Here is a 56,598-nt window from a genome sequence, read left to right as displayed (position 1 = left end):
AATTCCATCAGTCTCTCCTCCCTGTTTGCTCAGGACTTATGTGGGGTCAATGGCGCAAAAACAAGGCAAAATGTCGCATTCAGAAAATGTCATGAAAAAAGCGGCTGGTTTCCCGGCCGCTTTATTTGGTCAGACGCGCATCGGCATCAGGACATAGAGCGCGTCATCGCCCGCCGTGTCCCTCACCAGCGTCGGCGAACCGGCGTCCGCGAGCATGAAGATCGCATCCTCGCCGGAAAGCTGGGCGGTGATATCCAGCAGGTACTTCGCGTTGAAGCCGATCTCCAGCGGATCGTTTTCGTAGCCCACGGCGACCTCCTCGGTCGCGCTGCCGGAATCCGGGTTGTTCACGGTAAGGGTCAGCTGGCCCTCGACCAGTGCAAGCTTCACGGCGCGCCCGCGCTCGGAAGAAATCGTCGAGACGCGGTCGACGGCGCGGGTGAAGCTCTTGCAGTCGACGCGCATCTCCTTGTCGTTATTGGTCGGGATGACGCGCTGGTAGTCGGGGAATGTCCCGTCGATCAGCTTGGACGTCATGATGATCGAGCCGATCGTCAGGCGGATTTTCGCGTCGGATACCTCGACGGTGACCATCAGCTCGGGATTGTCGACCAGCTTCTGGAGTTCGCCCACGGTCTTGCGGGGAATGATGATCCCCGGCATCCCTTCCGATCCCGAGGGAGCCTCGACGTCGGCGCGCGCGAGGCGATGGCCGTCGGTTGCGACCGCACGCAGCTTGAGGTCGCCGCCCGCCTCGATCGTATGGAAGAAGATGCCGTTCAGGTAGTAGCGCGTCTCCTCGGTGGAGATGGCGAACTGGGTGCGGTCGATCAGCATCTTCAGATCGGTCGCCTTCAGCTTGAACGTGTGGCTGAACGTGCCGGCCGTGAGGTCGGGGAAGTCCGCTTCCGGGAGGCACTGCAGCGAGAACTTGGATCGTCCCGACTGGACCGTCATGGATCCGCCGTCCGGATTGGTGGCCAGCCGGACTTCCGATCCTTCCGGCAGCTTGCGGACGATTTCGTAGAGGAGATGGGCGGGCACGGTCGTCGCGCCGGGCTGTTCAACCATCGCCGCGACGGCTTCGGTGATCTCCAGGTCGAGGTCGGTCGCCTTGAGCTCCAGGTCGGCGCCGGACGCGCGCAGGAGGACGTTCGACAGGATCGGGATCGTGTTGCGACGCTCCACGACACGATGGACGTGGTTCAGCGACTTCAGGAGATTGGACCGCTCAAGAGTAATACGCATGGACGCTACCGCTTCTGACCGGGACGCCGGCAGGGAAGGGCGTCCGCATGGTTGCCGGCCGCGAGGCCGGAAGATGTGGACGCGCAAAATGGCAGAACATTCCCATAGAAAGCAAGAGCCGGAAGGCCCGCCATCGGTTTGAATGGAAACTTGTTGCCACGATTCACAGGGAAAACTTCGCCGCGTTCCGCTTGCCCACGTAGCGCGCCTTGCCCATAAGAGGGAGTGAACATGCCAATTCAGCCGGATACTCTCGTGAGCGACGAAAAAAAGACAGCGGGCCGCACCTACAGGGTCGGCAACACGGCGATCCCGGCACGCCCCCTGGAGCCCGGCCTTTACCTGGTCGCCACCCCGATCGGAAACCTTGGCGACGTCACGCTGCGTGCGCTCGAAACGCTGGCGGGGGCGGACGTGCTCGCCTGCGAGGATACCCGCGTGACCCGCGTGCTCCTCGACCGCTACGGCATCGTCAACCGCCCCTTCGCCTATCACGAACACAACGCCGCCGAGGCGGGGCCAAAGCTGATTTCCGCCCTCGACAGCGGGCAGTCGGTGGCGCTGGTCTCGGATGCCGGTACGCCCCTCGTTTCCGATCCGGGCTACCGGCTTGGACGGATGGCGATCGAGGCCGGGCATCGCGTGATACCGGTCCCCGGCGCCTCCGCGCCGCTTGCGGCGCTGGTCGGGTCGGGGCTGCCCTCCGACAGCTTCCTGTTTGCAGGCTTCCTGCCCGTCAAGGACAAGGGCAAGCGGGATCGGCTGGCGGAACTGTCGCGCGTGCCGGCGACGCTGATTTTCTTCGAATCGCCCCATCGCGTCGGGGCAAGCCTTGCCGCCGCCGCCGATGTCCTGGGGAAGCGTCGCGAAGCCGTCGTCTGCCGCGAGTTGACGAAGGCCTTCGAGGAGTTTCGGCGCGGAACGCTGGAGGAACTGGCGGACCACTACGCCGATCGTCCGGTCAAGGGCGAGATCGTGCTCCTCATCGCTCCGCCCGAGATCGACGACGTGCCGGGTGCGGTCGAAGTGGACGTCCTTCTGAAGGAACTGTCGGCTTCCATGCCGACCTCGAAGGCTGCGGCGGAAGGCGCGCGGCTGACCGGCCTTTCCAAGAAGGACCTCTACCAACGACTTCTCGCTCTCAAGGGGGAGGCGGGTGACGATTGACCCTCTCCATCGGCGACGGCGGGCCGTTCTGCGCGGACACCTCGCGGAATATCTTGCCGCCGGGCTGCTGCTCCTGAAGGGGTACCGGATCCTGGCGATCCGTTACCGGACGCGGGCCGGGGAAATAGACCTCATCGGCCGGAAGGGTGATCTCGCGATCTTCGTCGAGGTCAAGGCGAGGGTGGGCGAGCGGGAGGCGATCGATGCCGTCAGCGCAACCGCCCAGCGACGCATCCGCGCCGCAAGCGACATCTGGCTTTCACGACGAGCCGATGCCGCCCGGCTATCGCAACGCTATGATGTGGTGGCGGTTCTTCCCGGTCGCGTGCCGCGGCATTTCCCGGACGCCTTCTGAACTTGGCACCAGCCGCTAGGCGGCGTCGTGGATTGTAATGATCCCGACATATTACTGTTACGTCAGCGTCATGCTGCGACCCTATTGCGGTCCCGTTCCGACAACGGAGTAAGGGATCACAACAATGTTCAAGACGCTCTCATTCGCCACGCTCGCGGCAGCCATGTCCACTTCCTCGGCGCTCGCCGCGACCGAGATCAGCTGGTGGCACGCAATGGATGCCCAGCTCGGCCAGAAGCTGGAAGCCATCGCCGAGGCCTTCAACAAGAGCCAGAGCGAATACAGGATCGTGCCGACCTACAAGGGCACCTACGCCGAAACGCTGACGGGCGCGATCGCAGCCTTCCGCGCCAAGGAACAGCCGGCCATCGTCCAGGTCTTCGAAGTTGGCACCGGCACGATGATGGCGGCCAAGGGCGCCGTGAAGCCGGTCTACCAACTCATGCAGGAAGCCGGCGAGCCCTGGGAACCCTCGGCATTCCTCGCGCCGGTAACGGGCTACTATTCGGATACCGAAGGCAACATCCTGTCGCTGCCGTTCAATTCGTCGACGCCCATCATGTACTTCAACAAGGACGTCTTCGAGAAGGCGGGCCTCGACCGTAACGCGGCACCCAAGACCTGGGCCGAAGTGGAGGAATTCTCCAAGAAGATCGTCGAGTCCGGTGCTGCCAAGTGCGGTTTCACGACCGGCTGGGTGTCCTGGGTTCAGCTGGAGAACGTCTCCGCCATCCACGACCGGCCCTACGGCACGCTCGAAAACGGTTTCGGCGGCCTGGAAACCGAATTCACCTTCAATGGCGACGTCCAGGTCAAGCACTGGAGCAATCTCAAGAAGTGGGCGGATGCCGGTCTCTTCCAGTACGGCGGCCCGGCCGGCGGTGCCGATGCGCCCGCCAAGTTCTACTCGGGTGAATGCGCCATCTACATGAACTCCTCCGCCTCGCGCGCCGGCGTCGTTGCGAACTCCAAGGAATTCGAAGTCGGCTTCGCGCCGCTTCCCTATTACGAGGACGTCATCGCCGAACCGAAGAACTCCATCATCGGCGGCGCCACCCTCTGGGCTCTCGCCGGTCATAGCGACGACGTCTACAAGGGCATCGCCAAGTTCTTCACCTATCTCTCGCAGCCGGAAGTCCAGGCCGACTGGCATCAGGCGACCGGCTACCTGCCGATCACCAACGCCGCCTTCGATCTCGGCCAGGAACAGGGATATTACGAACAGAACCCGGGTTCCGATGTCGCGATCAAGCAGATCACCCGCGGCACGCCGACGCCCAATTCCAAGGGTATCCGCTTCGGCAACCTCACCCAGGTCCGTAATGTCGTGGACGAGCAGTTCGAAGCGCTTCTGGCCGGCCAGAAGGATGCGCAGCAGGCGCTCGACGACGCCGTCGCCGGCGGCAACCAGATCCTGCGCGACTTCGAAGCCGCCAACAAGTGAGACCTTGAGGGGCCGGCCTGCCCGGCCTCTCCACCTTTCCAGGCACCCGCCGGCACGGCGGGGCTTGCCGCGTAGGCAGAAAATACATGCAAACCAAACGCGTCATCTTTTCCAACAAGCTGCTGCCGTATCTGTTGCTCGCGCCTCAGCTCGTCATCACGCTTGTCTTCTTCATCTGGCCGGCACTCCAGGCCGGCAGGTCCTCGTTCGAACGGGAAGATCCTTTCGGCTTCCGCACGACATTCGTCTGGTTCGAGAACTACCGGCGCATTTTCGCTGACCCGAGCTATCTCAATTCTCTCGCCAATACGGCCGTCTTCGCCGTCTCGGTGACGCTCTTGTCGATGAGCCTGTCGCTGCTGCTCGCCGTCTGCGTGAACAGGGTCATGCGGTCCGGCAGGGTCTATACGACACTGCTCGTCTGGCCGTATGCGGTAGCCCCGGTTGTCGTGGGTATCCTGTGGTGGTTTCTCTTCAATCCGTCGATCGGCCTTCTCCCCTATATCCTCGATGGCCTCGGCGTGACCTGGAACCATCGGGTGAATGGCGAGCAGGCGATGATACTCATCATCGTCGCGGCGTCGTGGAAGCAGATCTCCTACAATTTCCTCTTCTTCCTCGCAGGCCTGCAATCAGTGCCCCGTTCTCTGATCGAGGCCGCCGCCATCGACGGTGCCGGACCGTTCAAGCGTTTCTGGACGATCGTGTTTCCGCTGCTCTCCCCCACCACGTTCTTCCTGCTCATCATCAACATCAACTACGCGATGTTCGACACCTTCGGCATCATCGACGCGACGACGGCGGGTGGGCCGGCCCAGGCCACCAACACGCTCGTCTACAAGGTCTATACCGACGGCTTTGTCGGGCTGAACCTCGGCTCGTCCTCCGCCCAGTCGGTCATCCTGATGCTGATCGTCATCGTGCTGACCGTGGTGCAGTTCCGCTACGTCGAACGCCGCGTGCAGTACTGAGGTGGCCGGACATGGTTGAAAACAGACCCTTCCTCGATTTCCTGACCCATCTCGTCCTGATCGCCGGCGTCGTGATCGTCGCCTTCCCGGTCTATGTTGCCTTCATCGCCTCCACGCACGGGACCGGCGCCTTCGTCAGCGGTGCGATGCCACTCCTGCCGGGCGGGCACATGATCGAGAACTATGCGCTGATGTGGAACGAGGGCCTGACCTCTTCCGGGGCGCCGCCGCTCTGGGTGATGATGTTCAATTCGCTCTGGATGGCGCTGATCATCGCCATAGGCAAGATCGTCATCTCGATCGTCTCCGCCTATGCGATCGTGTACTTCCGCTTTCCGTTCCGGACGCTTGCGTTCTGGATCATCTTCATAACCCTCATGCTGCCGGTGGAGGTGCGCATCCTGCCGACCTTCAAGGTGGTGGCGGATCTCGGCATGCTGAATTCCTATGCCGGGCTGACCTTGCCGCTGATCGCCTCGGCGACGGCGACCTTCCTGTTCCGCCAGTTCTTCCTCACGATCCCGGAGGAACTGATGGAAGCTGCGCGTGTCGACGGCGTAGGCCCGCTAAAATTCTTCCGCGATATCCTTCTGCCGCTCAGCCGCACCAATATCGCCGCGCTTTTCGTCATCCTCTTCATCTACGGATGGGTTCAGTACCTTTGGCCCTTGCTGGTCACCACGGACAGCAATTTCTACACCATCGTCATGGGCATCAAACGGCTGTCGGCGAGCGCCGATGCGGAACCGCTGTGGCACTTCGCCATGGCCGCCGTGATGATGGCCATGCTGCCACCCGTCCTCATCGTCATTTGCATGCAGCGCCTGTTCGTCAAGGGCCTGGTCGAAACGGAGAAATAACCATGGCGTCCATCCAGGTCGTAAACGTCGGCAAGGTGTATGCGGGCGGCGTGCGTGCCGTGAGCGGCATCAGTCTCGATATCGCCGACGGGGAGTTCATCGTCCTCGTCGGACCGTCCGGCTGCGGAAAGTCCACGCTGCTGCGCATGGTGGCGGGTCTCGAAACGATCACCGAGGGCACGGTCGCCATCGCCGATCGCGTCGTGAACCACCGGGAGCCGGCTGAACGCGATATCGCCATGGTCTTCCAGAATTACGCGCTCTACCCGCACATGACCGTCCGCCAGAACCTGGAATACGGCCTGAAGAACAGGAAGACCCCGCGGGCCGACATCGATCAGCGCGTCGCCGAGGCGGCGCGGATGCTTGAGATCGCCCCCTATCTGGATCGAAAGCCGCGGGAGCTTTCCGGTGGCCAGCGGCAGCGCGTCGCCATGGGGCGCGCGATTGTCCGCAAGCCGGCCGCCTTCCTGTTCGACGAGCCGCTCTCCAACCTCGACGCCAAGCTGCGCGTCTCCATGCGCGGGGAGATCAAGCGTCTTCAGCGGCGCCTCGGCACGACTTCGCTCTATGTCACCCATGACCAGTTGGAGGCGATGACGCTTGCAGACCGGCTGGTCGTCCTGAACGGCGGGCTTATCGAGCAGATCGGATCGCCGCTCGAGGTCTATCATCAGCCGGCATCGACCTTCGTGGCGAGCTTCATCGGATCACCCGCCATGAATCTCATGCAGGGCGAACTCTATGGCGACAGACTGGCGATCGGCCCCTCCCTGCTTTCACTTCGCGGCTATGCGCCGGTCTCAGGCCCGGTGACGGTCGGGGTGCGGGCGGAAGATATGCGCCTGGCCGAAGCCGGCGCCGAGGCCCTTGTCCTGCGCGTCGACTATGTCGAGGAACTGGGTGCCCACCGGCTCGTTCATGGCCATGTGGGGGATCAGCCGCTGACGGTGACGCTGCCGATGGAGGTTGCCCTTGAGGACGAAATGCGTCTCTCGGTGGAGCCGCGGCGGCTTCATTTCTTCGACCGCGAGACAGGCATTCGCCTGCCGACCGTTGCGGTGGTCCCCCAGAACGTCATGGAGCGGGCCTGAGATCGGGGCCGCGCCCATGGGGCGTTGCCTTCCGCGAACGGTCGTCCTAAATCAGGCGGGCAATTCTCAAGGGGCAGGGCTATGGCAAGAATCCGCCGGGTGGCATTCCAGATGGACCATGTGTCCACGATCAACATCGCTGGCGACTCGACCTTTGCCATGGCGCTGGAGGCGCAGGCGCGCGGTTACGACCTCTATCACTACACGCCCGACCGGCTGAGCATGCGCGACGGCAGGATTTTCGCGGCCGTCGAGCCCCTGCAGGCCCGGGACGTCAAGGGTGACCACTTCAGCCTCGGCGAGCGCGAGCGCGTCGACCTCTCGACCATGGACGTGATCCATCTCCGTCAGGATCCGCCCTTCGATATGGGCTACATCACCTCGACGCATCTCCTGGAGCGCATTCATCCGCAGACGCTGGTCGTCAACGATCCGGCATGGGTGCGCAACTCTCCGGAGAAGATCTTCGTCACGGAATTCGCGGACCTGATGCCCGCGACGCTGATCAGCCGCGACGTCGTGGAAATCGCCCGCTTCCGCGAGGAGATGGGCGACATCATCCTCAAGCCGCTTTACGGAAACGGCGGCGCCGGTGTGTTCCATTCCGCGCGCGACGACCGCAACTTCACCGCGCTGCTGGAATTGTTCGAACAGGTCTACCGGGGTGAACCCTACATCGCCCAGGCCTATCTGCCGGCCGTGCGCAAGGGGGACAAGCGCATCCTGCTGGTCGACGGCAAGCCGGTCGGCGCGATCAACCGGGTGCCGGCCGAAACCGACAGTCGATCCAACATGCATGTCGGCGGACGGGCCGAGCCTGTGGAGCTGACGGCGCGTGACCGCGAGATCTGCGAAAGAATCGGGCCGGCGCTCCGCGCGCGGGGGTTCCTTTTCGTCGGTATCGACGTGATTGGCGACTACATGACGGAAATCAACGTCACGTCGCCGACCGGCATACGCGAAGTCAGGAAGTTCGGCGGCGCCGATGTCGCGGCTCTCCTGTGGGATGCCATAGAGGCAAAGCGCGGCTGAGTTCCCGCTGCAGAGCAGTTTTGTTCTCCCCTTGCAACCTGATGCAACCGTGAAGCAACGACCGCGGGAAATAGTTCCTGCGATGTTCTTGTTTTATTCTCTTTACTATGCCAGATTGCATTTGCCGACGCAGAAAGCGTGTGTCGCTTGCGTTTCGGACATGAGGTTTGGGGGCGGTTCATGGTGGCGCGTGTCTCTACGGTTGCATTCCACGGCATAGAAGGCGTGCCTGTCGAAGTGCAGGTCATGGTCTCCCCCGGCAAGCTGCTGATGCCGATAGTCGGTCTTCCCGACAAGGCGGTGGCCGAGAGCCGCGAGCGGGTCCAGGCGGCCCTTCACGCTTCCGGCCTGTCGCTTCCGCCCAAGAAGGTAACGGTGAACCTTGCGCCGGCCGATATTCCGAAGGAAGGCTCGCACTTCGATCTCGCCATTGCCCTCGGTCTCATGGCGGCCCTCGGTGCCATTCCGGCAGATGCCCTGTCCGGCTATGTGGTGATCGGCGAACTCAATCTCGACGGGACGCTCGCACCCGTTGCCGGCGCGCTGCCGGCGGCGATCAGTGCCAACGCTGTCGGCAAGGGGCTCATCTGCCCGGCAGACAGCGGCGCGGAGGCCGCCTGGGCGGGATCGGAAATCGACATCCTGGCACCCCGCAGCCTGATCGCACTCGCCAATCATTTCCGGGGCACGCAGGTCCTCTCCCGGCCGCAGCCGGCGGTGCGGGCTCTGCCTGCCAACCTGCCGGACCTCATCGACATAAAGGGGCAGGAAAGCGCAAAGCGGGCGCTGGAAGTGGCCGCGGCAGGGGGGCACAACCTCCTGATGGTCGGTCCGCCGGGGTCCGGAAAGTCCATGCTGGCGTCCCGGCTTCCTTCGATCCTGCCGCCGCTTTCAGCTGCCGAACTGCTGGAAGTCTCGATGATCCACTCGATCGCCGGCCAGCTTTCCGGGGGCAAACTTTCCGATCGGCGCCCGTTCCGGACCCCGCATCATTCGGCGACCATGGCGGCCTTGGTGGGAGGCGGACTGCGGGCCAGACCCGGCGAGGCGTCGCTTGCCCATCACGGCGTGCTTTTCCTCGACGAGTTTCCGGAGTTCGCGCCCCAGGTGCTCGATGCCCTGCGCCAACCGCTGGAAACCGGCGAATGCGTCATCGCCCGCGCCAACCATCGGGTCGCCTATCCGGCCAGCATACAGCTTGTCGCGGCAATGAACCCCTGCCGCTGCGGCATGGCCGGGGAGCCGGGCCACACCTGCGCCCGCGGCCCGAAATGCCTCTCCGACTACCAGGGCCGGATTTCTGGACCGTTGATGGACCGGATCGATATCCGGATCGATGTGCCGGCGGTTTCCGCGGCCGATCTGATCAGGCCCCGCCCCGCCGAGGCGAGCGCCGACGTCGCCCGGCGCGTGGCTGCCGCGCGCGAGCGGCAGCAGGAGCGCTTCCGTTGGGCCGGAGCCCCGCAGGTCTCGACCAATGCCCGCTGCTCGACGGCCCTCATAGAGAAGATCGCCGAGCCGGACGCGGGCGGGCTTCAATTGCTTCGCGATGCGGCCGAAAAGCTGAAATTTTCCGCCCGTGGCTATCATCGCGTCCTCAAGGTCGCGCGCACGCTTGCCGACCTCGACGGGAGCGACACGGTGAGCCGCATCCACCTGGCGGAAGCTATCTCCTACCGCATGGCAGGCGAGCGCCTCTCCGCGGCCGCTTAGGTCCGGACGAGGGTTGGCGGCGAAAACAGGAATTCCAGGTCGCGTGACGCCGGTCGTCCTTGCACGGGAAACCGACGCCTGTTCGCGACCCGCCTGGCTCAGCCGCCGAGGCCTTCGAACAGTGCCGTCGACAGATAGCGTTCGGCGAAGGAGGGGATGATGACGACGATGTTCTTGCCGGCATTCTCCTCGCGGCTGCCGACCTTGATCGCCGCCGTCAGTGCCGCGCCGGAGGAAATCCCCACCGGCACGCCCTCGAGCCGGGCGACCAGCCGCGCCATCTCGAAGGCTTCGTCATTGGAGACGGTAACGACTTCATCGTAGATGCCGGTATCCAGGATTTGAGGGGCAAAGCCTGCACCGATCCCCTGGATCTTGTGCGGGCCAGGATTGCCGCCGGACAGGACCGGGCTGTCGGCGGGCTCCACTGCCACGATCTTGATCTCAGGCTTGCGGCCCTTCAGCACCTGTCCGACGCCGGTGATCGTCCCGCCGGTGCCGATGCCGGAGACGAGAATGTCGACCTGGCCGTCCGTGTCGTTCCAGATTTCCTCCGCGGTCGTCTTGCGGTGGATTTCCGGATTGGCCGGGTTTTCGAACTGCTGCGGGATGATGGCGTCGGGAAGCGAGGAGGCCAGTTCCTCCGCCTTGGCGATTGCCCCCTTCATTCCCTTCGGACCCTCGGTCAGCACCAGTTCGGCGCCGAGCAGCGAGAGCATCTTGCGGCGCTCGATCGACATGGTCTCCGGCATGGTCAGGATCAGCTTGTAACCCTTTGCGGCGGCGGCGAAGGCCAGGGCGATGCCCGTGTTGCCTGAGGTCGGCTCCACCAGCGTCGTCTTGCCGGGGGTGATCTTGCCCTGCGCCTCGAGGCTTTCGATCATCGCCACGCCGATCCGGTCCTTGACCGAGGCGATCGGGTTGAAGAATTCGAGTTTCGCCAGGAGGTTGGCTTTTACGCCCTTCTCCTTCGCCAGCTTGTCGAGGCGCACGATCGGCGTGTCGCCGATGGTCTCGGTAATGGAGGCATAGATGCGGCCGCGGCCGGGCTTCTTGTCGCTTGTCATGTTACTCTCCCCTAGGATGCGGACAAATTAGGGCCGGTTGCCGCGGAAGGCTAGCCAAGACGCATCCGCTTGGGCCGGATGGGCGGAAATTTGTTCCAAGTGTGAAGCGTGCCGGGGCAGCCGTTTGCGCGTGTTAGACCCCTGTCGATCCGAAACCGCCGGCCCCGCGCACGGTTTCTCCCGCTTCCCCGACCTCGTGAACCTCGACCTGGCTCACCGGGGCCACGATCACCTGGGCAATGCGCATTGCGCGGGTAACCTCGAAGTTCTCCTGCCCCAGGTTCACTAACAGCACCTTGACCTCGCCACGGTAATCGCTGTCGATCGTTCCGGGCGTATTGAGGCAGGTAATGCCGTGCTTGAAGGCAAGGCCCGATCGCGGCCGGATCTGCGCCTCGAAACCGTCCGGAATCTCGAAGACGAAGCCGGTCGGCACCAACGCCCGCTCACCGGGTTTCAGCACCATGCTCTCACCCTCGGGAAGGGCGGCCCGCAGGTCCATCCCCGCTGCTCCGCGGGTTTCATAGGCCGGCAGAGGGAGCTCCGCGGCGTGGGGGAGCCGTACCAGCCTGAGGACCGGACCGATGATGTCGCGCATATGCAAACTCCTTTGTCACGGAGGTGAATTGCATAAAGCCGGCCAAATCGCTAGATAGGCGCCAACCTACAGGATTTACCGGACATGGCTGAAAGTCTCGCAGAGGCGGTCTCCCGCCGCCGCACCTTCGCGATCATCGCGCACCCGGACGCGGGTAAGACCACGCTCACCGAAAAGCTTCTTCTTTTCGGCGGTGCGATCCAGCTCGCCGGAGAGGTCAAGGCGAAGAAGGACCGTATCCAGACCCGTTCGGACTGGATGAAGATCGAGCGCGAGCGCGGCATCTCGGTCGTCACTTCGGTGATGACCTTCGAATATGAAGGCAACGTCTTCAACATCCTCGATACGCCCGGCCACGAGGACTTCGCCGACGACACCTACCGCACGCTGACCGCCGTGGACGCGGCGGTCATGGTCATTGACGCCGCAAAGGGCATCGAGCCGCGCACACTGAAGCTCTTCGAAGTCTGCCGCATGCGCGACATCCCCATCATCACCTTCATCAACAAGATGGACCGGGAAAGCCGCGACCCATTCGAGATTCTCGACGAGGTCGAAGAAAAGCTCGCTCTCGACACCGCGCCGATCACCTGGCCGGTCGGTCGCTCGAAGAGCTTCTGCGGCTCCTACAATCTCGCGGACAACACGTTCCGGGGTTCCGATACGCAGGTGCAGCCGCTCCCGGTGAACGGCCCGCAGAGCGTCGCTGACCGGCTCCCCGAGAATGAACGGGAGGCCTTCGTCGAGGAGACCGAGCTTGCCCGGGAAGCCTGCCGTCCGTTCGATCGCCAGTCCTTCCTTGAAGGGCACATGACGCCCGTCTTCTTCGGCTCGGCGCTGCGCAACTTCGGGGTTCGCGATCTCATCAACGCGCTGGGCGCCTATGCGCCGCCCCCGCGCGACCAGGTGGCGGACGTCCGCACCGTCCACGCCAGTGAAGACAAGATGACCGCCTTCGTCTTCAAGATCCAGGCGAACATGGACCCCAACCATCGCGACCGTATCGCCTTTGCCCGCATCTGCTCGGGCAAGCTGGAGCGCGGCATGAAGGCAAGGCTCGCGCGGACCGGCAAGCAGCTTGGGCTGACCGCGCCGCAATTCTTCTTCGCCTCGCAGCGCCAGCTCGCCGATACCGCCTATGCGGGCGACGTCGTCGGCATCCCCAATCACGGGACGCTGCGCATCGGCGACACGCTGACCGAGGGCGAGGCGCTGGTCTTCCAGGGCGTGCCTAACTTCTCGCCGGAAATCCTGCGCCGCGTGCGGCTGGAGGATGCCATGAAGGCGAAGAAGCTGAAGGAAGCCCTGCAGCAGATGGCGGAGGAGGGGGTCGTGCAGTTGTTTTCACCGGAAGACGGCTCGCCGGCGATTGTCGGCGTCGTCGGCGCGCTGCAGCTCGATGTGCTGAAGGAGCGCCTGCAGGGCGAATACGGCCTGCCGGTCTCGTTCGAAATGGCCCGGTTCTCGGTCTGCCGGTGGATCTCGTCGGACCAGCCGGCCGAACTCGAGAAGTTCATGAACCAGCGCCGCGGTGATATCTGCCGGGATCTCGATGGCGATCCGGTCTTCATGGCGCAGGATGCCTTTTCCCTCCGCTATGAAGCCGAACGGTATCCGGCGATCAGGATGGCCGCGATCAAGGAGTATCACGTCGCCAAGGCGGCGTGAGGATCGCCGTTCCCGATCCCAATTGACGGCGGCGACACTCGCGGTGTCGCTGCGTCTGGCCGCTCAGTCCCGCAGGTCGTTCAGGAAATCATCGCACCAGCGCATGACGTCTCGTTCGAGAAGGTGGTCCATCATCCCGCGCCACCGTTCCTTCCGTTCCTCCAACGACATGCTGAGGCCGCGGGCGATGGCATTCGCCGTTCCCTCGATGTCGTAGGGATTGACCAGCAGCGCCCCGCGCAATTCCCGGGCAGCTCCGGCAAAGCGCGAAAGCACAAGGACGCCCGGGTCTTCCGGGTCCTGGGCAGCAACATATTCCTTGGCCACGAGGTTCATCCCGTCGCGTAAGGGTGTGACCAGCCCGATCTTTGCAAGCCCATACAATCCGGCGAGCACCGGACGTCCGATCGATCGGTTGATATAGCGGATCGGCACCCAGTCCACAGTCCCGATGGCGCCGTTCACCCGGCCCGCCTGTTCGGCGACCGTCCGCTGCATGGCCTCGTATTCCGGCACTTCCGAGCGGGATTTCGGCGTGATCTGGAGGTAGGTCACCTTGTTGTGGTAGCCCGGGTTGGACATCACGAAGTGTTCGAACGCGTCGATGCGCTGGGTGATGCCCTTCGAATAATCCAGCCGGTCGACGCCGATGATCAGGTTGCGGCCCTCGATGCTCTGGCGGGCCTTCCGCACCATGATGTTCGATGCGGCCTTCCGGGCGAATTCCGAGAACGCGTCCGTCTCGATTCCGATCCCGTAGTGGCCGCCCTTGAACGTCCTGCCGTAGGAGGTGAAGCGCCCGTCTCCGAGCGCATCGCCGATCCCTTCGCGAACGAGGCCGGCCGCGAAGTTCGAAAGATCGTGGTCGGTCTGGAAGCCGACAAGATCGTAATGCGAGAGGCCCCGCATGATCTCCTCGTGGACCGGCATGGCGAACAGCACGTCGGCGGGGGGCCAGGGAATGTGCAGGAAGAAGCCGATCTTGTTCTTCAACCCCATCTGCCGCAGTTCCGCCGCCAGCGGGATCAGGTGGTAGTCATGCACCCAGATGACGTCGTCCTCCTCCAGAAGCGGGGCCAGACGATGGGCGAAGAAGCGGTTCACGCGGAAATAGCCGGCCATTTCCTTGCGACCGTATTCGGCAAGGTCGAGGCGGTAGTGGCATATGGGCCAGAGAACGCGGTTTGCGAAGCCTTCGTAATATTCCTCGACGTCGGTCTTGGTCAGGTCCGTCAGCGCATAGGTGATGTTGCCGTGCTGCTGATAGGCGAGCGGCTCCGGTTCCCTGGCGCCGCTCGATTTCCCCGACCAGCCCATCCAGATGCCGCCACGCTCCTGCAAGGCCGCCTGGAGCGCGACGGCCAGTCCCCCGGCCGGTGCGGCTCCACCCTTTGCCGGCAGTGTCACACGGTTCGAAACGACCACAAGGCGGCTCAAGAGATTTTTCCTTTCAGCGATGATGTCGATGAAGCTGGCGAAGGCGTGGGGGCAGCATCTCCCCCTGCGGCGACCCTGCCGAGAACCTGGCGAAGGGCCTCAGTCGAACCAATGATGCCGCGTGCCTCGGTGCCCTCCGGCGACGGGGCGATGCGGATCGAATGCCCCCCGAGCTGGTTGGCGATCCGGAACATCTCCTCGTCGGTCACGTCGTCGCCGATGGCGATCGGGCGTCGGCCCTGGAACGGCCTTTCGCGAAGATAGGCTTCAACCGCGCTCCCCTTGTTGGCACGGGCGGGCCGGATCTCGAAGACCATCTTGCCCCGCTGCAGGGTGAAGTCCGGCCCCGCCTGGAGACGATAGAATTCCATCGCCTTCTCGACCTCGTCTCGCCATTCCGGTGCCTGCCGATAGTGGGCAGCGACCGCCGCCCCCTTGTCCTCGACAAGGACGCCCGGCCACTGCCCGGCGGCTGCCGCAAGCTCGGCCTTGACCTCCTCGAAGGCGGATGTGGCGGCCACCGCGTCCACGGTTCCGTCGGCCGACCGCCTCTCGGCGCCGTGAAGCCCGGCAACCGGAAATTCGTAGGGCAAGAACAGCGCGTCCGCATAGGGAAGGGCCCGGCCCGTCGCCAGTGCCAGCGCCCCGTTGAGACGTCCGGAAAGCGCCATGAGTTGGCCCGGAAGATCCGGCGGCACGGTGATCTCATCGGGCGACGGAGCGATGTCTATGAGGGTGCCGTCGATATCGAGGAACAGGGCCCACGCGTCCGGTTCACGCGTCAGCACATCCGTCAACCAATCGATCTGCTGAAGCGGGTTCCCTGGGCTCCCGGGTTGCGACGGATCTGAGTGTTGCATGAGCCGCTATCTAGTTCGGCGGCCCGATGTGGCAAGGCCGAAGCAGACTCCGGCTGGTATGCAGGACGAGAGCGTCGTCATGAAAGCGCCCGATCGGGCGACCGATTTACGTCCGGTTAACCATCTGTGTCGAAACTTGCCTGCGGCAGCCCGCTTTGCTGCCCGCGACCGAGTCAGAGGGAACATGTGCCGCTGGGCAGCCTATCGAGGTGATCCGATCTACCTGGAGGAGCTCGTCTCCTCTCCCGCCCATTCGCTCATCGAGCAGTCGCATTGCGCGACGCGGGCAAAGACCGCGACGAATGGCGACGGCTTCGGGATCGCCTGGTACGGGGATAGACCGGAACCCGGACGATACCGCGATATCCTGCCGGCCTGGTCCGACTGCAACCTGCGCAGCATCGCGCGCCAGATCCGCTCGCCACTTTTCCTCGCCCATGTACGCGCGGCAACCCATGGCGCAACCCGCCGCGAAAACTGCCATCCTTTCGTGCATGGCCGCTGGTCCTTCATGCACAATGGCCAGATCTCCGGCTTCGACCGCATTCGCCGGCGCATGGAAGGCCTGCTTTCGGACGACCTCTTCCATGCCCGGACCGGCACGACCGATTCCGAACTGCTTTTCCTGCTCGCTTTGGAATTCGGGCTGGAGCGCGATACCCATGGGGCGATCTCCCGCGCCATCGCCACGGTGGAAACGCTTTCCTCGGACGTCTGCGGCGATGTCCTCGTTCGCTTTACGGCGGCCTTTTCCGATGGCGACGCGCTTTACGCCGTGCGCTATGCGACGGACGACCGGCCGCCGACGCTCTATGCCGGGCCGCTCGGCAATGCGATGGGCTATTGCCTGGTGTCCGAGCCGCTGAACGACGACACGGATTCATGGGCGGAAATACCCAACGGATCGATCATCGTGGTCAGCGATCGCGGTCTCGACGCAGAGCCGTTTCTCCCCCGGACGACACCCGCGCAGCCTAGTTTTCTGCAAGCCGCTCGACGATCAGCCTGGCCAGCCGGTCGGCCACCTCTTCCTTGGACAGATCGGGCCAGTCTTCGATCCCCCCACGCGAGAGGATCTTCACCCGATTGCGGGTTCCTCCCATGATCCCCGTCTGCGGGGAAACGTCATTGGCGACGATGAGATCGGCGCCCTTCCTTTCGAGCTTCAATAGGCCGTTCTCTTCGACATTCTGCGTTTCCGCCGCGAAGCCGACGACGAGCCGCGGCCGCTTTTCGTGATGACCAACGGTCTTCAGGATGTCCGGGTTTTCCTGCAGCATGAGCGGAGCGGGAGCCTCTCCCGCCTGCTTCTTGATCTTCTCGTCCGAGGAGGCGGCAACGCGCCAGTCCGCGACCGCTGCCACCATGACCGCAATGTCGACGGGGAGCCGCGACAGGACCGCATCGCGCATCTCTTCCGCACGCTCCACATGAATGGTCTTCACCCCGGCGGGATCGGGAATGGTGACCGGTCCCGACACGAGCGTGACGTCGGCGCCGAGCCGGGCGAGGGCGCTCGCTATGGCATGGCCCTGGCGCCCGGACGAACGGTTGGCGATATAGCGGACCGGGTCGATCGGCTCATGGGTCGGCCCGGAGGTGACGATGGCCCTGCGGCCTTCGAGGGGGCGATCCTCGCCGCCAAGCAGGGTCGCGGCCGCTTCCGCGATATCCACCGGTTCGGCCATGCGGCCGAGACCTGCCTCACCCGCCTCGGCCATTTCGCCCCGCATCGGCCCAACGAACCTTATTCCGTCGGCTCCAAGGATATCGACATTGCGCTGGGTAGCCGGCGCCGACCACATCCTCGGGTTCATCGCGGGCGCGGCGAGCACCGGCTTGTCGGTCGCCAGCAGGATGGTACTGGCAAGGTCGTTGGCAAGGCCATTGGCCATCTTCGCCAGAAGGTCGGCGCTTGCCGGGGCAACCAGCACCAGGTCGCAGTCGCGGGCGAGACGGATATGACCCACGTCCTGCTCGTCCTCGCGAGAGAAGAGGTCGGTATAGACATGAGAGGCGGAAAGGGCGCCGACGGCGAGCGGCGTCACGAATTCCTGTGCGGCAGCCGTCATCACGGGTCTTACCGATGCGCCCCGCTCCCTGAGGCGCCGGATCAGGTCCAGGCTCTTGTAGGCGGCGATGCCACCCGAGATGATCAGAAGAATACGCTTTCCGCCAAGTTCCATGGAGAGACCCGCCCTGAATTTGCAGCGGAAGCTAAGCCTTCACCTCCAAACATGCAATGTCCGGTAGGGGAGCCGGAAACGGAAGCGGTTTCGGCTAATTGCCGGCCTCTCCGGTTGCGACCTCTTGCGTCGTCAGCTTGAATTCGGCCATCTCCTCGGACGTCAGGTAGTAGAGCCTGTCCGGCGGCGTTTCCAGAGCGTTGATCCAGAGGCCTGCCCCGATGCCCATGTCTTCCAGGTGCCTGACGATGCGAGCCGTGGTGTTCTGGGCGCCCGACATCGCCTCTTCGGCTGTCGGCCGCACCTGTCCGCCGTTGAAGACCTGGTGGACGCCCACGATGGCATCAGCCTCCGCCTCGCGCCAGACGCCCCCGGCAAAGACGAGAGGGCAGGAGGACGCGCAGAGGGCTCTCGCCTTGACCTTCGTGTTCAGTCCGCGTTCCCGGATAAGCCGCGAGATCTGCAGCGCGTCCTCGACCGATCCTCCCGGCGAATTCAGCGCCACGGAGGTCACATACTCGCCGCGTGCCTCGATCTCCTGCGCGAAGCGCGCCGCCGCGCCGACATCGATTGACCCTTCCGCCTTCAGTTCCCCGCCGGAGCCGAGCTCGAACCGAATGGGCTGGCGCAGCACTTCCGAGGGGCTGTCCGGCTGGAGGGGCGGAGCCTGCGGCACCCCGTCGGTCAGCGCGGGCGGCAGGACCGGGGCATCCGTTCGCATCGGGTCATGCCCGGGAGGGGATGCACTGGAAAGGCTCAGTTCGCGGATGTCGACGGCGACGAAGACGCCCGTTGCAGCCAGGAGGGTGAGGAAGGCGTAGCGCATCAGCGCTCCGTCGTCGGTCCGAAGGAGGGTCTCCCTGACGCGGGAGGCGAAACCGGACGGGGTCATGCCGGCGGCCCCTTTCTCGGGACCTTGGGCGGCATGTCGAGATTGGTGATGTTGGTTGCGTGATCGGGCTCGGCGACCTCGGCCTCGGTCCGCCAGATGGCCTCCTCGGTGTTGGTCCCCGACCGCTCGATGGCCTTCTGTACCTCGAGCGCCTCGAGAAGCTCGGCTGCGGTGATGCGGTCTGCAAACGGCAGGCGCTCGTCCTGCCTGCGGATGGCGCCGTGTACGACGGCCAGCATGAAAACCAGTACCGCGGGAAGAAGGTCTATGGAGATCGCACCGGCCCAGGCCGGAATGAAGTCTCCCGCATAGCGCAATACCGCTTCGGCCGATGAAAGCGGCACGAACCTGCGCTCGGCGACCGGCTCCCGCGCGAGGATTTCGTCGGCCGCCTGGGACAGGACCGTCGATTGTGCCGCGACGGACGTGCGGATTGTCGCCATCACCTGGTCCTGCCGGTCGGCGAGATCCGCGCCCTGGCCGTCCGCGACCGGAGCGATGAAGCCAAGGGTGAGATCCTCCGCCGCGCGCTTGACCGATGGCGCGATGGATGTCTGCTGAAGCGAGGTTATGACCCCGGAAAGAGCCACCACTTCCGCGGAGAACTGGTCGCTGCGTGGGGCGATGGCGCCGGGCGCCGAGACGAGGGTGCGCATCGTTTCGAGATGGGTGCGGCCCTGGTCGAAGAGGCTGGTGACCCGCTCGCGCGACGCGATGATGCCGCCTTCCAGTTCACCGAGCTGTGCCGACATCTGCGTGAGGAGCTGGACGACGCTGCCGGAACCCGTGGTGCCGGTAAGCGCACCGGATTCCCGCTCGTCCCCGGCAAGACGCGCAAAACGCTCGGAGGTTCGCTGGATGTCCGGCAGGAGGCTCTGTGCGGCAAGCGCGTTCTGGTGCGCCCTGTCGAGATCGGCCGTATAGTCTTCAAGCGTTTCTGCAAGGTGTTGCTCCAGCGCCGCCGAACCGGCAAGCGCCGCCGCGTTCAGCCAGCTGGACATGGCAATGATCATGGCACAGCCGAGCGCCATGACGCCCAGCATCGCGCCGCGGGCGGCGGGTCCTGTCACATGCGGATAGAAGCGGGTCATGTATGACCAGAAGGCGTAGATCGCGACTGAAACGGCGGCGGAATAGATGATCGCCGCAAAGAAGACGGCCGTGGGCGATCCGTCGAGCAGGCTTCGGACGCCGAGATAGGTATAGACACCGGAGGCGAGAGCCAGGACCGCCAGCGCGAAGCGGGTCATGGTTTCGACGGCGACCACCCCGTCCTGCAGTCGCTGCGATGCGCCAAGTGCCATGAAGCTACTCCAGACGATTGAATTTCTTAAGAGATGGAGAGGAAACCGGCGAAATGAAGGCCGGTTCCGGCGCGCTCATACGCCAGAGTCCGCACGTTTCCGGCATCGGTGCCGGCCGAGGATCGGCCCGGCCGGCCGTGGGCTCAGGTGAGAGCGATGGCGAGATAGACGAGGCTCAGCGCAATGATCCAGAGGGCGACCCGCCCTGACCGGCTGTGGCGAGCTTCCGAGCGGCCGATGGCCTCGGTGGTTTCGGGATCGAAACGCAGCCCGTGCTCGCTCATGTGAACGACCTGGTGATGGAACTTCTCGGTCTGGGCGGCAATCTCCGGCAGGGCTTCGGCCAGCTTCACCGCGGCCTTCACCCCGTCCTTCAGGTCGCTGGCGATCCGCCTCGGGCCGAGATTGTCCCGGATCCAGTCGCCGACCACCGGCTCGGCCGCCTTCCACATGTTGAAGCGCGGGTTCAGCATCCGCGAAACCCCCTCGACGACGACCATCGTCTTCTGCAGGAGGATCAGTTCCGGTCGTGTCTGCATCTCGAAGAGATCGGTCACCTCGAAGAGCAGCGCCAGCAGTCGCGCCATGGAAATCGTCTCAGCCGGCTGCCCGTGAATGGGCTCTCCGATGGCGCGGATCGCCTGGGCAAAGCTCGCGACGTCGTGATGGGCAGGCACATAACCCGCCTCGAAATGGACCTCGGCGACGCGCCGGTAATCCCGGACGATGAATCCGTAGAGGATTTCCGCGAGGAAGCGCCGCTCCTTCTTCCCCAGGCGTCCCACGATCCCCATGTCGACGGCGACGATCGTGCCGACATCGTCGACGAACAGGTTGCCCGGATGCATGTCGGCATGGAAGAAGCCGTCACGCAGCGTATGACGCAGGAAAGACTGGATCAGCGTTTCGGCAAGTCGATCGAGATCGTGGCCGGCAGCCCGCAACGCATCCATGTCCGACAGCTTGATGCCGTCGATCCACTCCATGGTGATGACGTCACGGCCAGTCCTTTCCCAGTCGACGACCGGTACCCGGAAGCCCGGATCGTTCCTAGTGTTTTCTGCGATCTCGGACAGGGCCGCCGCCTCGAGGCGAAGGTCCATCTCCACCTTGGTGGTCTGCTCGAGCGTTCGCGTAACCTCGACGGGGCGGAGCCGGCGGCTGGAGGGCATGAACCGCTCCTGCATCCGTGCGAGCAGGTACATGCTTTCGATGTCGTGGGCGAAACGCTGCCGCACGCCCGGTCGCACCACCTTGACCGCCACCTTGCGTCCGTTGACATGGGCGGGATGGACCTGTGCGATGGAGGCCGCCGCGATCGGTTCGCCGAATTCGGAGTAGAGATCGGCGATCGTTCGGCCGAGCGAAAGTTCTATCTCCGCCTTCGCTGTCTGCGTCGGGAAGAAGGACATGCGGTCCTGGAGCATGGCGAGATCGAGCGCCCAGTCCACGCCGACCACATCGGGACGGGTGGCGAGGAACTGTCCGATCTTCACGTAGGACGGGCCGAGTCGGTCGACGGCGCGCGACAGGCGTATGCTGCGGGCCTCGCGTTTTGCACGGAAGCGGGCGAACGGCTCCGTCAGCGCCTTGAGGATGCCGATGGAGGGCGGCATGTCCTGCGTCGGGAGAGCCGAGACCACGCCCTCGCGGACGAGCACCCAGCCCACGCGGGCTAGCCGGAAATAGGCCCCGATCGTGCTCATGGGCAGGCCCCGACGCGATGCATTTTCATCCGCATCATACGCTCACAGCTTCCAGCCGGAATGAAGCGCAGCGATGCCGCCCGAATAATTGGTATAGCTGACGCGGGAAAAGCCGGCATTGCGTATCATGGCCGCGAAGCTCTCCTGATTGGGGAACTTGCGAATGGACTCGACGAGGTACTGGTAGGGCTCGCTGTCACCGGTGATCATCTTCCCGAACCGCGGGATCGCCTTGAACGACCATTCGTCGTAGATCCGGTCGAGGAGCGGCAGTTCCACTTCGGAAAACTCCAGAACCAGCAGGCGGCCGCCGCGCTTGAGCACCCGGTGGGCTTCCGACAGCGCCACATCGATGCGGGGCACGTTGCGGATGCCGAAGGCGATCGTATAGGCGTCGAAAGTGTTCGGCTGGAACGGCAGTTCCTCGGCATTCGCCTCCACGAAGGTGAGGTTGTCGGAAAGGCCCTTCTTGCGGGCCCGCTCGGCCCCCACGGCGAGCATGGAGCCGTTGATGTCCAGAACGGTCGCGTGAGCCTTCCGGCCTGACGCCTCGACGATCCTGAAGGCGATGTCACCCGTACCGCCGGCGACATCCAGCACATTGAATGCGGGGTCCTTGCGCGGGTTGAGCGCGGCCACCATGGCGTCCTTCCAGAGCCGGTGAAGCCCGCCCGACATGACGTCGTTCATGATGTCGTAGCGTTTTGCGACCTTGTGAAAGACGTCGTTGACGAGGTGCTGCTTCTCGCCCTCGGCGACCTGGCGGAAACCGTAGGACGTTTCCATGCCGCCATCTGCGGAGGTGCGTGCTTCACTCATCGGAACTCCTTGTTCGTCATCCGGTCGGCGACCATAGCGAAATCGCTTTCGCCTCGCTATCTGTGCCGCATGTCGACGACGATGCGGCCGCTGGTCTCGGTCTATAGACGAGGCGGGCGGGGCTTGGAACAGGAAGTTAGATACTCATGCCGGAATTGCCAGAGGTGGAGACGGTGCGGCGCGGGCTTTCGCCGGCAATGGAGGGGGCCACCATCGACAGGCTGGAGCTTCGCCGGCAGGATCTGCGTTTTCCGCTTCCGGAGAATTTCGCCGCCGCGGTGGAGGGACGGCACATCCTCTCCTTGGGGCGGCGTGCAAAATATCTGCTGATAGAGCTCGACGGCGACCTGACCATCATCTCCCACCTCGGAATGTCCGGCTCCTTCCGGATCGAAGAAGGGTCGGGTTCGCAATTGCCGGGAGACTTCGCCCTTCCACGCTCGAAGGACGAAAAGCATGACCATGTCGTCTTCCACCTGCAGTCTCAGCAAGGTCGCTGCCGGGTGATCTACAACGATCCGCGGCGCTTCGGCTTCATGCATCGTTGGAAACGCAGCCAGCTGGATGCCTATCCCCCCTTCGTCGGGCTTGGCCCCGAGCCCACCGGCAACCTGCTCGATGCCGGCTATCTTGCAAAGCGGCTGGCCGGCAAAAGCCAGCCCCTCAAGGGTGCCCTTCTCGACCAGAGCCTGATCGCGGGGCTTGGCAATATCTATGTCTGCGAGGCGCTCTGGCGCTCGCACCTCTCGCCGCTTCGCAAATCAGGATCCCTGGTGACGCCGACAGGCAAGCCGAAGAAGGAACTCCTGCTCCTGACGGACGCCATTCGCGCGGTCATCGCCGATGCCATCGCAGCCGGGGGCTCTTCGTTGCGGGACCACATCCAGGCCGACGGTTCGCTGGGCTATTTCCAGCACTCCTTCTCCGTCTACGACCGGGAAGGAGAGGCTTGCAGGACGCCGGGGTGCAGCGGTACGGTCTCGCGCATTGTCCAGGCTGGCCGCTCTTCTTTCTATTGTGCCAGTTGCCAGAAATAGGGGAGGAGCCACCACCATGCAGGATTTCGAAACGCTGCTGATCGAGACGCGCGGCAATGTCGGGCTGATCACGCTTAACCGTCCGAAGGCGCTGAACGCCTTGAACTCGACCGTGATGCGCGAACTTACGCAGGCGCTTCGCGCCTTCGAAGCCGATACGGAGATCGGGGCGATCGTGCTGGCCGGATCGGAGAAGGCCTTTGCCGCCGGCGCCGACATCAAGGAAATGCAGCCGGTGAATTTCGTCGATGCGTACCTCGAGGACCTGCTCGGCGGCTGGGATGCGATCGCCGCGACGCGCAAGCCTCTGATTGCAGCGGTCTCGGGCTATGCGCTAGGCGGGGGCTGCGAACTTGCCATGATGTGCGACTTCATCATCGCGGCGGAGAACGCCAGGTTCGGGCAGCCGGAAATCACCCTCGGCGTCATTCCCGGCATGGGCGGATCGCAGCGGCTCACGCGGGCGGTGGGCAAGGCGAAGGCCATGGACCTCGTCCTGACCGGCAGGATGATGGACGCGGCAGAGGCCGAACGGGCAGGTCTCGTTGCCCGCGTGGTTTCCACGGAGCGCCTGCTCGATGAAGCGCTTGAGGCGGCCGCGAGGATTGCGTCCTTCTCGCGGGTCGCGGTGCTGATGGCGAAGGACGCCGTCAACAGGGCCGACGAGCTGACGCTGGCCGAGGGACTTCGCCTGGAGCGGCGCCTGTTTCAGTCCCTGTTCGCCACCGCCGACCAGAAGGAAGGAATGGCAGCCTTCGTGGAGAAGCGGAAGCCCGACTTCACCAACCGCTGAAGCAAAATGCGCGTTGACGGCGGGCGTCATTCAAGTTATATGCCGCGCTACAGTTGGGAAAGCCCGTCAAGGCTTCCTCTAATGCTCCCGAATTGCTGAAGGTTTGGTCGCTGACGACCGCGGCAACGGTGGAGTTTGGTTCGAATTCGTAGAGAGGCATAAATGGCCAATACAACTTCGGCGAAAAAGGCGACCCGCAAGATCGCTCGCCGTACCGCAGTCAACAAGGCTCGCCGTTCGCGCGTTCGCGGCTTCATCCGCAAGGTGGAAGAGGCGATTGCCACCGGTGACGTCGCAGTTGCCGCCGAAGCTCTGAAGGCGGCTCAGCCCGAGATCCACCGCGCAGCGACGAAGGGTGTCCTTCATCGCAATACCGCGTCTCGCAAGGTGTCGCGCCTGGCGGCCCGCGTGAAGGCTCTCTCGGTCTAATATTAGCAAATCAAAAATCTGTGATGAGCCTGGCCCTTGTGCCGGGCTTTTCTGATTCCGGCTTTTGCACGTCAGTTGAATGACGGAGACCGGCCGCAACGTGTCACTGCAGTGACAGAAAAAATATATATTTATCAATAGCTTGTTAGAGGTTGTCACGGCGTGCTGGTTTCGGGCTCGCTTTGAATGAGGCGAAAACCGAGTCAAGTTCTTTTTTATTTTTTCTGTGTGCGGCGGGTAATTTGAGGTGGCGTTTTTGAATCTCGTTGATTCAACAGCGATTCTCCAAAACCCGTTTCCGGTGATGCCAATCCGCTCGAAAGAGTCAACGGTCGCCAATTAATTTAGGGTAAAAATCGGCATTGATCTCCAACCCTGATCCTGCCTAAATGACTTCAGCAAGGGCACGGGGACGACTTCATAAAGGCCGCAGCCATTCGCGTTTTCATTGCGCGGAGCAGCAGCTTTTTGACCCTTGCTGCGGACTGCCATGTCCGCTTTCCATTGTAACCGAAGGTTGTGTGCCGGTTTCCGCCAGGAATCCGAACGCGATTGCTTTGTCTATGAGTGCCGACCATCTTCGGCCGAATAGTGAGGGGAGTGGAGACGGCTCTCGCCGTAACGAGGACGAGAGCCGGCAGGCATGGTCGCGAAACGTCGCGACAGGGGAAATCGATCGGCCGATGTCTCTTGGCTGGCATCGGACACGACGAAGAATGTAGGACGGATCCACGATTTCGCGGCAGCGGGTCGGGGTCCCGGGGATCGAAGATAGTCGGCGGCAGCGGTGCCGCCGGTACAAGAAGTGGAAGGCGGCAGAATAAATGCACACCAACACGGCGACGGCACGTGCGCTGAACGAGGCGGACCATGCAGGACAGGGATTCGGACCGGCATCACAGGCCCAAGAGAACAGCGCGGACATGACGCATGAAGCCCTCTTCGGTCGTGTCAAGCAACGGCTGAAGGCCCAGGTTGGGGCGGATGTATACACCAGCTGGTTCGGGCGACTGAAGCTTCATTCATTCTCCAAGAGCGTCGTTCGCCTGAGCGTACCGACCACCTTCCTGAAGTCCTGGATCACCAATCGCTACCTCGACCTGATCACCAGCCTCTTCCAGGCGGAGGAGGCCGGTATCCTGAAGGTGGAGATCCTGGTTCGGACCGCCAGCCGCAATCCGCGCCCCGCTTCTGCCGATACCCATCCCCGTGTGGCGGAGGCGGCTCTTGCCGCGGCCGTAACCAGCTCCGCCGCGCGCCAATCCGCCGTGCGCGAACTGGGCAAGATCACAACGGTTCAGGCCGGCGCGGCCACGCCGCGTCCGAACGCCGCCGCTCCGCTTTTCGGATCGCCGCTTGATACCCGCTACACCTTCGAAACCTATGTCGTGGGCCCGTCCAACCGCGTGGCCCTGGCGGCAGCGCGAACCATCGCGGAGGCCGGTGCGGGCGCCGTGCGGTTCAACCCGCTGTTCATCCACTCCGGCGTCGGGCTGGGCAAGACGCACCTTCTGCAGGCGATTGCCAACGCCGCCGTTTCAAGCGCCAGGGCGCCGCGGGTCGTATACCTGACCGCCGAATACTTCATGTGGCGTTTCGCAACCGCGATCCGTGACAACAATGCCCTGACCCTCAAGGATTCCCTGCGCAATATCGACCTGCTGATCATCGACGACATGCAGTTCCTGCAAGGCAAGATGATCCAGAACGAGTTCTGCCATCTCCTAAATACGCTGCTCGACAGTGCCAAGCAGGTCGTCGTTGCGGCTGACCGCGCCCCCTGGGAACTGGAATCCCTCGATCCGCGCGTCCGTTCGCGTCTGCAGGGCGGCGTGGCTATCGAGATGGAAAGCCCCGACTTCGAAATGCGCTTCGAGATGCTGAAGCGCCGCCTCGAAGTGGCCCAGCAGGAAGATGCCTCGCTCGACATTCCGGTCGATATCCTCTCGCATGTCGCCCGCAACGTCGCAAACAGCGGCCGCGAACTGGAAGGCGCCTTCAACCAGCTGCTTTTCCGCCGTTCGTTCGAGCCTTCGCTTTCGATCGAGCGCGTCGACGAATTGCTTGCCCACCTGGTCGGAACGGGAGAGGCCAAGCGCGTCCGGATCGAGGACATCCAGCGCATCGTCGCCCGCCATTATAATGTGTCGCGGCAGGAGCTCGTCTCCAACCGTCGGACGCGCGTCGTGGTGAAGCCGCGCCAGATCGCCATGTACCTGTCGAAGACGCTGACGCCGCGGTCCTTCCCGGAGATCGGCCGCCGTTTCGGCGGACGCGACCACACGACGGTGCTGCATGCCGTCCGCAAGATCGAGGAACTGATCTCCGGCGATACCAAGCTCTGCCACGAGGTCGAGCTTCTGAAGCGCCTGATCAACGAGAACAACGCCTGATACCAGAAGGCCGGCAGAGATGCCGGCCTTTCACTTTAAGGGGTTTCTGATCGGCGCTGTCGGAACGTCAGCAGGCCAGATCCGCGACCACGGCGTCCAGGATCAGCATGCCCTTGGGCGTGCAGCGCAGCCTCGAATTGCCGAGGCGCTCGATGAAGCCGTGTTCCAGTAACGTCTGCTCCCGCGCCGGATCGGGATCGCGTCCGGAAAGCTGTTGCCAGCGGGCAAGATCCACGCCTTCCGTCAACCGGAGGCCCATCAGCAGCAGTTCGTCGGCCTGTTCGTCGCGGCCCAGCTCTTCCTGGTCGACAAGTCCATGGCCCTGCCGCTCCACCATGTCCAGCCATGTCTCGGGGCGCCGCTCGGTCGCGGTCGCGATCTTGGACGCGCCGCGCGTCAGTCGCCCGTGCGCCCCCGGGCCGATCCCGGCATAATCGCCATAGCGCCAGTAGGTGAGGTTATGGCGGCTTTCGGCGCCCGGTCGCGCATGGTTGGAAACCTCGTAGGCGGGCAGCCCGTGCCGTGCGGTAATTTCCTGCGTCGCCTCGTAGAGGTCGGCGGACTGATCGCCGTCGGGAACCACGAGCTTGCCGGCCTTGTGAAGGCCATAGAAGGGCGTGCCTTCCTCGATGGTAAGCTGGTAGAGCGAGAGGTGGTCCACCGCATAGGAGATCGCCTGCACGAGTTCGGCCTCCCAGGCCGCGACGGTCTGCCCCGGGCGCGCGTAGATCAGGTCGAAGCTCATGCGCGGGAAGATCTCACGCGCCAGGCGGATCGCCTTCAGGGCGTCGGCCACGTCATGAAGACGGCCGAGAAACTTAAGGTCTGGATCGTTCAGTGCCTGCACGCCGAGCGATACCCGGTTGACGCCCGCCGACCGATAGCCCCGGAAACGTTCCGCCTCGACGCTGGAGGGGTTGGCCTCCATGGTGATCTCTATCCCGTCGGGCACATGCCAGTGGCGGGAAATGCCGTCGAGAATTGCGGCGACCGTGGCCGGCTCCATCAGCGACGGCGTGCCGCCGCCCAGGAATATGCTCGTGACGGTCTTCGGGCCGGCCATCTGACGCGTGGTGGCCATTTCCCGCAGGAAAGCCTGCGTGAAGCGCGGCTGATCCACCGGCTGGTGGCGGACATGGCTGTTGAAGTCGCAGTAGGGACACTTGGCCGCGCAGAACGGCCAATGCACATAGACGCCGAAGCCCGGCTCGCCGGTATCGGGCAGAAGGGTGGTGGCGAGGGTCAACGCGCTCAGCCCTCCAGGCAGGTTTCCACGAAGCGCTTGAACGCGCGGGCTCGGTGGGAAAGCGCCTCGGGTTCGCCGGGACGCCAGCCGTGTTTCTCGTCGGAACTCATCTCCCCGAATGTAAGGTCGTGGCCTTTCGGTTGAAAGACCGGGTCATAGCCGAACCCCTTGTCTCCCCGTGGCGGCCAGACGACGGTGCCTTCCACTTCGCCGCGGAAGAACTCCGTGTGGCCGTCCGGCCAGGCAAGGCAAAGCACGCTCACGAAGCGCGCGGTGCGCTGCCCGGCGGTCGTCGCCCCGCGCTCTTCGAGTGCGCGTTCGACCTTCTCCATCGCCATCGCGAAATCCCGGCTGCCGTCGTCACGTTCGGCCCAGTTGGCGGTGTACACCCCGGGTGCTCCGTCGAGCGCGTCGATGACGAGCCCGGAATCGTCGGAAAGCGCCGGAAGCCCGGAGGCCTTGGCGGAAGCCAGGGCCTTGATCCCGGCGTTCTCCTCGAAGGTCGTCCCCGTTTCGTCAGGCTCCTGAAGTCCAAGTTCCGCCGCTGACTTTGCACTGAAACCGAGCGGACCGATCAGTTCGGCGATCTCCCGGATCTTGCCGGCATTGTGGCTGGCGACGACGATCGTTTTGGTGTCGAGCTTGCGCATGGTTCCGATATCCTCAGCCGACGGACCAGAGGCCCGGTTCGGCACATTCAAGACTGTTGCCCGCGGGGTCGCGGAAATAGATGGACCGAGCCCCGCCCGGCCAGACCACGTCGCTTTCGATCGCAACGCCCGCCGCCTTGAGCGCGCCTGCGATTGCGTCGAGATTGTTGCGGGCAACCCGGAAGCAGGCGTGGCCTGCGCCTCGAGCCCCATGCGGTGGCACCTGCGGCCCATCAGGCGCAGGCGGCTTCACGGTTTCGTCGGGATTGAAGATCAGCAGCACGCCCGGCCCGCAGCGGAAGAAGACGTGGCGGTTGTCGGCGCGCACGATGCGTTCGAGTTTCAGGATGCCGGCGTAGAAGGCCTCGGCGGCATCGAGGTTCTCCGCATAGAGGGCCGTCTCCAGCATCCCTTCGATCAGCACCGCTCTCTCCTAGGCTGCGATCGCCTGCTTCTGAAGCGCCACCAGCTCCTCGGTGCCGGCCCTGGCAAGCGCCAGCAGGGAAAGGAATTCTTCCTGGCTGAAGGGTTCCCCTTCGGCGGTCCCCTGTATCTCAACGATGCCGCCCTTGCCGGTCATGACGAAATTGGCATCCGTCTCGGCGGCGGAGTCTTCCAGATAGTCCAGGTCGATGACCGACTGCCCGGCGAAGATACCGCAGGAAATCGCCGCGACATGGTCCTTGAGAACCTTGTCGACCTTCGTCATCGAACGGGCTTCCATCCATTTCAGGCAGTCGTGCAGTGCGATCCAGCCGCCGGTGATGGCAGCCGTGCGGGTGCCGCCGTCCGCCTGGATGACATCGCAGTCGATGGTGATCTGCTTTTCCCCGAGCGCGGTCAGGTCGACCACGGCGCGCAGCGAGCGACCGATCAGGCGCTGGATTTCCTGCGTGCGGCCGCCTTGCTTGCCGGCGGCTGCCTCGCGCTTCATCCGGTCGCCGGTGGCGCGCGGCAGCATTCCGTATTCCGCCGTCACCCAGCCCTTGCCGCTGTTGCGCAGCCATGCCGGCGGCTTCTCTTCCAGGCTTGCCGTGCACAGGACGTGGGTGTCGCCGAAGCGGACGAGGCAGGACCCTTCCGCATGTTTCGAAAAGTTGCGCTCGAAGGAAACGGCGCGCATCTGGTCGGTTTTTCTGCCTGAAGGCCGCATGTCATGCTCCTGAGAATTGGTAAGGCGTTCTACGGGCCTCGCCCGTCATTTGCAAAGAAAAAGGCTCGGAGCGGCCTCGTGCATCCGCAACCGTGCAGAACTTTCCGTGTGGCGAAGACATCGGCGGATGACTATATTCGTCCAGTACGAAGCAGAGAGCTCAAAGAAAAAATGGGATTGATGGGACGAAGGGAAAGCCGCGCGGTACTCGACGACCGTTCGCGCGAGATCTTCAGGAGCATCGTTGAAAGCTACCTCGAAACGGGAGAGCCGGTCGGGTCTCGAAATCTCTCGCGCCTCCTGCCCATGTCGCTCTCGCCGGCATCCGTCCGCAATGTCATGAGTGACCTCGAGGAACTGGGCCTTATCTATGCGCCGCACGTCAGCGCAGGACGGTTGCCGACCCAGTCCGGCCTGCGCTTCTTCGTCGATGCCTTCATGCAGGTCGGCGATCTTTCCGAGGAAGAGCGGACCAGCATCGACCGCCAGATCCGTCTGGAGGATCGCGACCGGCCGCTGGAAAGCCTGATGAACGACGCGAGCCGGATGCTATCCGGTGTGTCGCGCGGTGCGGGCATCGTGGTGACGACCAAGAACGACCCGCTCCTCAAGCATGTGGAGTTCATCCGTCTGGAGCCGACCAAGGCGCTCGCCGTCCTGGTGGGAGAGCACAATCAGGTCGAGAACCGGATCATCGAACTGCCTGCGGGCGTGACGTCTTCGCAGCTGACCGAGGCGGCAAATTTTCTGAACGCCCATCTGGCGGGCCAGACGCTCTTCGAGCTTCGCTCCGAGCTGGAGAAGCTGAAGACGCAGGTCCAGACCGAACTCACCGCCCTGTCCCAGGAACTCGTTGAGCGTGGCCTGGCGGTGTGGTCGGGAACGCGCGAGGACGGCAAGCCGAACCAGCTTATCGTGCGCGGCCGGGCCAACCTCCTGGAAGGCATGACCGATCTTGACGACCTGGACAGGCTGCGCCTGCTCTTCGACGACCTGGAGAAGAAGGACAGTCTTATCGAGATCCTGAACCTTGCCGAGAGTGGCCCGGGCGTCAGGATCTTCATAGGCTCGGAGAACAAGCTGTTCTCGCTGTCGGGCTCCTCGCTCATCGTGGCGCCCTACAGGGATCAGGAGGAACGCATCGTCGGCGCCGTCGGCGTGATCGGCCCCACGCGTCTCAACTATTCCCGTGTCGTCCCCATGGTCGATTACACCGCCCAGCTTCTTGCAAGGCTCACCCGCCAGCCCCGATGACATCCCATTCTTGCATCAGTCTTGATTTTTGAGGTTCGAACCTCGATATCGGGCACGACTTTGTGAACGAATACACCGGAGAAGGTCATGACCGACGAAACGAAGAAAAACGGACCTGACGCGGGCCAGCATGAAACTGCCCTGGACAGCGCTGCGGAGGCCATGGCGCCCGGCCTGCAGGATGAGGCAACGGCTGCGGGAGATGCACAGGCTGCGGAGCCGGATCCCGTCGAGACCATCAAGGCTGAAAACGCCGAACTTCGCGACCGTTTCCTGCGCATGGCCGCGGAAATGGAAAACCTTCGCCGGCGCACCGAGCGCGACGTCAAGGACGCCAAGTCCTATTCCGTCGCCGGTTTCGCACGCGACATGCTCGCCGTGTCCGACAATCTTCGCCGGGCGATCGATGCCGTGCCGGCCGAAGTCCGGGCCGCGGCCGACCAGAGCCTCACCGCGCTGCTTGAAGGCGTCGAGATGACCGAGCGTTCGATGCTGTCCGCGCTGGAGCGTCACGGCGTGAAGAAGATGGACGCAGAGGGCCAGAAGTTCGACCCCAATTTCCATCAGGCGATGTTCGAGATCCCGAACGCCGACGTGCCGAACAACACCGTTCTCCAGGTCGTCCAGGCGGGCTACACGATCGGCGACCGCGTGCTGCGGCCGGCCATGGTAGGCGTTTCGAAGGGCGGCCCGAAGGTGGAAGCGGCTGCTGCCGGAGAGAGCGAAAAGACGGGCGGTTGACCCGGCCCTGAAAAAGAGAAAGCCGCCCGCTGCCATCGGCGCCGGGCGGCTTTTTTTGTTTTGCCTTCAGCCCTGGCGATCAGGCCGCGTTGGCCTGTTCCTCGTTCAGGAAAGCATAGATGGCCGATGCGGAATCGGTCTGACGCAGCTTGGCGACCAGTTCCTGATCGCGCAGCACGCGAGCAATCCGCGAAAGGGCCTTGAGGTGGTCTGCTCCCGCGCCTTCCGGAGCGAGCAGAAGGAATACGAGGTCGACGGGCTGATCGTCGAGAGCCTCGAAGTCCACCGGCGTTTCAAGACGCGCAAACACGCCGCTGATGGACGAAATGCTGCTGAGCTTGCCGTGCGGAATGGCCACGCCATGGCCGACACCAGTGGAGCCCAGTCTTTCCCGCTGCAGGATGACGTCGAAGATCTCCCGCTCCGCAACTCCGGTGAGCTTGGAGGCCTTCGCGGCCAACTCCTGCAACAGTTGCTTCTTGGAATTCACTTTGAGGGCGGGAATAATCGCATCTTGCTGCAGCAAATCTGCCAAAGCCATTCTCTTCTTCCTTTTTACCACCGCAAGGTGGAGGGAGCGCCGTTGCCGACGCTCTCCCAGAATCGTTAGCCTTTGATATTGGTGGAGTCGATCCAGCCGATATTGCCGTCATTGCGGCGATAGACGATGTTCAGGTCCTCCTTGCCGGGGCTCCTGAACAGCAGGATCGGTTCGTCGGTCATGTCCAGAGCCATGACGGCAGTGGCAACCGACATTGTACGCAACTGCTTCGAACTTTCCGCCACGATAGTCGGCGCGAAATCCTCGGGCAGTTCCTCATCTTCTTCCGGAATGGCATCCATGACGGTATAGGCGATTTCCGCCTGCCCGTTGCCATGGGAACCCCCATGATGGTCCTTCAGCTTGCGCTTGTAGCGGCGAAGGCGCTTTTCGATCCGCTCTGCGGCGGCATCGAAGCACAGCTGCGGATCGTTGGCCTGGCCTGCTGCATGCAGGACGATGCCGGTATCGAGATGTATCTTGCAATCGGCCGAGAAACGCGACCCGGATTTCTCCACGATCACCTGACCTGCGTAGCCCCCGTCGAAGTACTTGGCCACAGCCTCGCCGATCTGATCCTCGATCCGCTGGCGGAACGAGTCACCGATCTCCATCTGTTTACCAGATACACGCACGTTCATGGATTGGTTCCTTCTTATTGTGACTTGCGTGTTTCAGTCTACGCCAACCATCCACCTCATCCAAGCGCTTCACGCGGCGCCGGGACGCTTTTAGAAGGTATGACCGAAGTGGGTAAGGGTGCTTGCTTTTGTCCGTTGCAATTGCGGCGGGCTTCTACGCCTGTGGATTGCGAAAGTCAACGCATCCCTATTTGAGGGCCCCGAGAAGGGGCCTTCCGACAGGCTTTTGTAGTCTTTAAAGTCCTTTGCCAACAGGCGGGCCGATGCTATTTGCACCCGAAACGTCAACCGATCGGACATGCAGTGAAGAACAGGGAAAAACGTACGGAGCGGAGGCCCGGGAGGAGCGGTAGCCCGCAGTCAAGCCGTCCCCGTCCTGACAGGCCGGCCAAGCCACAGAGGCAGGAAGCGGCAATCGCCGGCGGCAAGGCGGCGACCGAGCCTGCCCCGCAGCGAGCCCTCATCGCGAGGCTCGGCGAACGGCCCCCGGAGCGGGTCCCGGTGATCCTGGAATCCTCCGGCGCGGGAGACTTTCACCTCATCGACAGCGGCAACGGCCTGAAGCTGGAACAGTACGGCCCCTATCGGATCGTCCGGCCCGAGGCGCAGGCTCTGTGGCAGCCGTCACTTTCCGCCGCGGAGTGGCAGAAGGCTGATGCCGTCTTCACCGGAGATACCGACGAGGACGGTATCGGGCGCTGGCGCTTTCCCAAGGAAGCGCTGGGTGAAACCTGGCCCCTGACGCTGCTCGGGGTCGATTTCCTCGGTCGCTTCACCTCGTTCCGCCATGTCGGCGTGTTCCCGGAACAGATCGTCCACTGGGAATGGATGAAGCGGCAGGTCGAGGCTGCGGATCGTCCGCTCAAGGTGCTGAACCTGTTCGGCTACACCGGAGTGGCTTCGCTCGTCGCAGCCGCTGCCGGTGCGGAGGTGACCCATGTGGATGCATCGAAGAAGGCGATCGGCTGGGCTCGCGAGAACCAAGCATTGTCGCGCCTTGATCGGGCCCCGATCCGCTGGATATGCGAAGACGCCATGAAGTTCATCCAGCGGGAGGAGCGCCGCGGCAACCGCTACGACATCATTCTTACCGATCCGCCGAAGTTCGGCCGTGGTCCAAACGGCGAGGTCTGGCATCTGTTCGAGCACCTGCCCGTGATGCTGGACGTGTGCCGTGAACTTCTGTCACCACGTGCTGTCGGGCTGGTACTGACTGCCTATTCCATCCGGGCGAGCTTCTACTCTATTCATGAACTGATGCGCGAAACGATGCGCGGCGCCGGCGGATTGGTGGAATCCGGCGAGCTGGTGATCCGCGAGACAGGCATCGACGGCAATGCTTCCGGCCGCGCCTTGTCCACGTCTCTCTTCAGCCGCTGGGTGCGCGAATGAACTACGACAATAACAAAGGCGGCTCCGGCCGCGTCGGCCAGGTCAAGGAGGTCACCAGCCTCTCCAACCCGATCGTCAAGGACATCAAGGCCCTCAGCAACAAGAAGGACCGCGAGCAGAGCGGAACCTTCATGGCGGAAGGGCTGAAGCTCGTCATCGATGCCCTGGAACTCGGCTGGACGATCCGCATACTCGTCTACGCCAAGGCGGCCAAGGGAAAGCCCCTCGTGGAACAGGTCGCCGCCCGGACGGTCGCCAAGGGCGGGCTGGTGCTCGAAGTGAGCGAGAAGGTTCTTTCCTCCATCACGCGGCGGGACAATCCGCAAATGGTTGTGGGGATTTTCGAGCAGCGCTGGGCGCCGCTCAATGATCTGCAGCCCGCGAAGGGGACGACCTATGTGGCGCTCGATCGCGTGCGCGATCCGGGCAATCTCGGCACGATCATCCGTACGGCGGACGCGGCCGGGGCCTCCGGGGTGATACTCGTCGGCGAATGTACAGACCCCTTCTCGCTTGAAACCGTTCGCGCCACGATGGGATCGGTCTTCGCAGTACCGCTCGCCAGGGCGACGACGGAGGAGTTCTTCGCCTGGCAGAAGCGCTCGGGGGCGCAGGTGGTCGCGACGCACCTGGCCGGCGCCGTCGATTACCGGACGGTTGATTACGACAAGAAACCGACGGTCCTGCTGATGGGCAACGAGCAGTCCGGCCTGCCCGAGGCGCTCGCCAAGGCGGCTGATCGACTGGTCCGCATTCCGCAGCAGGGCAGGGCCGACAGCCTCAATCTTGCGGTGGCGACCGCCGTCATGCTCTTCGAGGCCCGCCGACACCTCCTGAAACTCGAGGATGCGAAATGACTGCGGCGAACCCGTCCATGTTCTCCCGGCCGCTCGTGATTGCAGCGCTGATTGTCCTTGCCGTCCTGCTGGATCAGGCGATCAAGCTTGCGGTGGAGCACTATCTGCCGCTCGAGGAAGCCGTTCCCGTGCTTCCGATGCTGGCGCTCTACCGTACCTATAATCTTGGTGTGGCATTCTCCCTTCTCTCCGGAATGGAGCGGGAGTTCATCGTCGGCATGCGGATAATCATCGTCGCCTTCGTCTTCTGGCTGTGGCGCCGGACGCCCGCGGAGCGGTGGCTCGCCCAACTGGGCTTCACCCTCATTGTCGCGGGAGCCATCGGCAACCTGATAGACGGTTTCGTCTACGGGCACGTGATCGACTACATTCTCTTCTATACGAGCACCTGGTCCTTCGCCGTCTTCAACCTCGCCGACAGCTTCATTTCCGTCGGGGCCGCTCTCGTCATCCTGGACGAACTCGTCGGTGCAAGGGCGTCCCGCGCCCGCACGAAAGAGTAGAAATCTCTCGGCCCTGCGGCGGCGGCCCGGCCATATGCCCGCGCCGGGAGCAGGGCGAGGAGGCGGGCACGCGCCCTTGTCGAAGGAACTGCATTGACGACGGGTGCCGCTGGAACCTATTGTGACAGTTGCTGTCATTTTTCTGTTGCGGGAAGATGATTAGACGGCGGTGAATTGGACCTGCGGGGCAAATCACCATGGCGCTAGACCTTCTGAAGCATGACGTGAACGCGAACCCCACCCACATCGTGGTTCAGCATCCGGCCGACGAGATTCTCGGGCGGATCGGCAGCCTTGAGACCCGCCTGGCCCGAACCGCGCGGGAAGTGGATGCGGCACAGGCTGTCCGCTACCGCGTCTTTGTCGAAGAGATGAAGGCCCAGCTGCCGCCAGAGGCCATGCGCCTGCGCCGAGACATCGACGCCTTCGATGCCATCTGCGACCATCTTCTGGTGGTCGATCGCTCTGTCGACGGCGAGATCGAGGAACAGATCGTCGGTACCTATCGCCTGTTGCGCCATCAGGTGGCGACCGCCAACGGCGGCTTCTACAGTGCCTCGGAGTTTGACCTTGCACCGCTTCTGGCACGTCATCCGGACAAGCAGTTCATGGAACTCGGCCGCTCCTGCGTGCTGCCGGCCTACAGGACGAAGCGCACGGTCGAGCTTCTCTGGCAGGGCAACTGGGCCTATGCGCTGAAGCACGGCATCTCCGCCATGTTCGGCTGCGCATCCTTCCCGGGCGTTCGCCCGGAGGAGCACGCGCTGGCGCTGTCATTTCTCCATCATAACGTGAATGCGACGGGTGAATGGGCCGTCCAGGCCCGGCCGGAACTTCGGCGGGATATGGATCTCATGCCGCGGGAAGGCGTGAATGCGCGCAAGGCGCTGGCGGCGATGCCGCCGCTGGTGAAGGGCTATCTCCGCCTCGGCGCCATGATCGGAGACGGCGCCGTGGTCGACGCCGCCTTCAATACGACCGACGTGCTGGTCGTCCTTCCGATCTCCGCGATCTCTCACCGCTATATCAACTATTACGGTGCGGACGCCGGACGCTTTGCCAGTTGATCGCTAAGTGCCGGCGTTGTAGGCGGCGATCGCCGCCATGTTCACGATGTCGGAATCCTTGGCGCCCATCGAGGTGATCTGCACCGACTTGTCCAGCCCCACGAGCAGCGGGCCGATCACCGTCGCGGCACCCAGCTCGGCCAGCATGCGCGTCGAGATCGACGCGGAATGGATGGCAGGCATCACCAGCACGTTCGCGGTTCCGGAGAGGCGGCAGAAGGGATACTGTTCCATCCGCTGCGGGTTGAGTGCCACATCGGCACCCATCTCGCCGTCATACTCGAAGTCCACGCGGCGACGGTCGAGGATTTTCACGGCTTCCCGCACCCGTTCGGAACGTTCCCCGGTAGGCTGGCCGAAGGTGGAATAGGCGAGGAGCGCGACGCGCGGCTCGTATGCCATGCGGCGCGCGACGCTCGCTGCCTCGACCGCGATATCGGCGAGTTCCTCGGCGGTCGGCATGTCGTGAACCGCGGTATCGGCGACGAACACCGTCCGTCCGCGGGACAGCGCAAGCGATACGCCGATGACGCGATGGCCGGGCTTCGTGTCGATGCAGCGGCGGATATCCTGCAGCGCCGTTGCATAGTTCCGGGTTGTCCCCGTCACCATCGCATCCGCATCGCCGACTGCGACCATGGTCGCGGCAAAATGGTTGCGGTCATTGTGGATCAGGCGCTGCACGTCCCGCAGCAGGAAGCCCTTTCGCTGCAGGCGTTCGTAGAGATAGTCGACATAGGCGTCCACGCGCGTCGAAAGGCGGGCATTGACGATCTCGATGTTCGGCCGGTCGAGATCGATTCCGGCCTTTTCCGCGGTCGTGCGGATGACGTCGTCGCGTCCGAGCAGGATGGCGGTGCCGAGCTGGTGATGGGCAAACGAAACGGCCGCCCGCATGACCTGCTCTTCCTCGGCCTCGGCGAACACGACGCGCTTGGGGAAGCGACGCACGCGCTCGTAGATGCCCTGTGTCGTCGCCGCGATCGGGTCGCGTCGTGCCGACAGTTCGCGCGCATAGGCGGCAAGGTCGGGAATGTTCTTCTGCGCGACGCCGCTTTCCATGGCGGCTTGGGCAACCGCGACCGGAATGGCCGAGATCAGTCGCGGATCGAAGGGCACGGGAATGATGTACTGCGATCCGAATATCGGGCGGTTCCCCTGATACGCTGCGGCGACATCGTCCGGCACGTCCTCGCGGGCCAGGCTCGCGAGAGCCCGCACTGCGGCGATCTTCATCTCGTCGTTGATCTGCGTCGCCCGCACGTCGAGCGCGCCGCGGAAAATGTAGGGGAAGCCTAGAACGTTGTTCACCTGGTTGGGGTAGTCGGAGCGGCCGGTCGCCATGATCGCGTCGTCGCGGATGCGGGCGACTTCCTCCGGCGTGATCTCCGGGTCGGGATTGGCCATCGCAAAGATGATCGGCCTGTCGGCCATCGATCGGATCATCTCTTCGGAGAAGGCGCCCTTCTGCGACAGGCCGAAGACGACATCGGCACCGTTCATCGCCTCAGCGAGCGTCCGCCTGTCCGTTTTGACGGCATGGGCGGATTTCCACTGGTTCATGCCCTCGGTGCGGCCCTGGTAGATGACGCCCTTGGTGTCGCAGAGGATGATGTTGTCCGCGTTGAAGCCCATCGCCTTGATGAGTTCGACGCAGGCGATCGCGGCCGCGCCGGCGCCGTTGCAGACGAGGCGGGTGGTGCGGAGGTCCCGTCCTGTCAGCTCAAGCGCGTTGACGAGGCCCGCTGCCGCGATGATCGCGGTCCCGTGCTGGTCGTCATGGAAGACCGGGATATCCATCAGTTCGCGAAGGCGGCTCTCGATGATGAAGCATTCCGGCGCCTTGATGTCCTCGAGGTTGATGCCTCCGAACGAGGGGCCGAGGAACCGCACGCAGTTGACGAACTCGTCGACATTCTCCGTGTCGACCTCGAGGTCGATGGAATCGACATCGGCGAAGCGCTTGAACAGCACGGCCTTGCCTTCCATGACCGGCTTCGAGGCCAGCGCACCCAGATTTCCCAGTCCCAGGATGGCGGTGCCGTTGGAGATCACGGCCACCATGTTGCCGCGCGCCGTGTAGTCGTAGGCGGTGGCGGGATCGGCGGCGATCGCCTTGACGGGAACGGCGACGCCCGGCGAGTAGGCCAGTGACAGGTCCCGCTGCGTCGCCATTGGCTTGGTGGGAGTGATTTCAAGCTTGCCGGGTCGGCCTTCGGCATGAAAGGCAAGCGCTTCGATCTCCGTTACCGACGTGCGCGATCGGGTGGCCTTCTCGTTCAGGGGCATTCTTCCTCCCAGCTTCCTGTGGGCAGCCGTTGTTACGGCCGCGGCAGCTGTTGTATTTCCGGGGCCAACATCGATAGTGTTGCCAATTCCCCTGCGCAACAAAAAACCGGTTCCGTGACGCAATTTGAAAGATTCTCCATCGACGCCCTGACCGCCGCCGAACTGGCCACGGCGGAAAGCCGCGCATCGGCCACGCCGATGATGGAACAGTATATCGAGATCAAGGCGAACAACCCGGGATCGCTCCTGTTCTATCGGATGGGAGATTTCTACGAGCTCTTCTTCGAAGATGCGGTGGAAGCGTCGCGCGCGCTCGGGATCACGCTGACCCGGCGAGGGCAGCACATGGGTCAGGACATCCCGATGTGCGGCGTCCCGATCCACGCTGCCGACGACTATCTTCAGAAGCTGATTTCGCTAGGCTTCCGGGTCGCGGTTTGCGAGCAGGTCGAGGACCCGGCGGAAGCGAAGAAGCGCGGCTCGAAGTCGGTGGTGAAGCGCGACGTCGTCAGGCTCGTGACGCCGGGGACCCTGACCGAGGAAAAGCTGCTTTCTCCCTCGGAATCCAATTACCTGATGGCGCTTGCCCGTATCCGCGGCGGCGCTGAACCGCAGCTGGCGCTCGCGTGGATCGACATCTCGACGGGCGTCTTCCGGCTCGCCGAGACCGATCAGTCGCGGCTGCTTGCCGACATCCTGCGGATCGACCCGCGCGAGTTGATCGTGCCGGACACCATGTTCCAGGACGCCGACCTGAAGCCGGTTTTCGACGTCCTGGGCAAGGTCGCGGTCCCGCAACCGGGCATCCTCTTCGACAGCGCGAGCGCCGAGGGACGTATCGTCCGCTATTTCGGCGTCGGCACCCTCGACGGTTTCGGCAGCTTTTCCCGCGCGGAACTGGCGGCGGCGGCAGCGGCGATCGCCTATGTGGAGAAGACGCAGATTGCCGAGCGGCCGCCGCTCGGCATCCCCGAGCGCGAAAGCGCCGCATCCACGCTCTTCATCGACCCTGCCACGCGCGGCAATCTCGAGCTGACCCGGACCCTTTCCGGAGATCGGGAGGGGACCCTCCTGAAGACGATCGATCGTACCGTGACGGGCGGTGGCGCCCGCCTACTCGCCGAAAGGCTGATGTCGCCGCTGACCGACCCGTCGCAGATCAACCGCAGGCTGGACTCTATATCCTTCCTGATCGAGGAACCTTCGCTGTGCTCCGAACTTCGTGCGGCCTTGAAGCATGTTCCCGACATGCCGCGGGCGCTTTCCCGTCTCGCGCTCGACCGCGGCGGCCCGAGGGATCTCGGAGCCATCAGGCGGGGGCTTGAGGTTTCGCGTGCCGTCGCGGCCTTCCTGGAAAAGTCCATGCTGCCGGAGGAACTCGGCGCGGCGCTCGAAGACCTCCGGTCGCTGCCCGAAAATCTGGAGCAGCAGCTCGGGGAGATGTTGGCCGACGACCTGCCGCTCCTGAAGCGCGACGGAGGGTTCCTGCGGGAGGGGGCCGACGCTGACCTGGACGAGGTGCGCGCCCTGCGCGACCAGTCCCGCCGGGTCATCGCCGGGCTGCAACTGCAGTATGCCGAGGAAACCGGCATCCGCTCCCTCAAGATCAAGCACAATAACGTCCTGGGATATTTCATCGAAGTCACCGCCGGCAATGCCGGTCCGATGACCGAGGGGCCGGAGGCCAAGGCGCGCTTCATCCATCGCCAGACCATGGCGAATGCGATGCGCTTCACCACGACCGAGCTTGCGGACCTGGAAAGCCGGATCGCTAATGCCGCGGATCGCGCGCTGGCAATCGAGCTGGCGGCCTTCGACCGCATGGTCGAGGCCGTGACCGGCAATGCCGAAGCGATCAAGAAGGGTGCCCGGGCAATCGCCGTGATCGACGTGGCGGCGGGCCTTGCCCTCCTGGCCGAAGAGTGGGGCTATCGCCGGCCGACGGTGGACGCTTCTCGGATGTTCGCCATCGAGGGCGGCCGCCATCCCGTCGTGGAGCAGGCGCTTCGGCGGCAGTCGGAAGGGCCCTTCATCGCGAATGACTGCGACCTCTCGCCGTCGGAGGACGGGGAATTCGGCGCGCTCTGGCTGCTGACGGGCCCCAACATGGGCGGCAAGTCGACCTTCCTCCGGCAGAACGCGCTGATTGCCGTGCTCGCCCAGATGGGTTCCTTCGTGCCCGCGGCCTCCGCGCATATCGGCGTGGTAGACCGGCTCTTTTCGCGTGTCGGCGCTTCCGACGACCTCGCCCGCGGCCGGTCGACATTCATGGTCGAGATGGTCGAGACGGCGGCGATCCTCAACCAGGCGACGGACCGCTCGCTGGTCATCCTCGACGAGATAGGGCGCGGAACGGCGACCTTCGACGGCCTTTCCATCGCATGGGCGGCGGTCGAGCACCTGCATGAGGTCAATCGCTGCCGCGGGCTCTTTGCGACGCATTTCCACGAACTGACGGTCCTGTCGGAGAAGCTGAACCGGCTTTCCAATGCGACGATGCGGGTCAAGGAGTGGGACGGCGAGGTGGTCTTCCTCCATGAAGTCGGCCCCGGTGCCGCAGACCGCTCCTACGGCATCCAGGTCGCCCGCCTTGCCGGCCTTCCGGCCTCCGTTGTGGCCCGGGCAAGGGACGTTCTGACGAAGCTGGAGGATTCCGACCGGAAGAACCCGGCCAGCCAGCTGATCGACGACCTGCCGCTGTTCCAGGTGGCCGTCCGGAGAGAGGAACATCGTAAGGCAGGGCCATCGAAGGTGGAGGAGGCGCTGAAGGCCATCAATCCCGATGACATGACCCCGCGCGAAGCCCTTGAGGCGCTCTATGCGTTGCGCAAGGAATTGCGGAGCGAATAGAGACAGTGTGAACACCGCATGATGATAAACGTTGGCCAGCCTGCAGCGGAGCGGATATAGCCTCCAGTCGGGCCGGCAGCAGCAGGATAACATGGTTCAGGACGCGATCGATCTCTCCGACATCCTCGATGTGGAAAAGCTGCGGGCCGATTGCCTTGCTGCCCTGCAGGACGAAAACGAGCCTGTTCTGGACCGGCGCGCCAAGGTGCTTGCGGTCTTGCGGACTGCAAACACGGAAGGTCGCAAGACGATCCGGCGACTTCTCGACGAGGATGGCGGTGGCCTTGCCTGCGCCCAGCGCCTGTCCTGGCTTCAGGACAACCTGATCCGGGCACTGCACGAAGCGGTCGCCGAGAAGCTCCATCCCGAAGCCGGCATGACCGCGGCGGCCGCGGTCGGCGGCTATGGCCGGGACACGTTGGCTCCCGGTTCGGACGTGGACCTGCTCTTCCTTCTTCCCGCAAGGAATTCCGACGCCATGCGCAAGGCGATCGAGTTTCTGCTCTACGTGCTATGGGACATGGGCTTCAAGGTCGGCCATGCGACGCGCACGGTCGAGGAGTGCATCCAGCTTGCCAAGTCGGACATGACGATCCGCACGGCGATCCTGGAAAGCCGCTATATCTGCGGCGCCGAGGGCCTTGTTTCCGAACTGGAAAAACGCTTCGACACGGAGATCGTCGCCGGCACGGGCGAGGAATTCGTCGCCGCGAAGCTCGCGGAACGGGACGTGCGCCACCAGAAGGCCGGCGACACCCGTTATCTGGTCGAGCCGAATATCAAGGAGGGCAAGGGCGGCCTGCGAGACCTCCACACGCTCTTCTGGATCGCCAAGTACTACTACCGCATCCGCAATGCCCAGGAACTCGTCAAGCTGGGAGTCCTGTCGCGCCACGAGTGGAAGGTCTTCCAGAAGTCGGAGGATTTCCTCTGGGCGGTCCGTTGCCACATGCACTTCCTCACGGGCAAGGCCGAGGAGCGGCTGTCATTCGACATCCAGCGCGAGATCGCCGAAAGCCTCGGCTATCATTCGCGGCCCGGACTTTCGGCCGTCGAGCGCTTCATGAAGCACTACTTCCTGGTGGCGAAGGATGTCGGCGACCTGACGCGCATCTTCTGCGCCGCCCTCGAGGACGAGCAGGCCAAGGAAGCGCCGGGCCTGAAACGGGTGATCTCGCGCTTCACCAAGCGTCTGCACAAGATCCCCGGTACCGTCGATTTCGTACAGGACCGCGGCAGGATCACCCTTGCCGATCCCGATGTCTTCAAGCGTGACCCGGTCAACATCATCCGCTTCTTTCACGTTGCCGATATCAACGGCCTCGAATTCCATCCGGACGCCTTGAAGCGGGTAACCCGCTCGCTCTCGCTGATCAGCGGCGAGGTGAGGGAAAACGAGGAAGCGAACCGCCTCTTCCTCTCGATGCTGACGTCGCGGCGGCAGCCGGCGCTGATGCTGCGCCGCATGAACGAGGCAGGCGTGCTCGGCCGGTTCATTCCCGATTTCGGCCGGATCGTCTCGATGATGCAGTTCAACATGTATCACCACTATACGGTGGACGAGCATCTGATCCGCTCCGTCGATGCGCTGGCGGAAGTCGATAACGGCCGCGCGGCGGAGATCCACCCGCTCGCTAACAAGCTGATGCCGTCCGTCGAGGAGCGCGAAGCCCTCTATGTCGCGGTGCTGCTGCACGACATCGCCAAGGGGCGGCAGGAAGATCACTCGATCGCCGGAGCTCGCATCGCCCGCAAGCTCTGCCCGCGCTTCGGCCTCAATACCAAGCAGACCGAACTGGTCGTCTGGCTGATCGAGGAACATCTGCTGATGTCGATGACAGCCCAGACCCGCGACCTCCACGACCGCAAGACGATCACCGACTTCGCCGAGAAGGTCCAGTCCATGGACCGGTTGAAGCTTCTGCTGATCCTGACGATCTGCGACATCCGCGCGGTTGGCCCCGGTGTCTGGAACGGCTGGAAGGGGCAGTTGCTGCGCACGCTCTACTACGAGACCGAGCTTCTGCTTTCCGGCGGGTTCTCGGAACTCTCGCGCAAGGAGCGGGCCCAGCAGGCGGAGGAGGAACTGTTCGACGCCCTCGCCGACTGGAGCCAGAAGGACCGGCGGGTCTATTCGCGGCTGCATTACCAGCCCTATCTTCTCTCGGTGCCGCTGGAGGACCAGGTCCGCCACGCTCGCTTCATCCGCGACACCGACCAGAAGGGGCAGGCGCTGGCGACCACGGTCAGGACCCATTCCTTCCACGCGATCACCGAGATCACGGTTCTCGCCCCGGACCATCCCCGGTTGCTGTCCGTCATTGCGGGCGCCTGTGCCGCGGCCGGAGCGAATATTGCCGACGCGCAGATCTTCACGACGTCCGATGGCCGTGCGCTAGACACGATCGTGGTCAATCGGGAGTTTCCCGGCGACGAAGACGAGCTTCGCCGCGCCGCAACGATCGGCCGCATGATCGAGGACGTGCTCTCGGGCAGGAAGCGGTTGCCGGAAGTCATCGCCACGCGGGCGAAAGCCAAGCGACGCACCAAGATGTTCACGATCCCGCCTTCGGTGATCATCTCGAACGGCCTGTCGAACAAGTTCACCGTCGTCGAGGTGGAATGCCTCGACCGTCCGGGCCTGCTGGCGGAAGTCACGGCGGTCCTTGCCGATCTTTCGCTTGACATCCACTCGGCACGCATCACCACCTTCGGCGAGAAGGTGATCGATACGTTCTATGTGACGGACCTCGTGGGGGCGAAGATCACCAACGAGAACCGGCAGGGCAACATTTCCGCGCGGCTGAAGGCGGTGATGGCCGAGCAGGAGGACGAGTTGCGCAGCGGCATGCCCTCCGGCATCATTGCCCCGGCTCCCGCGCCGGCGCGTCGCGTCCCGGCCACGCCGCGCCGACCGAAGGCCGACGCATGAGCCTCGTCCGCAAGTTCGCGACTGTCGGCGGCGCCACCCTCGGCAGCCGCATCTTCGGTTTTGCGCGTGAAACCATGATGGCGGCCGCGCTCGGCACGGGGCCAATGGCGGACGTCTTCTATGCGGCTTTCCGCTTTCCCAACCTGTTCCGCCGGCTGTTCGCCGAGGGCGCGTTCAACGCCGCCTTCGTTCCGCTCTTCTCCAAGGAAATCGAGGCGCATGGCGTCGAAGGTGCCAAGCGGTTCTCCGAGGAGGTCTTCGGCGTTCTGTTCTCGGCGCTGCTGCTGATCACGATCGCGATGGAACTGGCCATGCCCTGGCTGGTGGACTGGATCATCGCCCCGGGCTTTGCCGGCGACGAGGCAAAGTCGGCGCTGACGGTCCGGCTCGCGGCGGTCATGTTTCCCTATCTCATGTGCATGTCGCTCACCGCCATGATGAGCGGGATGCTGAATTCGCTGCATCGTTTCTTCGCGGCCGCAATCGCGCCCGTCTTCCTGAACGTCGTAATGATCGCGGCGCTCGCCTATGCCTGGTGGGACGGGGCCGATCCGCTGGCGACGGCCTGGTACCTCTCCTGGAGCGTCCTCGTTGCCGGTGTTCTCCAGCTTGCGGTCGTCTATGTCGGCGTGCGCCAGGCCGGCATCAACATCGGATTTCGCCGTCCGCGGATGACGCCCAACGTCAAGCGGCTCCTCATCCTTGCGGTCCCGGCGGCAATCACCGGCGGCATAACGCAGATCAACCAGATCATCGGTCAGGCAATCGCGTCCGGCAAGGAAGGAGCTATTGCGGCGCTCCAGTATGCCGATCGCATCTATCAACTGCCGCTGGGCGTTGTCGGGGTGGCGGTCGGCGTGGTCCTCCTGCCTGAACTGTCGCGCGCGCTGAAGGGCGGGCACATGAAGGAGGCAGCGGGCATCCAGAACCGGTCGCTCGAATTCGTGCTGTTCATGACGCTGCCGGCTGCGGCTGGCCTCTGGGTCCTTTCCCAGCCGATCATCCGCGTTCTTTACGAGCGCGGTGCCTTTTCCGCGGAGAACACGGCGGTAGTCGCCTCGATCCTTGCGATCTACGGCATAGGGCTTCCCGGCTTCGTGATGATCAAGGCGCTGCAGCCGGGCTTCTACGCACGGGAAGATACCCGCACCCCCATGCGCTTCACCATCATCTCGGTCATCGTCAATTCGGGACTGGCGATCACCCTGTTCCCGATCCTTGCCGAGCGCGGAATTGCCACCGCGGAAGCGGCGGCAGGCTGGATCAACACGATCCTGCTTTTCTCGACGCTCCTTTGGCGAGGCGACATGACGTGGGAATGGGCGCTCCTGCGCCGCACCCTGCTGCTTATCGTTTCGGCGGGAATGATGGCCGGGGCGCTGGTCTATGCGCTACCTTATGCCTCGCCCTGGCTCGCGCCACAGGCGTCGCTTCTCCAGCAGGTCGGGGCGCTAGCCGGGCTGATCGGCCTTGCCGTGATCGTCTACTTCCCGGTCGCCTTCCTCATCGGCGGCGCCCAGGTGGGCGTGATCCGTAGGAACCTCAAGCGGACGCGCCCGAAGGCCTAGGGGTCATTTCCGCCTACCGCAGTGAGCCCAGCGGCGTTTCGGTCCGATGTCCACGTGCACGAGGCCGTTGCAGTATCGGCCGATACCGCCGATGCCGGGAGCAGACGCGGCGACCGCCAGGATCGTCCTTTCGGATACCCCCGGAACGCGGATGTCTGCGGCATAACAGTTGCTGTGCTGCGACCGGCCGGAGCGCGGACGATGGCCCGACGTCACGACCGGCTTCTTGCCTGTCGTGACGGCGATATGCGCGAGGATCGCCTTCAGCTTCGAGGGAAAGCAACTGGTCCTGACGCTGACCCGCTGGACCGTGTAGGCGGCGGTATAGTCGTGCTTGAAAAGATTGCCGCGACGCTTTTGCGCGCTGCCGGCTTCGGCCACCCCGCTCAGGCCGATGGAAAGTAGCGAGGCAAGCGCGAGACGAGTAACAGTGCGCACGGTATCCCCCGAATGTCGGCCCAAAATCATCTCGGGCCCTCTCTGCGGGACGGAAAATGTTTCCGGAAAGTGACCTAAATAAGGACGATTATTCTGAGGTGATTTCATGGTCGTCGCGACGCCGCCTTCGTCAAGCGTCGTCGTGGGCGCATTTTGTGGAAGGAATTTTCAAAAGTGCAAGAAATTCAGTATGCAACCGTGCATATAGGCAGCTATGCAAATATGCGGCATCAGGTCGCGCGGCTGCTTAAATCCAGGTCGAGCGCAGGAATCGCCGCGCGCTGTCGGAGGGCGCGTTTGAGGCAAGGGATGGCGAATTGTGGCGGGAATGGGGCGTCTCCACGCCAGGTTGCGCGCGCCGGCGCTCTTGATCGCTGAAACGCGGAGGTGCATAAGCCCGAGCGTTAGCTACATGGCCCGATGGGCCTGGGGCCCTCCACCAGCCTATTGAGGACAGTATGACCACTTTTCAGCCGCTCGTGTTTTCCGGCGTGCAGCCTACCGGCAACCTTCATCTCGGCAACTATCTCGGCGCGATCCGCAAGTTCGTCGCCCTGCAGGAAAACAACGATTGCATCTACTGCGTCGTCGACCTTCACGCCATCACGGCGCAACTGGTCCATGATGACCTGCGCAACCAGATACGCTCGATTGCCGCGGCGTTCATCGCCTCCGGGGTGGATCCCGTGAAGCATATCGTCTTCAATCAGTCGGCGGTGCCCCAGCACGCGGAACTGGCGTGGATTTTCAACTGTGTCGCCCGTATCGGCTGGATGAACCGGATGACGCAGTTCAAGGACAAGGCCGGAAAGGACCGCGAGAACGCGTCCCTCGGCCTCCTGGCCTATCCGAGCCTCATGGCGGCCGACATCCTTGTCTACCGGGCCACGCACGTGCCGGTGGGCGACGACCAGAAGCAGCACCTCGAACTCGCCCGGGATATCGCCCAAAAGTTCAACATCGACTTCCAGGACAAAATACGGGCCTCCGGCACCGGCGTCGACATGGTGGTCGGCGAGGAGCCGATCCATGCCTATTTCCCGCTCGTCGAGCCGCTGATCGAGGGGCCGGCACCGCGCGTCATGTCGCTCAAGGACGGTACCAAGAAGATGTCGAAGTCCGATCCGTCGGATTTGTCGCGCATCAATCTCATGGATGATGCCGACGCGATCCTGAAGAAGATCCGCAAGGCCAAGACCGATCCGGACTCGCTTCCGTCAGAGGTGGAGGGCCTCAAGGGCCGCCCCGAAGCGGACAATCTCGTCGGCATCTATGCGGCCCTTTCGGACCGCAAGAAGGAAGATGTGCTGAAGGAGTTCGGCGGTCAGCAGTTCTCCACCTTCAAGCCGGCTCTCGCCGATCTTGCGGTTCATGTCCTGTCGCCGATCACCGGTGAGATGCGCCGGTTGATGGATGACACGTCGCATATCGACGCCATCCTCCGTGACGGTGGCGAGAGGGCGCGGGCCCGCGCGTCGAAGGTCATGGGAGATGTCTTCGACATCGTCGGCTTCCTGCGCTGAGCGTGCGGCTTCGTCGCATCGCCCCCGGTTTTCATTTCGTCGCGTTCGTATAGATTCCGCGGCTCGGCCATCCGTGCCGAGCTTCGGGAGGAAGAGGCTGCCATGGTTTCAAAACGCCTGTCTCGACTTGAGGGACACCGCCGCAAGTTCATGGCGATCATCGATGGGACGCCGGAATGCGAGCGGGCGGTGCATTACGCCGGTCGGCGCGCCAAGAATTCCAACGGCGGGCTCGTCCTGCTGTTCGTCATTCCGGACGGGGATTTCCAGCAGTGGCTCGGCGTTGAGGCCATAATGCGCGCCGAAGCCCGCGAGGAAGCGGAGGCGATCATGGCGAAGGCAGCCCAGAAGGTGCGCGAATCGATCGGTATCGATCCGGAAGTGGTGATCCGGGAGGGCAATGCGCCGGACCAGATCAACGATCTCGTCGAGGAGGATCGCGACATTGCCATCCTTGTTCTGGCCGCGGCGTCGGCCAAGGAAGGCCCCGGTCCGCTGGTCTCGGCCATTGCCGGACGAGGCGCGATATTTCCTATCCCGGTCACCGTGCTTCCCGACAGCCTGTCGGACGAGGAGATCGACGCGCTGTGCTGACACGCCTTGACGGCGCGGGTCGAAACGCGCACTTGAACCCAAAGATGATTGGGTCTATCTTCTTTGGAAGAATTCTAAACTAAGTGCCCTGGCACTTCGGAGACGCAAAATGTTCATTCAGACCGAGGCAACGCCGAACCCGGCAACCCTGAAATTCCTGCCCGGCAAGATCGTCATGGAAAAGGGTACGGCCGACTTTCGCAATGCAGGCGAGGCGGAAGCGTCGCCGCTCGCGTCCCGCCTCTTTGCGGTTCCCGGAGTGACCGGGGTCTATTTCGGCTACGACTTCATTACCGTGACCAAGGAAAGCGGCGAGTGGCAGCACCTGAAGCCCGCCATCCTCGGCTCGATCATGGAGCACTTCATGTCCGGCCAGCCCGTGATGGGCGGGGGCACGACCACGGCGGAAGCCTTCGACGAAGAAGGCGAGTTCTATGACGAAGGCGACGAAACCATCGTCGCGACGATCAAGGAACTGCTGGAAACCCGCGTCCGCCCGGCGGTTGCCCAGGATGGCGGCGACATCACCTTCAAGGGCTTCAAGGATGGGACGGTTTACCTGAACATGAAGGGTGCCTGCTCCGGCTGCCCGTCCTCCACCGCGACCCTGAAGCATGGCGTCCACAACCTGCTTCGCCACTTCGTTCCGGAAGTGCAGTCGGTCGAGGCTCTTTAAGACGCCGATCGCTGATGCTCGTCCTGGCCATTGATACCGCGGGCGTGGATTGTTCCGCAGCGGTTTATGACAGCTCGTCCCGCGAGATCCTGGGCTCCGTCGTCGATAACATCGGCAAGGGGCATGCGGAACGGCTGATGTCGGCTATCGACGAGGCACTTGCGCAGGCCAGCTGTTCGCTCTCGGACATCCAGCGGATAGCGGTCGTCGTTGGACCGGGGTCGTTCACGGGTATCCGCGTCGGGGTCGCCGCCGCCCGCGGTCTGGCACTCTCTCTCGGCGTCGAAGTTGTAGGCGTTACGACGCTCGAAGCCCTCGCCGGCGCGTATTTCGAACGGGAGCCTTCCAGCAATGTAGTCGTCGCGATGGATGCCAAGCGCGGCGAACTCTACGTCCAGCCATTCGCGGCCGACGGCAGCCCTCTGGGCGAGCCGCAGGCCCTGGTGCCACAGGACGCGGCGGCGCTCGCCTCATCGCTTTCCGCAGACCTGACCGGCTCCGGGCGGGATCCCGCACTCGGCGCCGTCTCATCCACAGGGCTTGATCGTTTCGACATTTCAGTGGTGGCCCGGCTGGGGGCGGCGAAGACCGCAACCGACGGACGCCCCAAACCGCTTTACCTGCGCGGGCCCGATGCGAAGCCGCAGACCGGTTACGCGCTGCCCAGGATCTGACTGCGATGCTCGAGGATTACCTGCAGTGGAAGCCCTATTTTGAGGTCGTTTCGCTCCGCAGCGAAGACTGCCGCGAGCTGTCCCAGCTCCACGGGCAGCGCTTCCCTCGCCAGTGGAGCGACGGAGAGTTCCTGAGCCTCTTGCTGCAACCGAACGTCTTCGGCTTCATGGCGCGCCAGACGAACGCCTTCTTCTCGCGCCCGCCGGCAGGCTTCGTGCTGGCGCGGGAGAGCGCCGGTGAAGCCGAGATCCTGACGGTCGCGGTCGCCGAAAAGTTCGAGCGGTCCGGCCTCGGTTGGCGCCTGATGCAGGCAACCCTGCGAGAGGCGGAGCAGCGGGGCGCCGAAGAGATGTTCCTGGAGGTCGAAGCCGCCAACACGCCGGCTGTCCGGCTTTACCGGAAGCTAGAATTCCTGACGGTTGCCGAGCGTCCGGCCTACTACGAAGGCGAGGGTGGGCAACGGTCCTCGGCGCTTGTCATGAGGCGCAATCTTCGGTAGTTCCACCGGATAGATAATGAACGAGGCGGCAACGTCATGACAGATCTTTCCAAGACGCTGGAGGAACTGTGCGCCGACAAGGGCATGCGCATGACGGAGCAGCGCCGGGTCATAGCGCGCATCCTGCAGGAATCGGATGATCACCCCGATGTCGAGGAACTCCACCGCCGCGCCGCCGCCGTCGACCCCCGCATTTCCCTGTCTACCGTCTACCGGACCGTGAAACTGTTCGAGGACGAGGGCATCATCGAGAAGCACGATTTCCGCGACGGCCGTTCCCGCTACGAGACGGTGCCCGAGGAGCACCACGATCACATGATCGACGTCGAGACCGGAACGGTCATCGAATTCCATTCTCCCGAGATCGAGGCGCTCCAGGAGCGGATTGCCCGCGAGCATGGCTTCCGTCTCGTCGGACATCGCCTGGAACTCTATGGCGTGCCTCTCGACAAGGACCCCGCTTGATCACCTGGCTGCGGATTGGCTTCGTCGTCGTCTCGCTTGCGGTGGTCACGCTGGTGCTCCTGCCGTTCCAGCTCGTCGGGCTCGCGTTCGACCTCAGGCTTCGCCGCTACATCCCGCGCTACTGGCACCGCGCCGCCTGCTATCTCCTCGGCATCCGCATACATGTCCACGGCGAACCGGAACGGCGGCGGCCGCTGATGCTTGCCTCCAACCACGCGTCCTGGCAGGACATCCTCGTCCTCGGCGCGATTGCCGACGTGGCCTTCATCGCGAAGTCGGAAGTCGCGGCCTGGCCCGTCTTCGGTGTGCTGGCCAAGCTGCAGAAGACGATCTTCGTGGCCCGTGAGCAGAAGCGACAGGCGGGGCGTCAGGTCAACGAGATTGCGCAACGGATGAAGGCCGGCGAGATCGTCGTGCTCTTTCCCGAAGGTACGACGTCGGACGGAAATCGCGTCCTGGAAATCAAGTCGGCGCTGTTCGGTGCAGCCGCGGCCGCTGTCCCCGAAGTGCCCGGCAACGTCGTCCACATCCAGCCGGTCGCCATTGCCTATACGCGGGTGCAGGGCATGCCGATGGGGCGCTATCATCGGCCGATCGCAGCCTGGCCGGGCGATATCGAACTCGTTCCCCATCTGATGGGGGTGCTGAAGGCGCAGGCGATCGATGTCGATGTCTCCTTCGGGAACACGATCGAGTTTCGCGCCGGAGACAATCGCAAGGTGCTGAGTGCGAGTGTCGCTGCACAGACCCGCCGCATGCTGCTTGCCGCCCTGCGCGGGCGCGACATCTAACAAATTCTTCTATTGCGGCACATCTTGCGATAAAGAGCCGGCCATGAGCACCGATACCGCAACAACTCCTGAGATCGTGGACAAGGCTGGCGCCGTCAATATGCGGAAGGTCTTCATCAAGACCTATGGCTGCCAGATGAACGTCTATGATTCCGTGCGCATGGGTGACGCGCTCGCCAGCGAAGGCTATGTGCCGACCGAGGAGATGGAAGACGCGGACCTCATCCTCCTGAACACCTGCCATATCCGGGAAAAGGCGGCGGAGAAGGTCTATTCGGCGCTGGGCCGGCTGAGGGATATGAAGCAGGCCCGCAATGCAAACGGCCAGGAGCTGATGATTGGCGTTACCGGCTGTGTCGCGCAGGCGGAAGGCGAGGAAATTCTCCGGCGCGCGCCTGCAGTCGACGTCGTCGTCGGGCCGCAGACCTATCACCGTCTTCCCGATGCGCTGCGCCGCGCACGCCAGGGAACCCGAGTCGTCGACACCGACTACGCGGTCGAGGACAAGTTCGAGCACCTGCCTGCCACCGAAAAGGCGCGCATCCGCGCACGCGGCGTCACGGCTTTCCTCACCGTGCAGGAAGGGTGCGACAAGTTCTGCACCTTCTGCGTGGTCCCCTATACCCGAGGGGCCGAAGTCTCGCGCCCGCTTCACCAGATCATGGACGAGGCGCGTCGCCTGGTGGAGGCGGGAGTACGCGAGATCACCCTTCTCGGCCAGAACGTCAATGCATGGCGCGGCGAGGGGCCGAATGGCCGCCAATGGGGTCTCGGCGACCTGCTCTATGGTCTGGCCGAGGTGCCGGGGCTCGCGCGGCTGCGCTACACCACCAGTCATCCGCGAGACATGGATGATCGCCTCATCGAAGCTCACCGGGATCTGCGCTTGCTGATGCCCTACCTGCACCTTCCGGTTCAGTCGGGCTCCGATCGCATCCTGAAGGCAATGAACCGCCGGCACACCGGGGAAGAATACCTGCGCCTCATCGACCGCATCCGCACGGCACGGCCGGATATCGCGATGTCGGGGGATTTCATCGTTGGTTTTCCCGGCGAGAGCGACGCGGATTTCGACGATACGCTGCGGATCATCGAGGCGGTCGGCTATGCCCAGGCCTTCTCGTTCAAGTATTCCACCCGCCCCGGCACGCCCGGCGCGGATCTCCCCGATCAGGTCGCGGAAGAGGTAAAGTCGGAGCGGCTCGAAAGATTGCAGGCACTCCTCTTGAAACAGCAGGCTGAGTTCGCCAAATCCTGCGTTGGAAAGGTCATCGACCTGCTGCTGGAGAAACCCGGCCGCAACGAGGGCCAGGTGATCGGACGATCGCCTTGGCTGCAGTCTGTGAATGTTGATGCAAAAACATCGCAGATAGGTGACATTATTCCGGTACGAATCATCGGAACTGGTCCAAACAGCTTGTTTGCGGAGCCGGCCCGGGATTTGATCGGAGCCTGAACCTTCTGGCGAGGAGCTTGCCTACTTGAACGGACACGAATTGGTTTCTTCACCCGCGCGTCAACCGCGATCCGCTGCGACCGATGCCAACCACTTCGTGCTGACATTCCAGAACAACAGGCTCGCCAGCGAACTCTTCGGACAATTCGACCAGAATTTGAAGTTGCTGGAGGAGCGGCTGCATATCGATGCGCTCGCCCGCGGCAATTCCGTCTCGATTTCCGGCGACGTCACGGCAACCAACCAGGCGCGCCGTGCACTCGATTACCTCTATGAACGACTACAGAAGGGCGGCAGCGTGGAGCCTTCGGATGTGGAGGGCGCGATACGCATGGCGGTTGCGGCGGACGACCAGTTGCAACTGCCGACCATGGAGCGCAAGGCTAAGCTGTCCATGGCGCAGATCTCGACCCGCAAGAAGACCATCATTGCACGAACCCCGACCCAGGACGCCTATATCCGGGCGCTGGAGCGTTCGGAGCTCGTGTTCGGCGTCGGCCCCGCCGGCACGGGAAAGACCTATCTGGCCGTCGCGCACGCCGCCCAGCTGCTGGAACGTGGCGCCGTGGACCGTATCATCCTGTCCCGCCCTGCCGTGGAGGCCGGCGAGCGCCTGGGCTTCCTGCCCGGCGACATGAAGGAAAAGGTCGACCCCTACCTGCGGCCGCTCTACGACGCCCTCTATGACATGATGCCGGGCGACAAGGTGGAGCGCGCGATCACCGCCGGCGTCATCGAGATCGCGCCTCTCGCCTTCATGCGCGGGCGAACCCTCTCCAATGCAGCCGTGATCCTCGACGAGGCGCAGAACACGACGTCGATGCAGATGAAGATGTTCCTGACCCGCCTTGGCGAGAACGCCCGCATGATCATCACAGGCGACCCGAGCCAGGTGGACCTGCCCCGGGGCGTGAAATCCGGCCTCGTCGAGGCGTTGCACATACTGAAGGGCGTCGAGGGCATTTCCGTCGCCCGGTTCAAGGATGTCGACGTGGTGCGCCACCCGCTCGTCGGTCGGATCGTCCAGGCGTATGACGCCCAGTACGCCGTTCACCAGGAAAGCGAGGAAGTCGATCGGTAACGCACCGATCGCGAACTGATGCCGCAATTGGATATACAGGTAAGCGTCGAAGATCCGGGCTGGGCGTCCGAGGAAGTGTTGGCGGAGAAGGCCGGGACGGTTCTATCGACTGCAGCCGACTACCTGGGTGCGACGGAACGTCAGCCTTTCCCCGATCATCCCGTTGAAGTGTCTGTCGTTTTTACCGACGACGACGATATCCGCGCCATCAATGCCGAGTGGCGAGGCAAGGACAAGCCCACCAACGTTCTCTCCTTCCCAGCATTCCCGATCACCCCTGGCAAGATGCCGGGCCCGATGCTCGGCGACATTGTGATCGCCCGGGAGACGGTGGAGAGAGAGGCCGCGGAACTCGAAAAGAGTTTCGATGCCCATTTGACACATCTGCTTGTGCATGGATTTCTGCACCTGTTTGGCTATGATCACATGGAAAAGGACGAAGCTGAACGGATGGAAGCGACAGAGACTCGTATTTTGGCCAAGCTTGGCCTATCTGATCCCTATGCGGGACAAGACCCCATCGATGAACTGGAATGATGAACGACATATCGACCATTGCCGCCCATGAGGGCAAATCCGGTTCGGACACATCCTCGGAAGAGGACAGTAGTCCGCACCGACGAGAGAACCACCTCCGAAACCACGGCTCATTCTGGGGCCGGATGCTACGGCTCGTGCGGCCTGCCCAGGGCGAGCGCCTGCGGGAGGATCTCGCCGACGCGCTGATGACCGACGCCGGAATCAGCAGCGCCTTCTCGCCCGAAGAACGGGCCATGCTGCACAACATCCTCCGGTTCCGCGAGGTTCGTGTCGAGGACATCATGGTGCCGCGAGCCGATATCGAGGCGGTCGACATGACGATCACGCTCGGCGACCTGATGATACATTTCGAGGAAACGGGCAGGTCGCGAATGCCCGTCTATTGCGATACGCTGGATGACCCCCGCGGCTTCGTCCACATTCGCGATCTCCTTTCCTACCTTGCCAAGCAGGCGCGCAACAAGCGGCGGTCCGTGCCGCGTGCGGCTCCTGCCCAGCCCATGCCGCTTGCAAGCGAGAAGACCGAAAAGCCCGCCCGCACGCCGAAGCCCGCCTTCGATCTCGGCCGAGTGGATCTCAGCAAGACGGTCGCCGAAGCCGGGCTCATCCGCAACATCCTCTTCGTTCCGCCGTCCATGCTCGCGTCCGACCTGCTCCAGAGCATGCAGGCGGCGCGAACGCAGATGGCGCTGGTCATCGACGAATATGGCGGCACCGACGGTCTCGTCTCTCACGAGGATATCGTCGAGATGGTCATCGGAGACGTCGAGGACGAGCATGACGACAATGAAGTCATGTTCTCGCGCACGGCCGACGACATCTTCGTCGCCGACGCCCGCATCGAACTGGAGGAGATCGCAAAGGCCATCGGCCCCGACTTCGACATCCGTGACCGTGTGGAGGATGTCGATACGCTCGGAGGGCTGATCTTTTCCGCGCTCGGCCGAATCCCCGTTCGGGGCGAGGTCGTCCAGGCTCTCCCCGGCTTCGAGTTTCACATCCTCGAGGCCGACCCGCGGCGGATCAAGCGGGTCCGCATCGTGCGCAAGCGCGCGCCCACCCGACGTCGGCAGATCAAGGGCGAGACGGACGTCGCGACGGAA

Annotated in this window: 52 protein-coding genes and 1 pseudogene (2 of these 53 only partly in view); 34 read left to right on the top strand and 19 right to left on the bottom strand. The window is 63.6% G+C overall.

All coding sequences use genetic code 11. The features are described from left to right. Positions 1 to 8 carry the beginning of a phospholipid N-methyltransferase PmtA gene (gene pmtA / locus ACWGPT_RS03555; protein ID WP_452604206.1) on the bottom strand. 586 nt of this gene lie to the left of the window's left edge, so 8 of the gene's 594 nt are visible here — the first part of the coding sequence; the start codon lies at positions 6 to 8; its stop codon lies off the left edge, out of view. A gap of 121 nt (positions 9 to 129) precedes the next feature. Next, positions 130 to 1,248 (bottom strand): DNA polymerase III subunit beta, encoded by a 1,119-nt coding sequence (gene dnaN / locus ACWGPT_RS03550; protein WP_452604205.1) that lies wholly within the window; start codon positions 1,246 to 1,248, stop codon positions 130 to 132. A gap of 255 nt (positions 1,249 to 1,503) precedes the next feature. Here dnaN and rsmI point away from each other — a divergent pair, with 255 nt between their 5' ends. From rsmI to ACWGPT_RS03510, 8 genes are all read left to right on the top strand, one after another. Continuing rightward, complete coding sequence (gene rsmI, locus ACWGPT_RS03545; protein WP_452604204.1) at positions 1,504 to 2,415, top strand: 16S rRNA (cytidine(1402)-2'-O)-methyltransferase; 912 nt, start codon at positions 1,504 to 1,506, stop codon at positions 2,413 to 2,415. Then, positions 2,405 to 2,770, top strand: coding sequence for a YraN family protein (locus ACWGPT_RS03540; protein WP_452604203.1), 366 nt, complete (start codon positions 2,405 to 2,407; stop codon positions 2,768 to 2,770). The genes rsmI and ACWGPT_RS03540 overlap by 11 nt, the downstream gene beginning before the upstream one ends. 124 nt (positions 2,771 to 2,894) lie before the next feature. After that, positions 2,895 to 4,214, top strand: coding sequence for a sn-glycerol-3-phosphate ABC transporter substrate-binding protein UgpB (gene ugpB, locus ACWGPT_RS03535; RefSeq protein WP_452604202.1), 1,320 nt, complete (start codon positions 2,895 to 2,897; stop codon positions 4,212 to 4,214). A gap of 86 nt (positions 4,215 to 4,300) precedes the next feature. Beyond that, the gene (gene ugpA, locus ACWGPT_RS03530) at positions 4,301 to 5,185 is read left to right on the top strand and encodes a sn-glycerol-3-phosphate ABC transporter permease UgpA (protein WP_452604201.1); all 885 of its coding nucleotides are present in this window, start codon (positions 4,301 to 4,303) and stop codon (positions 5,183 to 5,185) included. Between the two features lie 11 nt (positions 5,186 to 5,196). After that, entirely contained in the window at positions 5,197 to 6,045 is an 849-nt protein-coding gene (ugpE, locus tag ACWGPT_RS03525) for a sn-glycerol-3-phosphate ABC transporter permease UgpE (protein WP_452604200.1), read from the top strand. A gap of 2 nt (positions 6,046 to 6,047) precedes the next feature. Continuing rightward, positions 6,048 to 7,139 carry a sn-glycerol-3-phosphate import ATP-binding protein UgpC gene (locus tag ACWGPT_RS03520; protein ID WP_452604199.1) on the top strand — a complete coding sequence of 364 codons (1,092 nt, stop codon included), beginning with the start codon at positions 6,048 to 6,050 and terminating at the stop codon, positions 7,137 to 7,139. An 81-nt stretch (positions 7,140 to 7,220) separates the two neighbouring features. Next, on the top strand, positions 7,221 to 8,171 hold the full coding sequence (gene gshB / locus ACWGPT_RS03515; RefSeq protein ID WP_452604198.1) for a glutathione synthase: 951 nt from the start codon (positions 7,221 to 7,223) through the stop codon (positions 8,169 to 8,171). A gap of 180 nt (positions 8,172 to 8,351) precedes the next feature. Continuing rightward, positions 8,352 to 9,884 (top strand): YifB family Mg chelatase-like AAA ATPase, encoded by a 1,533-nt coding sequence (locus tag ACWGPT_RS03510; RefSeq protein WP_452604197.1) that lies wholly within the window; start codon positions 8,352 to 8,354, stop codon positions 9,882 to 9,884. A gap of 98 nt (positions 9,885 to 9,982) precedes the next feature. On the opposite strand, the gene cysK is transcribed toward ACWGPT_RS03510, so the two are convergent. Together cysK and dut are read right to left on the bottom strand one after the other, a co-directional pair. After that, complete coding sequence (cysK, locus tag ACWGPT_RS03505; protein ID WP_452604196.1) at positions 9,983 to 10,951, bottom strand: cysteine synthase A; 969 nt, start codon at positions 10,949 to 10,951, stop codon at positions 9,983 to 9,985. A gap of 133 nt (positions 10,952 to 11,084) precedes the next feature. Beyond that, entirely contained in the window at positions 11,085 to 11,549 is a 465-nt protein-coding gene (gene dut / locus ACWGPT_RS03500; RefSeq protein WP_452604195.1) for a dUTP diphosphatase, read from the bottom strand. 84 nt (positions 11,550 to 11,633) lie between these two features. On the opposite strand from dut, the gene ACWGPT_RS03495 reads away from it, so the two are divergent. Beyond that, entirely contained in the window at positions 11,634 to 13,217 is a 1,584-nt protein-coding gene (locus tag ACWGPT_RS03495) for a peptide chain release factor 3 (protein ID WP_452604194.1), read from the top strand. A gap of 63 nt (positions 13,218 to 13,280) precedes the next feature. Here ACWGPT_RS03495 and otsA read toward each other — a convergent pair whose 3' ends face one another. Both otsA and otsB read right to left on the bottom strand, forming a co-directional pair. Continuing rightward, complete coding sequence (gene otsA, locus ACWGPT_RS03490) at positions 13,281 to 14,654, bottom strand: alpha,alpha-trehalose-phosphate synthase (UDP-forming) (RefSeq protein WP_452604193.1); 1,374 nt, start codon at positions 14,652 to 14,654, stop codon at positions 13,281 to 13,283. After that, the gene (gene otsB, locus ACWGPT_RS03485; RefSeq protein ID WP_452604192.1) at positions 14,651 to 15,514 is read right to left on the bottom strand and encodes a trehalose-phosphatase; all 864 of its coding nucleotides are present in this window, start codon (positions 15,512 to 15,514) and stop codon (positions 14,651 to 14,653) included. The genes otsA and otsB overlap by 4 nt, the downstream gene beginning before the upstream one ends. Positions 15,515 to 15,698: 184 nt before the next feature. Here otsB and ACWGPT_RS03480 point away from each other — a divergent pair. Then, a pseudogene (locus ACWGPT_RS03480) lies at positions 15,699 to 16,428 on the top strand (class II glutamine amidotransferase); the annotation flags it as partial. Between the two features lie 60 nt (positions 16,429 to 16,488). Here the strand turns inward: ACWGPT_RS03480 and coaBC are convergent. The 5 genes from coaBC to ubiE all read right to left on the bottom strand — a co-directional run bounded on the left by coaBC (position 16,489) and on the right by ubiE (position 22,421). Then, positions 16,489 to 17,700 carry a bifunctional phosphopantothenoylcysteine decarboxylase/phosphopantothenate--cysteine ligase CoaBC gene (gene coaBC / locus ACWGPT_RS03475; protein WP_452604191.1) on the bottom strand — a complete coding sequence of 404 codons (1,212 nt, stop codon included), beginning with the start codon at positions 17,698 to 17,700 and terminating at the stop codon, positions 16,489 to 16,491. A 94-nt stretch (positions 17,701 to 17,794) separates the two neighbouring features. Continuing rightward, complete coding sequence (locus tag ACWGPT_RS03470) at positions 17,795 to 18,592, bottom strand: hypothetical protein (RefSeq protein ID WP_452604190.1); 798 nt, start codon at positions 18,590 to 18,592, stop codon at positions 17,795 to 17,797. Further along, positions 18,589 to 19,896 carry a hypothetical protein gene (locus ACWGPT_RS03465; protein WP_452604189.1) on the bottom strand — a complete coding sequence of 436 codons (1,308 nt, stop codon included), beginning with the start codon at positions 19,894 to 19,896 and terminating at the stop codon, positions 18,589 to 18,591. The genes ACWGPT_RS03470 and ACWGPT_RS03465 overlap by 4 nt, the downstream gene beginning before the upstream one ends. A gap of 143 nt (positions 19,897 to 20,039) precedes the next feature. Continuing rightward, complete coding sequence (gene ubiB / locus ACWGPT_RS03460) at positions 20,040 to 21,602, bottom strand: 2-polyprenylphenol 6-hydroxylase (RefSeq protein ID WP_452604188.1); 1,563 nt, start codon at positions 21,600 to 21,602, stop codon at positions 20,040 to 20,042. A 42-nt stretch (positions 21,603 to 21,644) separates the two neighbouring features. Continuing rightward, complete coding sequence (gene ubiE / locus ACWGPT_RS03455; protein ID WP_452604187.1) at positions 21,645 to 22,421, bottom strand: bifunctional demethylmenaquinone methyltransferase/2-methoxy-6-polyprenyl-1,4-benzoquinol methylase UbiE; 777 nt, start codon at positions 22,419 to 22,421, stop codon at positions 21,645 to 21,647. Positions 22,422 to 22,567: 146 nt separating this feature from the next. On the opposite strand from ubiE, the gene mutM reads away from it, so the two are divergent. From mutM to dnaA, 4 genes are all read left to right on the top strand, one after another. Further along, positions 22,568 to 23,458 (top strand): bifunctional DNA-formamidopyrimidine glycosylase/DNA-(apurinic or apyrimidinic site) lyase, encoded by an 891-nt coding sequence (mutM, locus tag ACWGPT_RS03450; RefSeq protein ID WP_452604186.1) that lies wholly within the window; start codon positions 22,568 to 22,570, stop codon positions 23,456 to 23,458. 16 nt (positions 23,459 to 23,474) lie between these two features. Next, the gene (locus tag ACWGPT_RS03445) at positions 23,475 to 24,251 is read left to right on the top strand and encodes an enoyl-CoA hydratase (RefSeq protein ID WP_452604185.1); all 777 of its coding nucleotides are present in this window, start codon (positions 23,475 to 23,477) and stop codon (positions 24,249 to 24,251) included. 162 nt (positions 24,252 to 24,413) lie between these two features. Beyond that, a complete protein-coding gene (rpsT, locus tag ACWGPT_RS03440) occupies positions 24,414 to 24,680 on the top strand; it encodes a 30S ribosomal protein S20 (RefSeq protein ID WP_452604184.1) in 267 nt (88 codons plus the stop codon). Between the two features lie 824 nt (positions 24,681 to 25,504). After that, a complete protein-coding gene (dnaA, locus tag ACWGPT_RS03435) occupies positions 25,505 to 27,073 on the top strand; it encodes a chromosomal replication initiator protein DnaA (RefSeq protein WP_452604183.1) in 1,569 nt (522 codons plus the stop codon). A gap of 67 nt (positions 27,074 to 27,140) precedes the next feature. Here dnaA and hemW read toward each other — a convergent pair whose 3' ends face one another. Genes hemW through rph form a run of 4 tightly spaced genes read right to left on the bottom strand, consistent with a single transcriptional unit; the run spans position 27,141 to position 30,122 of the window. Then, positions 27,141 to 28,328, bottom strand: coding sequence for a radical SAM family heme chaperone HemW (hemW, locus tag ACWGPT_RS03430; RefSeq protein WP_452604513.1), 1,188 nt, complete (start codon positions 28,326 to 28,328; stop codon positions 27,141 to 27,143). After that, positions 28,325 to 28,969: an RdgB/HAM1 family non-canonical purine NTP pyrophosphatase gene (gene rdgB, locus ACWGPT_RS03425; RefSeq protein ID WP_452604182.1), complete on the bottom strand. Its 645-nt coding sequence runs from the start codon at positions 28,967 to 28,969 to the stop codon at positions 28,325 to 28,327. The genes hemW and rdgB overlap by 4 nt, the downstream gene beginning before the upstream one ends. 13 nt (positions 28,970 to 28,982) lie before the next feature. Continuing rightward, complete coding sequence (locus tag ACWGPT_RS03420; protein ID WP_452604512.1) at positions 28,983 to 29,378, bottom strand: VOC family protein; 396 nt, start codon at positions 29,376 to 29,378, stop codon at positions 28,983 to 28,985. A 24-nt stretch (positions 29,379 to 29,402) separates the two neighbouring features. Continuing rightward, positions 29,403 to 30,122 (bottom strand): ribonuclease PH, encoded by a 720-nt coding sequence (gene rph, locus ACWGPT_RS03415; protein ID WP_452604181.1) that lies wholly within the window; start codon positions 30,120 to 30,122, stop codon positions 29,403 to 29,405. Between the two features lie 171 nt (positions 30,123 to 30,293). Between rph and hrcA the strand changes: the two genes are divergently transcribed. Together hrcA and grpE are read left to right on the top strand one after the other, a co-directional pair. Further along, entirely contained in the window at positions 30,294 to 31,376 is a 1,083-nt protein-coding gene (hrcA, locus tag ACWGPT_RS03410; protein ID WP_452604180.1) for a heat-inducible transcriptional repressor HrcA, read from the top strand. A gap of 87 nt (positions 31,377 to 31,463) precedes the next feature. Next, positions 31,464 to 32,117: a nucleotide exchange factor GrpE gene (gene grpE, locus ACWGPT_RS03405; protein ID WP_452604179.1), complete on the top strand. Its 654-nt coding sequence runs from the start codon at positions 31,464 to 31,466 to the stop codon at positions 32,115 to 32,117. Between the two features lie 79 nt (positions 32,118 to 32,196). Here the strand turns inward: grpE and ptsN are convergent, their stop codons facing one another. Continuing rightward, a complete protein-coding gene (gene ptsN, locus ACWGPT_RS03400) occupies positions 32,197 to 32,658 on the bottom strand; it encodes a PTS IIA-like nitrogen regulatory protein PtsN (RefSeq protein ID WP_452604178.1) in 462 nt (153 codons plus the stop codon). 65 nt (positions 32,659 to 32,723) lie between these two features. Next, complete coding sequence (hpf, locus tag ACWGPT_RS03395; RefSeq protein ID WP_452604177.1) at positions 32,724 to 33,299, bottom strand: ribosome hibernation-promoting factor, HPF/YfiA family; 576 nt, start codon at positions 33,297 to 33,299, stop codon at positions 32,724 to 32,726. Between the two features lie 303 nt (positions 33,300 to 33,602). On the opposite strand from hpf, the gene ACWGPT_RS03390 reads away from it, so the two are divergent. From ACWGPT_RS03390 to ACWGPT_RS03375, 4 genes are all read left to right on the top strand, one after another. Then, positions 33,603 to 34,691 (top strand): class I SAM-dependent methyltransferase, encoded by a 1,089-nt coding sequence (locus ACWGPT_RS03390; RefSeq protein WP_452604176.1) that lies wholly within the window; start codon positions 33,603 to 33,605, stop codon positions 34,689 to 34,691. Further along, complete coding sequence (locus tag ACWGPT_RS03385; protein ID WP_452604175.1) at positions 34,688 to 35,548, top strand: TrmH family RNA methyltransferase; 861 nt, start codon at positions 34,688 to 34,690, stop codon at positions 35,546 to 35,548. Before ACWGPT_RS03390 ends, ACWGPT_RS03385 begins: the two co-directional genes overlap by 4 nt. Continuing rightward, positions 35,545 to 36,051, top strand: a complete 507-nt coding sequence (gene lspA / locus ACWGPT_RS03380; RefSeq protein ID WP_452604174.1) for a signal peptidase II — start codon at positions 35,545 to 35,547, stop codon at positions 36,049 to 36,051. Before ACWGPT_RS03385 ends, lspA begins: the two co-directional genes overlap by 4 nt. A 197-nt stretch (positions 36,052 to 36,248) precedes the next feature. Beyond that, complete coding sequence (locus tag ACWGPT_RS03375; RefSeq protein WP_452604173.1) at positions 36,249 to 37,118, top strand: GNAT family N-acetyltransferase; 870 nt, start codon at positions 36,249 to 36,251, stop codon at positions 37,116 to 37,118. Between the two features lie 3 nt (positions 37,119 to 37,121). Here ACWGPT_RS03375 and ACWGPT_RS03370 read toward each other — a convergent pair whose 3' ends face one another. Next, positions 37,122 to 39,407 carry an NADP-dependent malic enzyme gene (locus tag ACWGPT_RS03370; protein WP_452604172.1) on the bottom strand — a complete coding sequence of 762 codons (2,286 nt, stop codon included), beginning with the start codon at positions 39,405 to 39,407 and terminating at the stop codon, positions 37,122 to 37,124. Positions 39,408 to 39,605: 198 nt separating this feature from the next. Here ACWGPT_RS03370 and mutS point away from each other — a divergent pair, with 198 nt between their 5' ends. Genes mutS through murJ form a run of 3 tightly spaced genes read left to right on the top strand, consistent with a single transcriptional unit; the run spans position 39,606 to position 46,757 of the window. Further along, complete coding sequence (gene mutS / locus ACWGPT_RS03365) at positions 39,606 to 42,257, top strand: DNA mismatch repair protein MutS (RefSeq protein WP_452604511.1); 2,652 nt, start codon at positions 39,606 to 39,608, stop codon at positions 42,255 to 42,257. Positions 42,258 to 42,297: 40 nt separating this feature from the next. Continuing rightward, positions 42,298 to 45,189 carry a [protein-PII] uridylyltransferase gene (locus ACWGPT_RS03360; RefSeq protein ID WP_452604510.1) on the top strand — a complete coding sequence of 964 codons (2,892 nt, stop codon included), beginning with the start codon at positions 42,298 to 42,300 and terminating at the stop codon, positions 45,187 to 45,189. Beyond that, the gene (gene murJ / locus ACWGPT_RS03355; protein ID WP_452604171.1) at positions 45,186 to 46,757 is read left to right on the top strand and encodes a murein biosynthesis integral membrane protein MurJ; all 1,572 of its coding nucleotides are present in this window, start codon (positions 45,186 to 45,188) and stop codon (positions 46,755 to 46,757) included. Before ACWGPT_RS03360 ends, murJ begins: the two co-directional genes overlap by 4 nt. A 3-nt stretch (positions 46,758 to 46,760) precedes the next feature. Here the strand turns inward: murJ and ACWGPT_RS03350 are convergent, their stop codons facing one another. Continuing rightward, on the bottom strand, positions 46,761 to 47,195 hold the full coding sequence (locus ACWGPT_RS03350; protein ID WP_452604170.1) for a YcbK family protein: 435 nt from the start codon (positions 47,193 to 47,195) through the stop codon (positions 46,761 to 46,763). 458 nt (positions 47,196 to 47,653) lie between these two features. Between ACWGPT_RS03350 and trpS the strand changes: the two genes are divergently transcribed. The 11 genes from trpS to ACWGPT_RS03295 all read left to right on the top strand — a co-directional run. Next, positions 47,654 to 48,718 carry a tryptophan--tRNA ligase gene (gene trpS / locus ACWGPT_RS03345; protein WP_452604169.1) on the top strand — a complete coding sequence of 355 codons (1,065 nt, stop codon included), beginning with the start codon at positions 47,654 to 47,656 and terminating at the stop codon, positions 48,716 to 48,718. A 102-nt stretch (positions 48,719 to 48,820) separates the two neighbouring features. Then, positions 48,821 to 49,312 (top strand): universal stress protein, encoded by a 492-nt coding sequence (locus ACWGPT_RS03340; protein WP_452604168.1) that lies wholly within the window; start codon positions 48,821 to 48,823, stop codon positions 49,310 to 49,312. Between the two features lie 109 nt (positions 49,313 to 49,421). Then, positions 49,422 to 49,988: a NifU family protein gene (locus ACWGPT_RS03335; RefSeq protein WP_452604167.1), complete on the top strand. Its 567-nt coding sequence runs from the start codon at positions 49,422 to 49,424 to the stop codon at positions 49,986 to 49,988. A 14-nt stretch (positions 49,989 to 50,002) separates the two neighbouring features. Further along, positions 50,003 to 50,662, top strand: coding sequence for a tRNA (adenosine(37)-N6)-threonylcarbamoyltransferase complex dimerization subunit type 1 TsaB (gene tsaB, locus ACWGPT_RS03330; RefSeq protein WP_452604166.1), 660 nt, complete (start codon positions 50,003 to 50,005; stop codon positions 50,660 to 50,662). 5 nt (positions 50,663 to 50,667) lie between these two features. Continuing rightward, complete coding sequence (locus ACWGPT_RS03325; RefSeq protein WP_452604165.1) at positions 50,668 to 51,162, top strand: GNAT family N-acetyltransferase; 495 nt, start codon at positions 50,668 to 50,670, stop codon at positions 51,160 to 51,162. A 36-nt stretch (positions 51,163 to 51,198) separates the two neighbouring features. After that, positions 51,199 to 51,627 carry a Fur family transcriptional regulator gene (locus tag ACWGPT_RS03320; RefSeq protein ID WP_452604164.1) on the top strand — a complete coding sequence of 143 codons (429 nt, stop codon included), beginning with the start codon at positions 51,199 to 51,201 and terminating at the stop codon, positions 51,625 to 51,627. Beyond that, positions 51,627 to 52,418 (top strand): lysophospholipid acyltransferase family protein, encoded by a 792-nt coding sequence (locus ACWGPT_RS03315; RefSeq protein WP_452604509.1) that lies wholly within the window; start codon positions 51,627 to 51,629, stop codon positions 52,416 to 52,418. Before ACWGPT_RS03320 ends, ACWGPT_RS03315 begins: the two co-directional genes overlap by 1 nt. 43 nt (positions 52,419 to 52,461) lie before the next feature. After that, entirely contained in the window at positions 52,462 to 53,874 is a 1,413-nt protein-coding gene (miaB, locus tag ACWGPT_RS03310) for a tRNA (N6-isopentenyl adenosine(37)-C2)-methylthiotransferase MiaB (RefSeq protein WP_452604508.1), read from the top strand. A 25-nt stretch (positions 53,875 to 53,899) separates the two neighbouring features. Beyond that, positions 53,900 to 54,955 carry a PhoH family protein gene (locus ACWGPT_RS03305; protein WP_452604163.1) on the top strand — a complete coding sequence of 352 codons (1,056 nt, stop codon included), beginning with the start codon at positions 53,900 to 53,902 and terminating at the stop codon, positions 54,953 to 54,955. A gap of 18 nt (positions 54,956 to 54,973) precedes the next feature. Next, positions 54,974 to 55,492 (top strand): rRNA maturation RNase YbeY, encoded by a 519-nt coding sequence (gene ybeY, locus ACWGPT_RS03300; RefSeq protein WP_452604162.1) that lies wholly within the window; start codon positions 54,974 to 54,976, stop codon positions 55,490 to 55,492. Continuing rightward, on the top strand, positions 55,492 to 56,598 hold the 5' portion of the coding sequence (locus tag ACWGPT_RS03295; protein WP_452604507.1) for a hemolysin family protein. Its footprint extends 99 nt past the window's final position; only the first 1,107 of its 1,206 coding nucleotides appear in the window; the start codon lies at positions 55,492 to 55,494; its stop codon lies beyond the right edge, outside the window. The genes ybeY and ACWGPT_RS03295 overlap by 1 nt, the downstream gene beginning before the upstream one ends.

It is taken from the genome of Pseudorhizobium sp. NPDC055634 (assembly GCF_053618655.1).
The sequence above is the reverse complement of the archived record's forward strand: the minus strand, read 5'-3'. Positions and strand labels throughout refer to the sequence as shown.

Excerpts from the sequence above, each read along its gene's own strand:
- hrcA (WP_452604180.1), top strand. The coding sequence starts at position 30,294 with ATGGGATTGATGGGACGAAGGGAAAGCCGCGCGGTACTCGACGACCGT.
- coaBC (WP_452604191.1), bottom strand. The coding sequence starts at position 17,700 with ATGGAACTTGGCGGAAAGCGTATTCTTCTGATCATCTCGGGTGGCATC.
- tsaB (WP_452604166.1), top strand. The coding sequence starts at position 50,003 with ATGCTCGTCCTGGCCATTGATACCGCGGGCGTGGATTGTTCCGCAGCG.
- otsB (WP_452604192.1), bottom strand. The coding sequence starts at position 15,514 with ATGCAACACTCAGATCCGTCGCAACCCGGGAGCCCAGGGAACCCGCTT.
- ACWGPT_RS03340 (WP_452604168.1), top strand. The coding sequence starts at position 48,821 with ATGGTTTCAAAACGCCTGTCTCGACTTGAGGGACACCGCCGCAAGTTC.
- ACWGPT_RS03510 (WP_452604197.1), top strand. The coding sequence starts at position 8,352 with ATGGTGGCGCGTGTCTCTACGGTTGCATTCCACGGCATAGAAGGCGTG.
- ACWGPT_RS03320 (WP_452604164.1), top strand. The coding sequence starts at position 51,199 with ATGACAGATCTTTCCAAGACGCTGGAGGAACTGTGCGCCGACAAGGGC.
- ACWGPT_RS03325 (WP_452604165.1), top strand. The coding sequence starts at position 50,668 with ATGCTCGAGGATTACCTGCAGTGGAAGCCCTATTTTGAGGTCGTTTCG.
- ACWGPT_RS03470 (WP_452604190.1), bottom strand. The coding sequence starts at position 18,592 with ATGACCCCGTCCGGTTTCGCCTCCCGCGTCAGGGAGACCCTCCTTCGG.
- ACWGPT_RS03420 (WP_452604512.1), bottom strand. The coding sequence starts at position 29,378 with ATGCTGGAGACGGCCCTCTATGCGGAGAACCTCGATGCCGCCGAGGCC.
- ubiE (WP_452604187.1), bottom strand. The coding sequence starts at position 22,421 with ATGAGTGAAGCACGCACCTCCGCAGATGGCGGCATGGAAACGTCCTAC.
- ACWGPT_RS03445 (WP_452604185.1), top strand. The coding sequence starts at position 23,475 with ATGCAGGATTTCGAAACGCTGCTGATCGAGACGCGCGGCAATGTCGGG.
- miaB (WP_452604508.1), top strand. The coding sequence starts at position 52,462 with ATGAGCACCGATACCGCAACAACTCCTGAGATCGTGGACAAGGCTGGC.
- ACWGPT_RS03520 (WP_452604199.1), top strand. The coding sequence starts at position 6,048 with ATGGCGTCCATCCAGGTCGTAAACGTCGGCAAGGTGTATGCGGGCGGC.
- rph (WP_452604181.1), bottom strand. The coding sequence starts at position 30,122 with ATGCGGCCTTCAGGCAGAAAAACCGACCAGATGCGCGCCGTTTCCTTC.
- ACWGPT_RS03385 (WP_452604175.1), top strand. The coding sequence starts at position 34,688 with ATGAACTACGACAATAACAAAGGCGGCTCCGGCCGCGTCGGCCAGGTC.
- dut (WP_452604195.1), bottom strand. The coding sequence starts at position 11,549 with ATGCGCGACATCATCGGTCCGGTCCTCAGGCTGGTACGGCTCCCCCAC.
- ACWGPT_RS03495 (WP_452604194.1), top strand. The coding sequence starts at position 11,634 with ATGGCTGAAAGTCTCGCAGAGGCGGTCTCCCGCCGCCGCACCTTCGCG.
- gshB (WP_452604198.1), top strand. The coding sequence starts at position 7,221 with ATGGCAAGAATCCGCCGGGTGGCATTCCAGATGGACCATGTGTCCACG.
- mutM (WP_452604186.1), top strand. The coding sequence starts at position 22,568 with ATGCCGGAATTGCCAGAGGTGGAGACGGTGCGGCGCGGGCTTTCGCCG.
- rdgB (WP_452604182.1), bottom strand. The coding sequence starts at position 28,969 with ATGCGCAAGCTCGACACCAAAACGATCGTCGTCGCCAGCCACAATGCC.
- rpsT (WP_452604184.1), top strand. The coding sequence starts at position 24,414 with ATGGCCAATACAACTTCGGCGAAAAAGGCGACCCGCAAGATCGCTCGC.
- lspA (WP_452604174.1), top strand. The coding sequence starts at position 35,545 with ATGACTGCGGCGAACCCGTCCATGTTCTCCCGGCCGCTCGTGATTGCA.
- murJ (WP_452604171.1), top strand. The coding sequence starts at position 45,186 with ATGAGCCTCGTCCGCAAGTTCGCGACTGTCGGCGGCGCCACCCTCGGC.
- ptsN (WP_452604178.1), bottom strand. The coding sequence starts at position 32,658 with ATGGCTTTGGCAGATTTGCTGCAGCAAGATGCGATTATTCCCGCCCTC.
- ACWGPT_RS03335 (WP_452604167.1), top strand. The coding sequence starts at position 49,422 with ATGTTCATTCAGACCGAGGCAACGCCGAACCCGGCAACCCTGAAATTC.
- dnaN (WP_452604205.1), bottom strand. The coding sequence starts at position 1,248 with ATGCGTATTACTCTTGAGCGGTCCAATCTCCTGAAGTCGCTGAACCAC.
- ubiB (WP_452604188.1), bottom strand. The coding sequence starts at position 21,602 with ATGAGCACGATCGGGGCCTATTTCCGGCTAGCCCGCGTGGGCTGGGTG.
- grpE (WP_452604179.1), top strand. The coding sequence starts at position 31,464 with ATGACCGACGAAACGAAGAAAAACGGACCTGACGCGGGCCAGCATGAA.
- ACWGPT_RS03370 (WP_452604172.1), bottom strand. The coding sequence starts at position 39,407 with ATGCCCCTGAACGAGAAGGCCACCCGATCGCGCACGTCGGTAACGGAG.
- ugpE (WP_452604200.1), top strand. The coding sequence starts at position 5,197 with ATGGTTGAAAACAGACCCTTCCTCGATTTCCTGACCCATCTCGTCCTG.
- ybeY (WP_452604162.1), top strand. The coding sequence starts at position 54,974 with ATGCCGCAATTGGATATACAGGTAAGCGTCGAAGATCCGGGCTGGGCG.
- hpf (WP_452604177.1), bottom strand. The coding sequence starts at position 33,299 with ATGAACGTGCGTGTATCTGGTAAACAGATGGAGATCGGTGACTCGTTC.
- ugpB (WP_452604202.1), top strand. The coding sequence starts at position 2,895 with ATGTTCAAGACGCTCTCATTCGCCACGCTCGCGGCAGCCATGTCCACT.
- dnaA (WP_452604183.1), top strand. The coding sequence starts at position 25,505 with ATGCACACCAACACGGCGACGGCACGTGCGCTGAACGAGGCGGACCAT.
- mutS (WP_452604511.1), top strand. The coding sequence starts at position 39,606 with ATGATGGAACAGTATATCGAGATCAAGGCGAACAACCCGGGATCGCTC.
- cysK (WP_452604196.1), bottom strand. The coding sequence starts at position 10,951 with ATGACAAGCGACAAGAAGCCCGGCCGCGGCCGCATCTATGCCTCCATT.
- ugpA (WP_452604201.1), top strand. The coding sequence starts at position 4,301 with ATGCAAACCAAACGCGTCATCTTTTCCAACAAGCTGCTGCCGTATCTG.
- trpS (WP_452604169.1), top strand. The coding sequence starts at position 47,654 with ATGACCACTTTTCAGCCGCTCGTGTTTTCCGGCGTGCAGCCTACCGGC.
- ACWGPT_RS03465 (WP_452604189.1), bottom strand. The coding sequence starts at position 19,896 with ATGGCACTTGGCGCATCGCAGCGACTGCAGGACGGGGTGGTCGCCGTC.
- ACWGPT_RS03375 (WP_452604173.1), top strand. The coding sequence starts at position 36,249 with ATGGCGCTAGACCTTCTGAAGCATGACGTGAACGCGAACCCCACCCAC.